44 protein-coding genes and 1 riboswitch are annotated in these 50,257 nt (G+C 65.1%); of the genes, 22 read left to right on the top strand and 22 right to left on the bottom strand.

Going from position 1 to position 50,257, the window contains the following annotated elements; translation table 11 throughout:
- Window positions 1–43 precede the first annotated feature (43 nt).
- Window positions 44–898, bottom strand: coding sequence for a hypothetical protein (locus ACQ754_RS15155; protein WP_440997883.1), 855 nt, complete (start codon window positions 896–898; stop codon window positions 44–46).
- A 198-nt stretch (window positions 899–1,096) separates the two neighbouring features.
- Window positions 1,097–2,359, bottom strand: coding sequence for a fibronectin type III domain-containing protein (locus tag ACQ754_RS15150; protein WP_440997882.1), 1,263 nt, complete (start codon window positions 2,357–2,359; stop codon window positions 1,097–1,099).
- Window positions 2,360–2,748: 389 nt separating this feature from the next.
- On the opposite strand from ACQ754_RS15150, the gene ACQ754_RS15145 reads away from it, so the two are divergent.
- Window positions 2,749–2,973: a diguanylate cyclase gene (locus ACQ754_RS15145; protein ID WP_440997881.1), complete on the top strand. Its 225-nt coding sequence runs from the start codon at window positions 2,749–2,751 to the stop codon at window positions 2,971–2,973.
- A gap of 41 nt (window positions 2,974–3,014) precedes the next feature.
- Here ACQ754_RS15145 and ACQ754_RS15140 read toward each other — a convergent pair whose 3' ends face one another.
- The 7 genes from ACQ754_RS15140 to ACQ754_RS15110 form a co-directional block, all read right to left on the bottom strand.
- A complete protein-coding gene (locus tag ACQ754_RS15140; RefSeq protein WP_440997880.1) occupies window positions 3,015–4,430 on the bottom strand; it encodes an NAD(P)/FAD-dependent oxidoreductase in 1,416 nt (471 codons plus the stop codon).
- A 44-nt stretch (window positions 4,431–4,474) separates the two neighbouring features.
- On the bottom strand, window positions 4,475–4,873 hold the full coding sequence (locus ACQ754_RS15135) for a nuclear transport factor 2 family protein (RefSeq protein ID WP_440997879.1): 399 nt from the start codon (window positions 4,871–4,873) through the stop codon (window positions 4,475–4,477).
- Between the two features lie 133 nt (window positions 4,874–5,006).
- Window positions 5,007–6,512, bottom strand: a complete 1,506-nt coding sequence (pdxR, locus tag ACQ754_RS15130) for a MocR-like pyridoxine biosynthesis transcription factor PdxR (protein WP_440997878.1) — start codon at window positions 6,510–6,512, stop codon at window positions 5,007–5,009.
- A gap of 156 nt (window positions 6,513–6,668) precedes the next feature.
- Window positions 6,669–7,976, bottom strand: a complete 1,308-nt coding sequence (locus ACQ754_RS15125) for a TRAP transporter large permease (RefSeq protein WP_440997877.1) — start codon at window positions 7,974–7,976, stop codon at window positions 6,669–6,671.
- A gap of 137 nt (window positions 7,977–8,113) precedes the next feature.
- Window positions 8,114–9,166: a TRAP transporter substrate-binding protein gene (locus ACQ754_RS15120; protein ID WP_440997876.1), complete on the bottom strand. Its 1,053-nt coding sequence runs from the start codon at window positions 9,164–9,166 to the stop codon at window positions 8,114–8,116.
- 121 nt (window positions 9,167–9,287) lie between these two features.
- The gene (locus tag ACQ754_RS15115) at window positions 9,288–9,821 is read right to left on the bottom strand and encodes a TRAP transporter small permease subunit (RefSeq protein ID WP_440997875.1); all 534 of its coding nucleotides are present in this window, start codon (window positions 9,819–9,821) and stop codon (window positions 9,288–9,290) included.
- A gap of 496 nt (window positions 9,822–10,317) precedes the next feature.
- Window positions 10,318–11,310: a phosphate acyltransferase gene (locus tag ACQ754_RS15110; RefSeq protein ID WP_440997874.1), complete on the bottom strand. Its 993-nt coding sequence runs from the start codon at window positions 11,308–11,310 to the stop codon at window positions 10,318–10,320.
- Between the two features lie 77 nt (window positions 11,311–11,387).
- On the opposite strand from ACQ754_RS15110, the gene ACQ754_RS15105 reads away from it, so the two are divergent.
- From ACQ754_RS15105 to ACQ754_RS15075, 7 genes are all read left to right on the top strand, one after another.
- The gene (locus ACQ754_RS15105; protein ID WP_440997873.1) at window positions 11,388–12,530 is read left to right on the top strand and encodes a citrate/2-methylcitrate synthase; all 1,143 of its coding nucleotides are present in this window, start codon (window positions 11,388–11,390) and stop codon (window positions 12,528–12,530) included.
- A gap of 503 nt (window positions 12,531–13,033) precedes the next feature.
- Window positions 13,034–15,859: a molybdopterin oxidoreductase family protein gene (locus ACQ754_RS15100; RefSeq protein WP_440997885.1), complete on the top strand. Its 2,826-nt coding sequence runs from the start codon at window positions 13,034–13,036 to the stop codon at window positions 15,857–15,859.
- Between the two features lies 1 nt (window position 15,860).
- Complete coding sequence (locus ACQ754_RS15095) at window positions 15,861–16,556, top strand: 4Fe-4S dicluster domain-containing protein (RefSeq protein WP_440997872.1); 696 nt, start codon at window positions 15,861–15,863, stop codon at window positions 16,554–16,556.
- A gap of 60 nt (window positions 16,557–16,616) precedes the next feature.
- Window positions 16,617–17,561, top strand: coding sequence for a dimethyl sulfoxide reductase anchor subunit family protein (locus ACQ754_RS15090; RefSeq protein WP_440997871.1), 945 nt, complete (start codon window positions 16,617–16,619; stop codon window positions 17,559–17,561).
- Window positions 17,562–17,598: 37 nt separating this feature from the next.
- Window positions 17,599–19,398, top strand: a complete 1,800-nt coding sequence (locus ACQ754_RS15085; RefSeq protein WP_440997870.1) for a SulP family inorganic anion transporter — start codon at window positions 17,599–17,601, stop codon at window positions 19,396–19,398.
- A 166-nt stretch (window positions 19,399–19,564) separates the two neighbouring features.
- The gene (locus tag ACQ754_RS15080) at window positions 19,565–20,404 is read left to right on the top strand and encodes a hypothetical protein (protein WP_440997869.1); all 840 of its coding nucleotides are present in this window, start codon (window positions 19,565–19,567) and stop codon (window positions 20,402–20,404) included.
- 4 nt (window positions 20,405–20,408) lie between these two features.
- Window positions 20,409–23,291, top strand: a complete 2,883-nt coding sequence (locus ACQ754_RS15075; protein WP_440997868.1) for a molybdopterin-dependent oxidoreductase — start codon at window positions 20,409–20,411, stop codon at window positions 23,289–23,291.
- A 168-nt stretch (window positions 23,292–23,459) separates the two neighbouring features.
- Here the strand turns inward: ACQ754_RS15075 and xsc are convergent, their stop codons facing one another.
- Together xsc and ACQ754_RS15065 are read right to left on the bottom strand one after the other, a co-directional pair.
- On the bottom strand, window positions 23,460–25,202 hold the full coding sequence (xsc, locus tag ACQ754_RS15070) for a sulfoacetaldehyde acetyltransferase (protein ID WP_440997867.1): 1,743 nt from the start codon (window positions 25,200–25,202) through the stop codon (window positions 23,460–23,462).
- 206 nt (window positions 25,203–25,408) lie between these two features.
- Window positions 25,409–27,040 (bottom strand): GMC family oxidoreductase, encoded by a 1,632-nt coding sequence (locus tag ACQ754_RS15065; protein ID WP_440997866.1) that lies wholly within the window; start codon window positions 27,038–27,040, stop codon window positions 25,409–25,411.
- A gap of 296 nt (window positions 27,041–27,336) precedes the next feature.
- On the opposite strand from ACQ754_RS15065, the gene ACQ754_RS15060 reads away from it, so the two are divergent.
- The 4 genes from ACQ754_RS15060 (at window position 27,337) to ACQ754_RS15045 (ending at window position 31,380) form a co-directional block, all read left to right on the top strand.
- Entirely contained in the window at window positions 27,337–27,885 is a 549-nt protein-coding gene (locus ACQ754_RS15060) for a TRAP transporter small permease subunit (RefSeq protein ID WP_440997865.1), read from the top strand.
- The gene (locus ACQ754_RS15055; protein ID WP_440997864.1) at window positions 27,885–29,201 is read left to right on the top strand and encodes a TRAP transporter large permease; all 1,317 of its coding nucleotides are present in this window, start codon (window positions 27,885–27,887) and stop codon (window positions 29,199–29,201) included. Before ACQ754_RS15060 ends, ACQ754_RS15055 begins: the two co-directional genes overlap by 1 nt.
- Window positions 29,202–29,311: 110 nt before the next feature.
- Complete coding sequence (locus ACQ754_RS15050; protein WP_440997863.1) at window positions 29,312–30,424, top strand: TRAP transporter substrate-binding protein; 1,113 nt, start codon at window positions 29,312–29,314, stop codon at window positions 30,422–30,424.
- A gap of 167 nt (window positions 30,425–30,591) precedes the next feature.
- A complete protein-coding gene (locus ACQ754_RS15045; RefSeq protein ID WP_440997862.1) occupies window positions 30,592–31,380 on the top strand; it encodes an IclR family transcriptional regulator in 789 nt (262 codons plus the stop codon).
- A 97-nt stretch (window positions 31,381–31,477) separates the two neighbouring features.
- On the opposite strand, the gene ACQ754_RS15040 is transcribed toward ACQ754_RS15045, so the two are convergent.
- The 8 genes from ACQ754_RS15040 to ACQ754_RS15005 form a co-directional block, all read right to left on the bottom strand.
- Window positions 31,478–32,266: a thiazole synthase gene (locus tag ACQ754_RS15040; protein ID WP_440997861.1), complete on the bottom strand. Its 789-nt coding sequence runs from the start codon at window positions 32,264–32,266 to the stop codon at window positions 31,478–31,480.
- 43 nt (window positions 32,267–32,309) lie between these two features.
- Window positions 32,310–32,543 (bottom strand): sulfur carrier protein ThiS, encoded by a 234-nt coding sequence (gene thiS, locus ACQ754_RS15035; RefSeq protein WP_440997860.1) that lies wholly within the window; start codon window positions 32,541–32,543, stop codon window positions 32,310–32,312.
- Window positions 32,544–32,644: 101 nt separating this feature from the next.
- Window positions 32,645–32,745: riboswitch (TPP riboswitch) on the bottom strand.
- A 160-nt stretch (window positions 32,746–32,905) separates the two neighbouring features.
- Window positions 32,906–33,565: a CorA family divalent cation transporter gene (locus ACQ754_RS15030; RefSeq protein WP_440997859.1), complete on the bottom strand. Its 660-nt coding sequence runs from the start codon at window positions 33,563–33,565 to the stop codon at window positions 32,906–32,908.
- A complete protein-coding gene (locus tag ACQ754_RS15025) occupies window positions 33,543–33,764 on the bottom strand; it encodes a hypothetical protein (protein WP_440997858.1) in 222 nt (73 codons plus the stop codon). Before ACQ754_RS15025 ends, ACQ754_RS15030 begins: the two co-directional genes overlap by 23 nt.
- A gap of 58 nt (window positions 33,765–33,822) precedes the next feature.
- Complete coding sequence (locus ACQ754_RS15020; protein WP_440997857.1) at window positions 33,823–34,041, bottom strand: SHOCT domain-containing protein; 219 nt, start codon at window positions 34,039–34,041, stop codon at window positions 33,823–33,825.
- 192 nt (window positions 34,042–34,233) lie between these two features.
- Window positions 34,234–35,313: an ADP-ribosylglycohydrolase family protein gene (locus ACQ754_RS15015; RefSeq protein WP_440997856.1), complete on the bottom strand. Its 1,080-nt coding sequence runs from the start codon at window positions 35,311–35,313 to the stop codon at window positions 34,234–34,236.
- Between the two features lie 954 nt (window positions 35,314–36,267).
- Window positions 36,268–37,197 carry a nucleotidyl transferase AbiEii/AbiGii toxin family protein gene (locus ACQ754_RS15010; RefSeq protein WP_440997855.1) on the bottom strand — a complete coding sequence of 310 codons (930 nt, stop codon included), beginning with the start codon at window positions 37,195–37,197 and terminating at the stop codon, window positions 36,268–36,270.
- Window positions 37,184–38,017, bottom strand: coding sequence for a type IV toxin-antitoxin system AbiEi family antitoxin domain-containing protein (locus tag ACQ754_RS15005; RefSeq protein ID WP_440997854.1), 834 nt, complete (start codon window positions 38,015–38,017; stop codon window positions 37,184–37,186). The genes ACQ754_RS15010 and ACQ754_RS15005 overlap by 14 nt, the downstream gene beginning before the upstream one ends.
- Window positions 38,018–38,249: 232 nt before the next feature.
- Between ACQ754_RS15005 and ACQ754_RS15000 the strand changes: the two genes are divergently transcribed.
- The gene (locus ACQ754_RS15000; RefSeq protein WP_440997853.1) at window positions 38,250–38,438 is read left to right on the top strand and encodes a diguanylate cyclase domain-containing protein; all 189 of its coding nucleotides are present in this window, start codon (window positions 38,250–38,252) and stop codon (window positions 38,436–38,438) included.
- On the opposite strand, the gene ACQ754_RS14995 is transcribed toward ACQ754_RS15000, so the two are convergent.
- On the bottom strand, window positions 38,435–38,971 hold the full coding sequence (locus ACQ754_RS14995; protein WP_440997852.1) for a hypothetical protein: 537 nt from the start codon (window positions 38,969–38,971) through the stop codon (window positions 38,435–38,437). The two genes, ACQ754_RS15000 and ACQ754_RS14995, sit on opposite strands and share 4 nt — an antisense overlap.
- A gap of 268 nt (window positions 38,972–39,239) precedes the next feature.
- Here ACQ754_RS14995 and ACQ754_RS14990 point away from each other — a divergent pair, with 268 nt between their 5' ends.
- A complete protein-coding gene (locus tag ACQ754_RS14990) occupies window positions 39,240–39,488 on the top strand; it encodes a FitA-like ribbon-helix-helix domain-containing protein (protein WP_440997851.1) in 249 nt (82 codons plus the stop codon).
- A complete protein-coding gene (locus ACQ754_RS14985) occupies window positions 39,485–39,904 on the top strand; it encodes a type II toxin-antitoxin system VapC family toxin (RefSeq protein WP_440997850.1) in 420 nt (139 codons plus the stop codon). Before ACQ754_RS14990 ends, ACQ754_RS14985 begins: the two co-directional genes overlap by 4 nt.
- Before the next feature lie 471 nt (window positions 39,905–40,375).
- Here the strand turns inward: ACQ754_RS14985 and ACQ754_RS14980 are convergent, their stop codons facing one another.
- A complete protein-coding gene (locus ACQ754_RS14980; protein WP_440997849.1) occupies window positions 40,376–41,248 on the bottom strand; it encodes a mechanosensitive ion channel family protein in 873 nt (290 codons plus the stop codon).
- Between the two features lie 69 nt (window positions 41,249–41,317).
- A complete protein-coding gene (locus ACQ754_RS14975) occupies window positions 41,318–42,304 on the bottom strand; it encodes a calcium/sodium antiporter (protein ID WP_440997848.1) in 987 nt (328 codons plus the stop codon).
- A gap of 214 nt (window positions 42,305–42,518) precedes the next feature.
- On the opposite strand from ACQ754_RS14975, the gene ACQ754_RS14970 reads away from it, so the two are divergent.
- The 7 genes from ACQ754_RS14970 (at window position 42,519) to ACQ754_RS14940 (ending at window position 50,210) form a co-directional block, all read left to right on the top strand.
- Window positions 42,519–43,586 carry an ABC transporter substrate-binding protein gene (locus tag ACQ754_RS14970; protein ID WP_440997847.1) on the top strand — a complete coding sequence of 356 codons (1,068 nt, stop codon included), beginning with the start codon at window positions 42,519–42,521 and terminating at the stop codon, window positions 43,584–43,586.
- 3 nt (window positions 43,587–43,589) lie between these two features.
- Window positions 43,590–44,369, top strand: coding sequence for an ABC transporter ATP-binding protein (locus ACQ754_RS14965; protein ID WP_440997846.1), 780 nt, complete (start codon window positions 43,590–43,592; stop codon window positions 44,367–44,369).
- Between the two features lie 17 nt (window positions 44,370–44,386).
- Window positions 44,387–45,127, top strand: a complete 741-nt coding sequence (locus ACQ754_RS14960; protein WP_440997845.1) for an ABC transporter permease — start codon at window positions 44,387–44,389, stop codon at window positions 45,125–45,127.
- A gap of 38 nt (window positions 45,128–45,165) precedes the next feature.
- Window positions 45,166–45,534, top strand: a complete 369-nt coding sequence (locus tag ACQ754_RS14955; protein WP_440997844.1) for an iron-sulfur cluster assembly scaffold protein — start codon at window positions 45,166–45,168, stop codon at window positions 45,532–45,534.
- A complete protein-coding gene (locus ACQ754_RS14950; RefSeq protein ID WP_440997843.1) occupies window positions 45,531–45,869 on the top strand; it encodes a SaoD/DsrE family protein in 339 nt (112 codons plus the stop codon). Before ACQ754_RS14955 ends, ACQ754_RS14950 begins: the two co-directional genes overlap by 4 nt.
- 271 nt (window positions 45,870–46,140) lie before the next feature.
- Window positions 46,141–46,407: a FitA-like ribbon-helix-helix domain-containing protein gene (locus ACQ754_RS14945; RefSeq protein ID WP_440997884.1), complete on the top strand. Its 267-nt coding sequence runs from the start codon at window positions 46,141–46,143 to the stop codon at window positions 46,405–46,407.
- Complete coding sequence (locus ACQ754_RS14940) at window positions 46,404–50,210, top strand: EAL domain-containing protein (protein ID WP_440997842.1); 3,807 nt, start codon at window positions 46,404–46,406, stop codon at window positions 50,208–50,210. The genes ACQ754_RS14945 and ACQ754_RS14940 overlap by 4 nt, the downstream gene beginning before the upstream one ends.
- Window positions 50,211–50,257 lie beyond the last annotated feature (47 nt).

Here is a 50,257-nt window from a genome sequence, read left to right as displayed (position 1 = left end):
CCTCGCGTAGTTGTGCCAAAAATGCCAACCGCCCACCGACGGATCAATAACTTATCGCTGTGGCTGTGGAACTTGAGTGGTAGAACTCCACGGTGGATTCGGTGCCCCGGGGCGAGCGCTTGACCAGTTCGAAGGCCGGAGCCTGGCCGCGCGGCTCGGGGTGGTAGATCAGGCGGTAGCCGGCATCAGCCTCGTCGCCCTGGTGCGGGCCGAACGCGAAGCCGCCTCCGGTCCCGCTGACGCTGCGGGCGCTGAGCTCAACGCGCATGGCGAAGGCGTTGGGCATCTCGATCGCCGCCATCGCGCGCGTTTGCGAGGGCACCTCACGCTGCTGGCGCTGTTCCTGCTGTTGGCTATCCCGCTGCTGCCCCTCCGGCCGGACGGCCTCTTCCAGAATGCGTCCCAGCATGTCGCGTACGCTGTCGCCGCGTTCCCGGGGCTGTTCTTCCCGTGGCTGTTCCTGGCCCGCCTGCTCAGCCTCGCTGCGCGGCACCACCGTGCGCAGCCCGAGCGTGCGATCCACCGTTACCGCCCCCTCGGTGACCCGCCAGGGCCGGGGTATACCATTCGCGGTGCGTGTGAAATCCTCGGCGTAGATGTCGCGCGTCCAAGGCCAGTCGTATCTCGCCAGCAACGCGCGCATGTCCCGAATCAGCCAGGGATCGGCCGAGCGTTCCTGTTCCGCACGCTCCAACAGCGTGCGGATCTCGCCAATCAAACCCTGAAGCTGCTGGTCGCCGCCTGGCTCGAGGTCCTGCGCGGACACCGACACCGGCCCCGCCAGCAAAATCGCGGCGATTACGGTCGGCAGAATCCTGCTTCGCATTGCGTGCGCCTTTCGAAGATTGGCGGTGTTGATGAAGCGCCCCCGCCCCCAGCAAACCTTGATACCAGCCATCTTGGTGCGAGCGTTTATCCCATTGTTCCCTGAGTATAGGCAGCATAAACGGGCTTTTCCCGTCCGGTCCGCGCAATCCGGGCCATCGCGACCGCGGATTCCTGCGGCAGGGCCAAAATCGGTGACGCTCCGGCCCGGGATCGTCGACGCCTCTCCGTATCCCGGTGAAAGGCAATGCGCCATCCTCTCACCGGGGCGCTAGCACCGAGCAAAAGCCTCCCTGGGTTCGGACAAGCCATGGCCGGGATGCTCCGGAAATGCATTCCTCCGTAGGTATTGCAGCCCCAAGGCGACCAGACCCACGCACAGAAGGAACAAGGTCCGAGGCTCCGGGACCGAGGCGATGCTCACCGTCCCCGGACCCGAGGCCGTCCAGCCCTCCAGGCCGCCCGAGAAATCCCCGTTGGGAATGGGCATGCCAGCGAAGGAGACGTTGTCGATAAGCACCCGCGAGCCCGGCTCGCCATCCAGGGTGAAGCCGAGAGCCACATCGTTCCGCCCCAGCAAAGCCTCCCGCTCGATCTCGATCACCGAGCGGTAATAGTCCTCCTGGGAGGTGTCACCTAGCGCCAGCGGGCGTCCTACCCTCTCGCCATCCAGGGAGACCGACAGCTCCCCCGTCAAGGTGTCAAACAGGTAATCAAACATCAGGTTGAAGGGATCCGCCGGCGTGTCCACCACCTGAGTAACGGAAGCGGGGGATCCGGTTTCCAGGGCCAGGACCCGCCCTTCCGCTTCGCCCTCCTGTGCGGTCCATTCCAGCCAGTTGCTGGAGCGGCTCTCGAGCGTGTCGGGGGACTCGCCGGACTTGCTCGCAAACACGCGCACCGCATAGTCACGCCCGACCTCGATTGTCTCGCCGGGTGCCGTCACCTCCGTGGCCTCCCCCAGGAACACGGGCACGCCGGTGCTGCCGGTAAGGACCTTCTCCTCATCGACGTCCCAGAGCTCATACTGGTAGAAATCCGGCGATGCCCCTGCAGGGGGATCCCAGCTGATGGTGGGCTCGGTGGCCGGCCCGGAGATCGACAGACTGTCGACGAAACCCATCAACGGTGCATCCCTCCGGTCCGGCGTGGCCACGACCCGCGTATCGTCCTCGTTGGTCACCGTGACCTCCCAGGGCGCATGCTGGTTCGAGCCGGCCACAAAGGACCGATCGACCCCGAACACGCCCGGACGGCCGGTGGAGCGCTGATCCGGAAGGGGGGAAATCTCCTCCCCCATCACTGTGTTCGCCGCCGTCGCGGTGGTGCCGGCGTTGGCATTCGGGCTGACCGAGTGCACGCCGAACGAGAATTCGTCGCCGCTCCCTTGGCCCAGGAAGTTCACAGGCCCGGCATTGTCCCGAAACGCGAACGGCACCGCGGAGGTGATCGGCGCGGCGAACGCCGGGGCCAACGCGATGGAGATGGTGACCCCTCCCAGTAGGGCAGCACATAGGATCATCCGATAGCGCATTTCGCATCCTCCTTCCCCCGAGTGGGGTGTCGTTCCATCCCGAGAGCGGGCGATGCATGATGCGCACCACTTGCGTCACCGTGGGGCACAAGCGGATAGGTGCCGGCTATTGGCTCGGCTAGGCCAGGCGGGTGTAAAGGGGACTGACATCGAGGCCGTGATGGTGGGGAGATCCCGGCGTCGACTGCCGTTGACTCCAAGGCATTACGACCATGTCGTCGCCGGTCCCACCGCGTCCCGCCGTCGCCTCGCACGGGTCCGGCTGGCCGCCGGCTGGCCCGGCGGTAGCGGCGCCGCGCTTGCGCCCGCCATGCCCGTCCGGCATGTGTGAAGGTCGAGAAGGTGGAATACTGAGCCCGTGTGAGCGCCTCGCCGGTGATCCGGATGGGGTGACGGTACAGATCGCTCGGCGTCTCCAGGAAGGCGCGCGGGAGATGCCCCTGCCGGAGCCCTTGAGAGAGCCCCCCACCCTGAGCATCGGCATCGCCGTTCGGGCAGGGCCCGAGGTGCAGATATCGGAGCTCCTCAAGGCAGCCGATACGGCCATGTACGAGGCCAAGCAAGCCGGTAGGGACCGGATTGTGGGCGAGTGGAGCGGGCAGGGCGTGTTGTAGCGTTGGGGCGGCAGTTACGGGCGCATATCACGCCAAGGCTCTCAGAACCGCTCATCACGGAGGTAGTACCAGTGGTACAGGAGGCGTTGCCCGAGGCGGCGGAAAGGGGCAAGCGGATGCCCGGGTAGCCGGTTGTCGAAGATCGGTATGTCCGTGTCCCCGGGCTTGCCCGCTATGCGCTCCGCCATGCGGCGCCCCGCCTGCGCGGAATACATCACGCCATTGCCGCCGTAGCCAAGGGCATAGAATACGGGACTGTCCGGGTCCGGTTGGCAAACCCGCGGCATCATGTCGTGGCTGACGTCCACCCAGCCCCACCAGGAGTAGTCCACCTCGATGCCTGCCAGAGGTGGGAACTTCCGTGCGATCGCGTCGGTGAGCAACTTCTCGTGGCGGGGATGCGTTGCGTCGGCCCCGGTGATGGCGCTGCGACTGCCGATCTGCAGCCGGTCATCCGGCAGTTTGCGGTAGTAAAAGCGCAGGGTACGGGTGTCGGTGATCACCTCGTTGGTGAGGAAGTTGCAGGCCGCCTTTTCTTCCGCGCTCAGGGGCCGCGTTACCAGGGAGTTCGACAGCACGGGAAACAGCCGGTTGCGAACGCTCCCGTGCAGGCCGGGCATGGTGTAGCCGCCGGTGGCGATGCCGACCGCCCGCGCGCGGACGGTGCCGCCGGGGGTGTGGAGGTGCTGCACCCCGTTGCGCTCGTCCCAATCGAGTACCGGGCTTGCCGGGTGAACCCGCACCCCGTATTGGCGGGCGAGCTCCAGGTATCCGTAGGCCAGCTTGAGCGGATGGACACCGATGCCGTCGGGTTCGTGCATCGCGCCTACGGCCTCCGCCTCCTTCATGTAGTGGCGGTGCAGGCTGTCACGGTCGAGGAGCTCGGTCTCGTAGCCGAAGGTCTCGGCGAGTACCTTGGCCTCCGCCTCGAGCTTGCGCATCGCCTTGTCACGATGGGCGACGTAGAGGTGGCCGCCGGGCTGGGGTTCGCAGTCCACCGGCACGGCCTCCAGAAGCCCCTCGAAGGTTTCGAAGGCGTCTCGGATCTCCTTGTGTAGCTGCCGCGCCGTATCCACGCCCCAGCGCTGGATCCACTGGCTGCGACTGAGCCGACCCGAGGCGTTCTGGGCCTGCCCGCCATTGCGGCTGCTGCAGCCCCAGGCAACCCGGTTCGCCTCCAGCACGGTGGCGCGGATGTCGTGCTCGCGGGCGAGGAAGATCGCGGCGCACAGGCCCGTGTAGCCTGAACCCACGATCACTACGTCGGCGTCGGTGTCGTCGGTGATCGGGCCGTCGTCCGCCGGGGGCATACCTGCGGTGGCCGCCCAGTAGGTCGGGGCGTAATCCTGGCCGGTACCCGGTGTCGGCGAAACCAGCGGGTCATGGCTGGGATCGTAGGTAGCCGGGTGCTGGTTCGGGTGTGCTTCCGGTTGCCGATGGCTGGCGACACGGCCCATGTCTCGACTCCTCCGATATTGTCTACTCGCCCGTGGCGGCGCAGCTAGTCCGCGTCCGGTGCCAGCAGCGGGCGATCCTTGCGAAAGGCCTTTTTCTCGCAGATCAGTCCGTCCCGGAACCGGAACAGATCGCAACCCTCGGCCTCTATGCGGTAGCCGTCCGGCCGTGTCGCCACGAAGGTCCACTCGGAGACGCCCCGGTCCGCCGCGGCGAAATGGCGGGCGTTCCGCCACTGCACGTCGGGCAATCCCTGCCAGACCTGCGCAAACGCATCGCGTACGGCCTCGCGACCCTGGATCCGGGTGCCGTGGGCCTCAGCGCCGCCGGCGGTTTCGAACACGCAGTCCTCGGTCATGTACGCGACTACGGCATCCGCATCGTGGCGGTTGAAGGCCTCGAACACGGCCTGCAGCACTTCGGTATGGCTGCGCTCATCCTGCATGGGTGTCTCTCCCGTTGTTCTTCCGTCCCGGCCGGCGTTTTGTCATACCCGGGCCAACTTAGGGGGGAATCCCCGGGGAAACTAGGTCCAGTGGTATGCTGCGGCTTGGACCAGCGTGGGACAGCTGTCCGCATCAGCCGCCGAGCTGTTCGTGAACGAGGGCGGCGAGGCGCTCGATGCCCGGCTCGATACGCTCCACCGGTATGGACGAGAAGCCCAGTCGGAAGTAGTGAAGGGGCGGGCGCTCGGAGAGGAAGTTCACGTCGCCGGGCTCGAACAAGATGCCGTATTCGGCGGCCCGCTCCGCGAGCTTGCGGGCGTCCAGCTCTTCGGGGCCGCGGACCCAGTAGGAGGTGCCACCGAAGGTCGGCGTACGGAAGCTGTCCGGCAGGTGCTTGCTCAGCGCCTCCCCCATGGCCTGCCAGCGCTCGTGGTAGATATGGCCCAGGCGCTGAGCGAGGGCATCGTGATGGCCCAGGGCGAGGAATTGCGCCGCTGCGTGCTGATTATTGGTCGGCGGGTGGCGGAGCATGAGCCGGCGCAGCGCCCGCGCCTCACGGATGAGCTCCGGGGGACCCACGAGATAGCCGAGACGAAGCCCCGGGTCAAGGGTCTTGGAGAGGCTGCCCACATAGAGGACACGTCCCTGGCGGTCATAGCTCTTTAGGGCCGGCGTGGGGCTGCCGAGGAAGTTGATCTCGCTCTCGTAATCGTCTTCGATGACCACGAAGTTGCCTGCCGATGCGCGCTCAAGCAGGTCCTTGCGGCGCCCTGCCGGCAGGGTCACCGTGGTCGGCGACTGGTGACTCGGGGTCACGAAGATGTAGTCACAGCGCTCCAGGTGGCCGCCGATCACCAACCCCTGGTCGTCGAGGGGCAACGGCTCCACATGATCGGTCATGATTCGCAGGATGTTGCGAGCATCCGGGTAGCCCGGATCCTCGATGCCCACGCGCGTTTCGCGGGATACCAGAAGGGTGGCGAGCAGGTACAGGGCGTTCTGGGCTCCCAGTGTCACGAGAATCTCGTCCGGAGCCGGCCAGACGCCGCGTTTGGGTAAAATGCGCGTGCGGATCTGTTCCACCAACAACGTGTCATCGGTATCCAGCCGATCACGCACCAGCTCGTGGACGCCCTGGACACTCAGCGCCTGCCGGTAGCATTCCCGCCAGTCATTGAGCGGGAACATGGATGGGTCCATCTGCCCGTAGATGAAGGGGTAGGGGTAACGTTCCCAGTCTATGGGCTTGACGATGTTGCGCTGGCGCGACGGCTGCAAGGAAAGTCGCGCCTCCCAGTCGATGCAGCCCCCCACGCTGGCGTCCGTGGTCGGTTGCCCGGGGGCGAGTCGGCGCTCGTGCATCTCGGGGTTGAGGTAGAATCCGCTGCGCTCGCGGGCACGCAGGTAGCCTTCGTCGACCAGGTGCTGGTAGGCCAGCATGACCGTGTTGCGCGCGACCCCGAGCTGGCGGGCAAGCTCACGGCTGGAGGGTAGGGGGCTGTTGACGGGCACCTTGCCGTCGAGGATGGCGCCTACCAGCGTTTCCCGGATCTGTTGCTGCAGGCTAACGCCACTGTTGGCGTCGAGCTCGAACAGGCGCGCCCACATCACTCGGTCGGAATGCGTCAGTGTGGACATGGGACCCCCGTAGCGTTCCCGTGACGTGCCGGCCGATAGCCGTGTCCTACCAACCGCCGGGCGCTGCGGTTACCGCGGGGCGATAAGCTTGCATACCTTCTCATCGTCTGGATGCGCGTTACTGCGGCGGCAGAGTCGCGGCCAGCGTGGTACCACTCAGTCGGCCAGTCTCGGTAACCAAAGCGCGATCTCCGGAAATATGAAAATCAAGGTAAGCCCTACGAGCTGGAGTGCGACGAAGGGCCAGATCGAGCCATACACGTTACCCATGGTCACGTCACTGGGTAATATGCTCTTGATCCAGAACAGGACAAACCCGAAGGGTGGCGTGAGATAGGCGATCTGGATGTTGACGATGAACAGCACGCCGAACCAGATTCGGTCGACGTCCAGCGCGTTGACGATAGGAATGAATATCGGCGTGCAGAGCATGATGATGGCCCAGTCATCCATCACCATGCCGAGCAGGATGATGATGAGCATCATCATCAATAGGATGCCGGTCGTGCCTCCCGGCATGGCGAGAACGAGGTCGGTGATCAGCCGTTGACTTCCCAGAGCGTTGAAAACGTTGAGAAATGCATTGGCGCCAATGAGGATCCACAGGCCCATTCCCGCCAGCTTTATGGTGGTAGTGAGGGAGTCCTTGAGGACGGCCCAGGTTAGGCGGCCATAGACGAGATTGATCAGGAACGCCCCCGTGGCGCCGAAGGCGGCGGCCTCTGCGGGGGTGGCCACGCCGCCCCAAATGACGCCGAGTACGATGGTGATCAGCACCACGAATGGCCAGATCCGGACGACCGCGCTCAGCTTTTCGCGGGTTGTAAAACGCGTGTCCGCTGGCAGGGGAGGGCCAATATGCGGCTGAAACCAGCATCGGACGCCGATATAGAGCGCATAGAAGAAGGCGAGCATCAGGCCGGGGATGATACCGGCGAGAAACAGATCACCGATGGAGGCATTGGCGAGCAGGCCGTAGAAGATAAACGGCACACTCGGGGGAATAAGGGCACCGAGGGCGCCGCCTGCCGCGATGGAGCCGATGGCGATCCTGCGGTCATAGTTGTAGCGCATCATCGATGGATAGGCGATCTGGCCCATCGTGATGGTCGCCGGCGGGGTGATGCCGGTTACCGCGGCGAATATCGTGCAGACCTTGACGGTCCCGATGGCCAGTCCGCCGGCAATATGGCCGATGAGCTTGTAGACGGCGTCGTAGGCGGCGTCTGCAATGCCGGAGTAGCGGATCAGGTTGCCCATGAAGAGGAACAGCGGGATCGTGACCAGGATCGGGTTCCAGGGCGTCGAGTAAAAGGCGCTGGGAATGGCCATGAGTGACCGTGGCGAGAAGATGATCGCGAACAACACGGCCGTGCCGCCGAGCCCGAAGGCCACCGGCAGTCCCAGGAACAGCGATACAAACAGGCAGCCAAAATACAGAAGCGTTATCAGTTCTATGCTCATGTGCGACCCCGTGCCGTGCGCCGTCCGGCGGTGACCGTCAGTGGCGGCGACGTCAGGAAAATGCAGTGCCCGACCGGTTGGCCGGGCGGGCACTGCCAGCCGTGGTCTTTGCCACGTTCCCTGCCGGCTGCAGGCCGTTAGTCGAGCATGCCCTTATCGCGCAGGTAGCGCTTGTAGATCTCCACCCCTTCGGCGGCGAGATCGGACTGCTCCGAGATCTGGGGCCAGACCTCTTCGAGGGCGATGCGGCGCATCTCCGCCACCTGTTCCTCGGAGAGCTCGACGACTTCGCCGCCTTCATCGCGGACGGCCTGGAGTGCCTCCTCCACGCCTTCGGCATGCATGCGGCTGGTCTCGAAGTAGGTCTCCTTGAACACGCCCATGATCTGATCCCGCTGCCACTCGGTGAGTGCGTTCCAGGAATCGAGATTGATGTAGGTCGACTGGTGCTGCGCGGGATTCCAGCCCGGCATCACCGCATAGTCGATCACCTCGTGGAAGGACATATCATCGATGCCGCCGGTGTCCCAGTAGGTGCCATCGATGGTACCCAGGCGGATGGCGGTGTAGATGTCACCGGGCTCCATGGAAACCGGTACCCCGCCGATGGCCTCGTGGAACATCGCCTGGGGGCCGCCTGCGCGCATCTTCCGGCCCTCGAAGTCCTCCAGCCCATTGACCTCAAAGTTGGTGAACATGGCGTTGGGACCCTGGTTGGTCCAGCCAGCGAACTGGAGGCCGATTTCGTTCGCTGCCTCCTGTACGACATGGCCGGCACCGTAGTCCTCGCCCCACATGACCTCCCAGGCTTCCTCGGGGCTCTCGGCACCCATGGGCAACCCGAAGGCCAGCATGCCTTCGGGCATGTCGCCACCGTAGACGGTTGCCCAGCAGGCCGTGCCGTCGGTGACACCGGCGACGGCCGCACCGAAGGCCTCGGAGGAACTCGTCAGGGCGCCGGCCGGTTCCACGGTGATCTGTACGGTGCCTTCCGTCGCCTCCTCGACGGCCTCCGCCCAGGGTAGGATGCCGCTTGCCCAGCCGGCGTCGCCGGAGTCGAAGCAAGGTTGGATGACCCATTCGGTGACCTCATCGGGCGGGCCGTCCTGGGCTGAAGCGATGGACGCGCTCAGGCCCAGGGCGGTTACGCTGGCAACGGTGGCACCGGTGATTCTGGCTCGTTTACGCATGGCTCTTCTCCTCCTCGTTGATTACTCGCGTTGGCTTGCGAGCTACTGCTGTCGGTTCATCCGATCATTGGTTTGTTTCGTTGGTGGTGACCCGTCGCGGGGCACAGGGCTTCGGCCCGGATCACCGCTGCGTGTCCGCATGTCGCTTGCCGGTGATGACCAGGACATCATTTCCGAGCTGCTTGATTACCAAAAGAAGCACAATGGCCGCGGTGACAGGAATGAAGATTTTGATCGGGTAAATGGGGATCGCTATGGCGGTCGGTGTGTGCTGGTCGAGCTTCACCGACAACATGGCGGCGTCCCAGCCCTTCCAGATCAGCGCGCCCAGGAACAGGAGCGTAAGCCCAGAGGTGGCTAGGTCGAGGACCGCCTGTGTGCGGCGGGAAAGCGCTGCGTAGAAGACATCCAGCCGCACGAAGGTGTCGTGCTTGAGCGCGTAGATCCCGCCGACGCAGGCGAGCAGGACCATTGCTGCCTGGATCGTGGTGCTGATCCACATGGACGCGGCGTTCATCACATAGCGAAGGAACACGTCCGTCACGCCCAGCACCATGCAGTACAGCAAGAGAAGCCAGCCGATGACGCCCATGACTTCGGCAATGAAGTCAATCGATCTCTCGAACCATCTCCAAGCCACCATCAGGGCCGGCACCTCCCCGTCATTCCCGTTTGCATATCGGTCTCCACGCAGGCCTTTGCCGCGAACCGGTGGTGCAGCCGGGGTGCTGCTGCGTCTTTACGACGTCTGTTTGCTACGGACGCTAAGCCTGCCTGCCTGACCTATATAGACCCAGTTGCTTGAAGACGATAGGGCCAGTTGTGCCAGATGGGCGGAAATATCGGGCTGACGGAGTCGTTGCACTAGGTAGGGTTGCGGCGGAGCCACTTCCCATTCGGACACGGAAAGGGGCGTGGTTGAGCCCACGGCGAGGGCCCAATGCCGGTGCCCTTCGCCGTTGGACCGCCCGGCGCTCCACCGCCGGGCAGGCAGGCGCCGAGGGATTGCTGGTCCCAGCAGTGAAGCGCAACTGGCACTAGCCAGTCGTGCCCATGCTTCCTAGCGTGGTCACAACGTTTCCTCGGCCTATGGGGCGGTCATGCTGGCAACCGCGAGTTCACGGCGAGCGCCCGGCGCTGGGTTGGGGCCATTAGCCGGAATCGTCCCCGGTGGCCGCCAGAGCGGCCGCAATGCGGGCAGTGGCCACAATCTCCTCTACGTCGGCGCCTCGGGAGAGGTCCGCGATCGGGCGCGCGAATCCCTGCAGGATGGGTCCCGTCGCGTGGGCACCACCGAGGTGTTGGACCAGCTTGTAGGCGATGTTGCCGGCATCCAGGTCCGGGAATATCAGTACGTTGGCGTGCCCGGCGACCGGGCTATCGGCAGGCACCTTGCGCCTGGCGATCGCCTCGACAAGCGCCGCGTCGGCCTGCAGCTCCCCGTCGATGGCGAGCTCCGGTGCCTGCTCGCGCGCGATCGACAGGGCCCCGTGGACGCGCTCGATTTCCGCGTGTTGGTTACTCCCATGGGTCGAGAACGAGAGAAGGGCGACGCGTGGGGGTTCTCGCAGCAGCCGGGCAGCGCTGCGGGCGGAGGCAAGCGCGATGGCGGCGAGCGCGTCGGCGTCCGGGGCTATATTGACGGCACAGTCGGCGAACAAAAGCTCCCGGGCGGGCACCGTAGTGGTGGCCCGCGTGCGCATCAGGAAGAAACTGGAGGGGATATCGATGCCCGGCGCCAGGCCCACGGTGAGCATGCCCGCCTCAATCACCCGGCGAGTGGGGTTCTCGGCTCCGGCCACCATCCCATCGGCGTCACCGGCGGCGACCATCATGCCGGCGAACGGCAGGGGGCGCCGCAGCAACCGCCGCGCCTTCGCCGGATCAAGGCGTTCGCGATGCTGGGAACAGAGCTCCGCGTAATGGGCGAGGCGCTGGCTGTCGTTGGGGTCGATGGTGGTGAGCCCTTCGGTGGAGATGCCGGAGCGTCGAGAGCTATCGGCGATCTCATGGGCGGAGCCGAGCAGCAGGGGGCGGACGCTGCCCTCGTCGGCCAGTTGACGGGCGGCGGCGAGGACGCGCTCGTCACCCGTCTCGGGAAACACCAGCGTGGGCATTGTGGTGGAGGGTTCGCTCGCTGTCATAAGGCCTTCTCCAAACGAGTGTAACGGGGCTTGCCGCGACGGGGTGCTCCCGCCGGCAGCCTGTAGGGAGGTTCGAAATGGGTGAGACATCGACGCCGCGAATCCATCGTGGGCTCAAGGAAGTGTATTTCGACCGGTCGCGTATCTGTGACATTGACGGCCGTGCGGGCCGGCTGTGGTATCGCGGCTATTCGATCGACGAGCTTGCGCAACGCTCGACATTCGAGGAGGTGGCGTACCTCCTCGCGCACGGCGAGCTGCCGACAGGCGCTGAGCTGGAGACATTGAAGGCCACGCTGCGTGAGGCCAGGGTCCTGCCCGATGCCGTCCTCGAGGTCATCCGCGGGCTCGCTGGCGACCATCCGATGGCAGTGCTGCGCACCGCTGTCTCGGCGCTTTCGGCCTTCGACCCGGAGGCAGCCGATGGTTCGCCGGAGGCGGTCGCGCGCAAAGGCGTTCGCCTTACGGCTCAGGTCCCGGCCATCGTTGCCGCCCACGAGCGTATCCGCAATGGCCTCGAGCCGGTCGCTGCCGATCCGGAGCTCGGTCACGCGGCGAATCTGCTCTACCAGCTCAAGGGCGAACGCCCGAGCCCGGATGCGGCCCGCTTGCTCGATACGGATCTCATCCTGCACGCCGAGCATGGCTCCAATGCCAGCTCCTTCACCGCCCGCGTGGTTACCAGTACCCGTGCGGATACCCACGCGGCAATGACCGCCGCTGTGGCGGCGCTGTCGGGCCCCGCCCATGGGGGTGCTGCCGAGGATGTCATGCGCATGGCCGAGGAGATCGGCGATCCGGCGAATGCCGCCGAGTACGTACGGCGCAAGCGCGCGGCGCGGGAGCCGGTGATGGGCTTCGGCCATCGTGTCTACCGGGCAGAGGACCCCCGGGCCTGCCATATGCGAGAGGGGGTCAAGCGGGTGTCCGAGGAAATGGGACAACCGCACTGGTATCAGATCTTGGAGGCGGTGGTTGAGGCCATGCGTCCCTATGCTCGGCACGGTGTCAACGTCAATGTCGACTTCTATTCGGGCGTCGTCTATCACTTGCATGGGCTACCGCGCGATCTCTTCGTGCCCTTGTTCGCCATCGGGCGGGTGCCGGGCTGGACCGCGCAGATCCTGGAGCAGATGGAGCAGAACATCCTGATCCGTCCGCTGACACTCTATGATGGCCCGGAGCCTCGTCCCTACGTCCCCATTGAGGAACGGGGCTAAACGGCAGCGCCCAGCTTGGGCCCTGCCTTGCGTGTGGGCTAGGGCCAGAGGACCAGCTTCGATTGGGCCAGCGCCAAGCTGGGCATGCCGTGTCCCTCGGTCGCTGACGGTCCTGTGAGTCGATCACGCTCGCTGGTAGGCGTCGCCATTGCGACCGAGGGGTGGTCGCCATCGGCCTGAGGGTTGTCATAGTCCTTGATCAACGATGGTGCGCGAAATTCCCATCCGCCCTTCGTGGGTGCGTTGAACCCAAACGTATTATATTGTGAGACGTACGGTTTCATTATAAGAATATCTGCGTGGTTGCCGCCGGCGTTCCAGCGGTCGCTTGCGGCAACATTGGAGGAGGAACGGTGCAGCGAACACAGAGCACGGGGGCGCTCACTGAGGAGACCACCGGCGGAACCAGCGGTCGCTCGGCCATCTCCGCGCCGGAGGTTGCGGCGGCGCTGCCGAGCTTCGAGGACCACGCCCACCAGCAGCGCCGGTTTACCACCTGCTATATGTGCGCCTGCCGCTGCGGGATCGAGGTGACGCTGGAGAACGGCCAGCCGCGCTACATCCGCGGCAACCCCAATCACCCGGTGAACCGCGGTGTGCTTTGTGCCAAGGGCAACGCCGGCATCATGAAGCAGTTCTCGCCGGCCAAGCTACGCAACCCGCTGATGCGCAAGCCCGGCAGCGAGCGCGGCAGTGGGGAGTTCGTGGAGGTCTCCTGGGAGGAGGCGCTGGACACGCTCACCGAGCGCCTGCGCGAGATCCGCGCCAGCGATCCGAATCGGCTCGCGTATTTCACCGGGCGCGATCAGATGCAGGCGCTGACCGGACTCTGGGCGCAGCAGTTCGGCACCCTCAACTGGGCCGCCCACGGCGGCTTCTGCTCGGTGAACATGGCGGCGGCGGGGCTCTACACCATCGGCCAGTCGTTCTGGGAGTTCGCCGACCCGGACTGGGACCGCACCCGCTATTTCCTCCTCTGGGGCGTGGCCGAGGATCATGCCTCCAACCCGATCAAGCTCGGCATCGAGAAGCTCAAGCGCCGCGGCGCCAAGTTCGTCGCCATCAACCCGGTGCGCACCGGCTACCAGGCGGTGGCGGACGAGTGGGTGCCGATCCGCCCGGGTACCGACGCCATGCTGGCGCTGGCCATGTGTCACGTGCTGCTGGCGCGGGACTTGGTGGATTGGGAGTTCGTCGGTCGCTACACCAACGCGCCCTATCTTGTGATCCAGAATCCTGGCCAGTCGGATGACGGTCTGATTGCCCGCGACGACGACGGCAATCCGCTGGCCTGGGACCCCGAGCGGCAGGCCCCGGTGAACGGTGCCGAGGCGGGCGCGACCCGGGCGCTGTTCGGCGAGTACACGCTGCCCGATGGCCGCCGCACCAAGACGGCGATGACGTTGATCGCCGAGCGCTACCTCGACGAGCGCTACGCGCCGGAGCAGGCGGCCGAGGCCTGCGGCGTGCCGGCGGAGACCATCGAGCGCCTGGCCCTGGAGATGGGGCATGTGGCCTTCAACGAGACCGTGGAGATCCCCTGCGCCTGGACCGACTGGGCCGGCCGCGAGCACGAGCGCTTCGTCGGCCGGCCGGTGTCCATGCACGCCATGCGCGGGGTCTCCGCGCATTCCAACGGTTTCCAGAGCTGCCGCGCGATCCACTTGCTGCAGGTGTTGCTTGGCACCATCGACGTGCCCGGCGGCCACCGGGCCAAGCCGCCGTTCCCGCGGCCGACGCCGCCGGCGATCAAACCAGCGAAGGGGAGCGCGCCGAATACACCACTCTCCGGCCCGCCGCTCGGTTTCCCCACGGCCCCCGAGGATCTGGTGGTGGACGCGGAGGGCCGGCCGCTGCGCATCGACAAGGCCTACTCCTGGGAGGCGCCGCTGGCGAACCACGGCCTGATGCACATGGTCATCAACAATGCCGTGAACGCTGACCCCTACCCCATCGACACGCTGATCCTGTTCATGGCCAACATGGCCTGGAATTCCAGCATGAACGCGGGCAGCACCCGCGAGCTGCTGCAGGCGAAGGATGACAACGGCGAGTACAAGCTGCCGTTCCTGGTGGTCGTGGACGCCTTCCACTCGGAGACGGTGAACTTCGCCGATCTGGTCCTGCCGGACACCACCTATCTGGAGCGCTACGACTGCATCTCCCTGCTGGACCGGCCGATCTCCGAGCCGGACGGGCCCTGCGATGCCATCCGCGCCCCGGTGATCGAGCCCGATCGCAATGTCCGCCCCTGGCAGGAGGTGATGGTTGAGCTCGCCACCCGGCTCGAGCTCCCCGCCTTCGTCGACGACGGCGGGCAACCGAAGTACGACGGCTACAAGGACTTCATCGCCCGCTGGGAAAAAGCGCCTGGCGTCGGCTTCCTCGCCGGCTGGCGCGGCCAGGACGGCGAGACGCACCTGCGCGGCGAACCCAACCCGGACCAATGGGAGCGCTACGTCGAGAACGAGGGCTTCTTCCAGTATCACCTGCCGGAGCACATGCGCTTCTACCGCTTCGCCAACCGGGACTACCTGGAGTGGGCGCGGGACGTCGGCTTCAATCCGAGTGCCGAGCCCATCGTCATGGAGCTCTACTCGGAGCCATTGCAGCGCTTCCGCCTCGCCGGCCAGGGCCTCTACGACGGGCCGCGCCCGAGCGATCCGGCGGACCGCGAGCGCTTGGTGCGCTACTTCGACCCCCTGCCGGGGCACTACCAGCCCCTGGAGCAGGCCCAAGTGGACGAGGACAGCTTCCCCCTGCATGCCGTCACCCAGCGGCCGATGCACATGTACCACTCCTGGGACTCGCAGAACGCCTGGCTGCGCCAGATCACCGCCCAGAACTTCCTCTACATGAACCGCCAGCGCGCCGCCGCGATGGGCATCGGCGACGGCGACTGGGTCTGGGTGGAGTCGCGGAGCGGGCGCGTGCGCGCCCAGGTTCAGCTCATGGAGGGTTGCCAGGCGGACACGGTGTGGACCTGGAACGCCGTCGGCAAGCAGGGCGGTAACTGGGGGCTATCGCCGAGCGCGCCGGAGGCGCGCAAGGGCTTCCTACTCAATCACCTTATCTCCGAGCTGCTGCCGGAGCGCGAGCAGGCCCCGCGCCACAGCAACTCCGATCCAATCACCGGCCAGGCCGCCTGGTACGACCTGCGCGTGCGGGTCACTCCGGCGACTCCCGAAGAGGCGCGGGAGACCTGGCCCCAGTTCGAGGCTGCGCCGCCGTTGCCCGGGCAACCGTCCGCCCCGGAGCAGTTGCGCTATCACACCCACGAGCCGGTGCGTATCCACCGCACCCTCAGCGACATCCTGATGAGGAAGTAGCATGCGACTGGGTCTGGTCATCGATATGGACACCTGCGTGGGCTGCCATGCCTGTGCGGTGGCCTGCAAACAGTGGAACAGCTCGGGGACGCTGGGCCCGCTGACGGATTATATGCCCTACGGCGAGGATCCGGCGGGCGTGGCCTTCAACCGTATCCGCAGCTACGAGGTCGGCGAGTACCCGCACAACAAGACCGTAAACTTCCCGATGTCGTGCATGCACTGCGATACCGCGGAGTGCGTGACGGTCTGCCCCACCGGCGCGTCCTACAAACGGGAAGAGGACGGCATCGTCCTGGTGGACCAGGACAAGTGCATGGGCTGCAACCTCTGCGCCTGGGCCTGCCCCTACGGTGCCCGGGAGCTGGACGAGGACTCCGGCACCATGAAGAAGTGCACCCTCTGCGTGGATCGCATCTACGACGAGGCCCTGCCGCCGGAGGAGCGCCAGCCCGCCTGCGTGCTCACCTGCCCGACCCACGCCCGCTTCTTCGGCGACTTCGACGACCCGGACTCCAAGGTCAGCCGCCTCGTGCGCGATCGCGGCGGCCAGCAGTCCCTGCCGGAGCTCGGCTACAACACGGTCAACCACTACTTGCCGCCGCGCAACAAGGCCCGTGCCGAGCAGGCGGAGGCACCGGCCATGGGCCTGCAGGAGCGGCTCAAGCAGTGGGTGAGCAAGACGGTCACCCGCTGATCGAGGTCCCCTTGCCGGCCGCGAGGCTAGCAGCGGCCGGCGCGCACTGCGGAGGAGAGCATGCATCCCGCGCTATCGGTGATCGTCTTCACGGTGTTGTCCGGCGCCGGCTTCGGGCTGGTGATGCTGGCCGCACTCACCGCCTTACTGCCCTCGCTGCTGCCCATTACCGGTGGCGAGCGTCTCGCGGCCGGTGTGCTCGGTACCGTGCTCGCCACCGCGGGACTGATGGCCTCGACCCTGCATCTGGCCAACCCGAAGAACGCCTGGCGGGCGTTCTTCCGCTTCCGTACCTCCTGGCTGTCCCGCGAGGCCGTGTTCTCGGTGCTGTTCTATCCCTGCGTCGCGGTCTGGCTCGGCGGCGCCTGGTGGTTTGGCGAAGCGACGGCGCTCATCTGGCTTGCGGCGGCGCTGGCACTGGTGCTCGCCTTTGCCACGGTGTTCGCCACCGGAATGATCTACGCCTCCCTGCGCGCCATCCCCAACTGGCACAGCCCGCTGGTGCCCACCAACTACCTGCTGCTCGCCTTCGCCTCCGGCAGCCTGCTGCTTCTGGCGCTGCAGGCGGTGATGCGCGGCGAGGCGCCCTCGCAGAGCATGATCACCCTGACGCTGGTGCTGCTCGCTGCGGCAGCCCTCGGCAAGACCGTGTACTTTTACTGGATCGGCTCGCCCCAGGGGCCGTCGATCAACACCGCCACAGGTATGACCCAGGGTCAGGTACGGCTGCTGCACACCGGCCAGAGCTCGGAGAACACGTTTCTCGATAAGGAGTTCCGCTTTCAGGTGGCAGCCCAACGGTTGCGCTGGCTGCGCCTAGCCGCGGCGGCCCTCGGGTTTGCACTGCCCTTGGTCCTTGTGGCAACCCTGCTCGGCGGTGGGGAGGTGGTGCCGGTGCTGTTGGCGGTGCCGGTGGCGCTGGTGGGCCTTGCCATCGAGCGTTGGCTGTTTTTCGCGGAGGCCCGGCACGTGGTGAATCTGTTCTACGGCGAGCAGCGGGTGTAGCGATGCGTAACGCTATCGACCGTGCCGGGGCAGGGCCGTGAACTCCGTGCAAATGGAGGTGACCCGGCGCCTGCTGCCGTTTCTGCAGTGGCTTCCGGTGGTGGGGCCGCGCAGCCTGCGAGCGGACCTGGTGGCCGGGGCGACGGGCGCCATAATCGTCCTGCCCCAAGGGGTGGCCTACGCGTTGATCGCCGGACTGCCTCCCCAGTACGGCCTCTACACCGCAATCATCACGCCCATCGTGGCCGGTCTGTTCGGCTCCTCACTGCATCTGGTCTCGGGACCCACCGCGGCCATCTCCATCGTCGTGTACAGCGTGGTCAGTGGCGTGGTGGCGCCGGGGAGCCCGCAGTTCATCCCCTACGTGCTCGCGCTCACGTTCATGGTGGGCACGATCCAGCTCGCCCTGGGCGTCACCCGCATGGGCACGCTGGTGAATTTCATATCGCACACGGTAGTGGTCGGTTTCACGACCGGCGCAGCGATCCTCATCGGCACCAGTCAGTTGCGACACCTCACCGGTATCGACGCGCCCGCCGGCGAGTCGTTCCTGCACACGGTGCAGGCGCTCGCAATGGGGGCCGGCGGCGCCAACGCCTATTCCATCGCTATCGGTGCCGTAACGCTGGCCACCGCCGTGGGCATTCGGGCCTGGCGGCCGCGCTGGCCGGGCATGCTCATCGCCATGGTGGTGGGCAGCCTGGTCTGTCTCGCCATCGGCGGGGGCGATCGGGGGGTGCCCTTGGTGGGGGCCATGCCGGGCGGTTTGCCGTCGCCGAGCATGCCCGAGCTCTCGCTCGGGGTATTGCGGGATCTCGCTCCGGGGGCCCTCGCGGTGGCCATCATCGCGCTTATCGAGGCGGTATCCATCGGCCGGGCGGTGGCCATCCGCTCCCATCAGCAGCTCGACGGGAACCAGGAGTTCATTGGCCAGGGTCTGTCCAACATCGTTGGCAGCTTCTTCTCGTGCTATGCGGGCTCCGGGTCCTTTACCCGCACCGGCGCCAACTACGACGCCGGCGCGCGCACGCCACTCGCGGCGGTGTTCGCCTCGGTGATGCTGGCGCTGGTGCTGGTGATCGCGCCGGGGCTGACCGCCTATCTGCCGCTTCCGGCAATGGCCGGCATCGTGCTGCTGATCGCGTGGAATCTCATCGACTTCCGGCACCTCCGCAAGATCGTGCGCGCGAGCCGCGGGGAGACGGTGGTGCTGGGGGTCACTTTTGCATCGACGTTGCTGCTCGAGCTGGAGTTCGCCATCTACGTCGGCGTGCTGCTGTCGCTGGTGCTGTATCTGCAGCGCACCGCCAAGCCACGGCTTGTGGACCTCGCGCCGATGGCGGGGCGCGCCGACCGCCCGCTGCGCAACGCCGCCAAGCGGGGCCTTTCGCAGTGCCCGCAGCTGCGCATCCTGCGCATCGACGGCTCGCTGTTCTTTGGCGCCGTGGACCATGTGCAGACCACGCTGAAGAACGACCCGGAGGGGCACCGGCCACATGTGCTCATCATCGGTAACGCCATCAATTTCATCGACGTGGCCGGCGCGGAGATGCTGGCCGAGGAGGCCGAGCGTCTACGGGAGGAGGGTGGCGGTCTTTACCTTTGCGGTGTGAAGTCGCCGGCCCTCGAGACCGTGCGCCGTGGTGGCTATCTGGAGGCCCTCGGCGAGGGGAACCTGTTCACCACGCCCAAGGACGCCATACATGCCGTATTCCAGCGGCTTGATGGGGAGGTGTGCCGCACCTGTCGGCGGCGAATATTCCTGGAATGCGCCGATGCGCCGGGGCCGGAGCCCTTGGTTGCCGAGTCGCAGCCGAGCGGAAAGAGAGGGACATGAAGATCTTCGAGCAGCTCGAGGTGGGCTCGCCTGGCACCATGGATTGAGATGGCTGGTACCAATGTCAGGGTCGTGCTGGTGCTGTGAGTGCGCGGGAGCTACGAACTATTTTTGAGCCATCACTCGATGCCCGCTCCGGGTTTCACCTCCAATCCGTGAGGAGTCAATGCCAGAAGGCCAGGGCCAGGATCTCCATGCCGCGCAGGGGGGCAGGGCGGTAAACGCGGCAGCTGCGCCACGGCGGGATTTGCCCCCGCGGGCCCTGCGTGCCGTGACCCTGCTGCTCGTCGTCGGACTGGCGGCAGCGGTGCTGAGCGGGCTGCTGTTGCCCGGGGCCACGCCCGGGACACCGCTGCGGCAGTCGCTGGCGGCGCTGGGCACGGTGCTGCTGTTCGTCCCTGTCGCGTTCAGCCTGGTCAAGCGCTCCGGGCGCGCATGGCGCGCCCCGGCCTGGTTTTCCGCGCATGTGCTCGCAAGCGCCGGCGGGGCCGTCTTGGTCACCGCCCACGCCACGGCAGGCAACCTGCTGTCACCGCCGGGTCTGGTCTGGCTCGCGTTGCTCGCGCTTCTCGCCCAGGGACTCGCCGCGCGCATCCTGCTCTCGCGCCGCATCGCCGCGCTCTTTGCCAGTCGCATTACCAGCTTCGGCGAGGTGGATGGGGACCTGCGGGAGCGCCTGCGCACCGTGATTGAGGCAAAGCGCGCATTGCTGACGGCGCTCGATCCGGATGCCGATGAGGCCTTGTTTTCGCCCAACCTGACCCATTTGCTGCGTCATCCATGGCTGACCTGGCGCTATGCCCGGCTGGCCGCCCGGGAGGCACGCCTGGTGGGACGCCGCGAAGCCGGGCTGGTGCTCGCCTTCTGGCGCCGAGCGCACATCGCGCTCGCGGTATTATTCGTCCTCGGCGTGTTGGGGCATGTCGTGCTGGTGCTGTTCTTTGCGGGCTATGTCGCCGGCGGTGAGCCGGTGGGGTGGTGGCATGTGACCGCCTGGGGAGGTTAAGGGTATGGCACGGCTGAACCTCATGATCGATCTGGAGCGCTGCATCGGCTGCAAGAGCTGCGAGGCGGCCTGCAAGCAGGTCAACGGCCTCGGGCCCCATGAGTACCGCAACCGCGTGCAATGGCTCGGTGATCCGGACGCGCCGAATCTCGACTTCCTGACCGTTACCTGCCAGCAGTGCGAACGCCCGGCCTGTCTCCGCGCCTGCCCCGTTGCCCCGAAGGCACTGTCAAAAGATCCCGACACCGGGGTGGTGACGGTGGATGAATCCCGCTGCACCGGCTGCGGCGAGTGCGTTGCCGCCTGCCCCTATGGGGCCATGGGCTATGATCCGGTGGAGCATCACGCGGTTAAGTGTGATCTCTGTGCCCCGCGTCGGGCCGAGGGTGGGGGGCCGGCGTGTGTGAGCGTCTGTCCCACCGAGGCATTGAGCTTCGGCCGCCACGATGACCTGCTCGCCAGTGCCCGGGATGCCGGCCGGAAGGTTCGCGATCACGACCACTTCCTGCAGGGGCCGGGCACGGTGATCCTCGACCGTATTGAGCGCAACGGCGAGGCGGGCGCGGACACCATTGCCGGCCGTAAGGTCCCGCAGGTCCAGGATGACCCGGAGCGGCGCGCACCGCTCGACGACGTCACGCCGGCTGCGCCGTACCGGGTGAGCCGCGACGAGCGCAGTGCGGATCGCGTCGAGCCCGGTGGCTGTCACATCTGCTTCAATGGCTGCCCGGTGAAGTTCCACCTGCGCGGCGAGCGGGTGGTGGGCATCCTCGGCAACGACGAAGACCCCCTCTTCGGTGGCCGCATCTGCCCGAAATCACAGATGTCGTTGCAGATGTATGCGAGCGATCAGCGCCTGACAAGGCCGCTGAAGCGCATCGGTGCCCGGGGCGAGGGCCGTTTCGAGCCCATCCCCTGGGAGCAGGCGCTCGACGAGATCGCCGCGCAGCTGCGGCGCTTGCGCGAGTGCTATGGCCCGGAGGCCCTCGCCATCTATCTCGGTACCCGTACCGGCGTTCTCACCATTATGGGCTATGCACGGCTGTTCCAGCAGCTTTGGGGCACGCCCAACATGTTGACGACGCAGCTGTTATGTGACGAGAGCAAGGTCCAGGCCCTGGAGATGGTGCAGGGCTCGACCAATCTGGCGAATATCTACACGCCGGAGGATATCGGCAGCGCCGGATTGCACGTCTACATCGGCGACAACCAGGCGGAGACGCGGCCGGTGAATTTCGGCCTGGTCAATGGTTGGCGGCTCGAGCGCGGAGCGGGCATGGTCGTAGTCGATCCGCGACTCACCGCCACCGCCAGCAAGGCGGATCGCTGGCTCGCCATTCGGGCGGGAACCGATATGGCGCTTGGCCTCGGCATGATCTACCACCTCTTCGCTACCGGCGGTTACGACCGGGAGTTCTGCCGGAATTGGGTGCTTGGATGGGAGCGCTGGCGGGAGTTCATTACCCGCGAAGCCTACACGCCGGAATGGGCGGCGCAAGTCACCGGGGTCGAGGCCGCTGACATTCGCTGGCTGGCGGAGTCCATCGCCGCGGCGGATGGCTGCATGCTCTATCTCAGCCGCGGCGTGAACCAGCACAGCAACGGCACCCAGACCAACCGTGTGTTCATGTTCCTTGCGGCGATGACCGGCAATTGGGGGCGCCGCGGTGGCGGGTTCTATAACGTTGCCTCGGAGCCGGACTGGGGCACCATGCCGGTGCCCGACGAGCGCCGTGCGACACCGCGCCGGCCGCCGGCGGGGCGCACGGTGGGCGGCTGGACCGAGGCGGCGCTTGAGGGTGAACCGTATCCATTGCGCGGCCTGATCACGAGCAATAATCCGGTAGGCCAGTGGCCGAATGAGGCGCGTACCCGGGCCGCGCTACAGGCCATGGATCTGGTGGTGCATGTGGAGCTCTTCCGCAACGCCACCTCGGAGTGGGCGGATTACGTCCTGCCGGCGGCAAGCGGTATCGAAAAGGGGGGCATCAGCCGGCTCGCGGAGGATCGCCGGATCGTGTGGAACGACGCCATGATCCCGCCCCCCGGGGAAGCCCGTTCCGATCACTGGTTCTGGGTCGAGCTCGGTCGGCGCCTGGGTTACGGGGACGTGTTGCAAGAGCGCTTCAAGGATCCGGCGATTTTCTGGGACGACCTCTTCCGTCTTGCGACGCCCGACCTCCACGGCGTAACCATTGACCGCCTGCGGGCCCAGCCGCATCGCTGGCTGCGCACCCCTATACGCGAAGAAGGAGCGCCGGAGGCCGGCACGCTCTACCTGGAGGGCACGACCGCAGCGGGTCAGCCTACCGGAAAGCGCTTTCCGACATCGAGTGGCCGCCTGGAATTCTGGACCGAGGAGCAGGAGGAAGCATTCTTGGAACGGGGCCTATCCGCCCTTCCTGCCTTCTATGCCGATACCCGGCAAGGCGATGGTATCTCCGCTCGCGAACCAGGCCCCGACGCCATTGCGTTACGGCGTCAGTCGTCGACAAGCGAGGCAGATGGCGAGGGAGGGCCCCTGGATACCGAGCTGGTCACAGGTCGCCCGCCGGCACCGCAGTTCCACTCCTGGACGCATTACTTCTGGCAGGCCCAGGAGATGTGGCCCGATCTGTACTGCCAAATCCACCCGGACAAGGCGGCAGTGATCGGGGTCGTGGATGGTGGGCGCGTGCGAATCGAGACGGCGGCGGGACGTTTGGAGGCGCGTGCATGGGTAACCCGCGGCATCCGGGCTGACAGCGTGTTCGTGCCTATCGGCTGGGGAGAGGGTCAGCCGTGGCACCGCTGGGGTTCGGTGAATCGCCTCACCGCCGGACGGGAGGATCCCTACTCGGGGCAACCCAACCTCAAGATCCACTACTGTCGCCTCACTCGCGCCTAGCGGCCGGGGGAGAGGTCGCCTGCCTTGTGGGATCGGTTGTTCTTGGGCCGCGTATCAGCGGCGCCTCGACATCCCCGGCAGTTCCTCACTGACCAGGACCCCGGCCCGACGGCGAACCGAGGGGCCGGGGGAGGCAAAGCTGGCGCCCTTCCGGCAGGAAGGGTACGCCTATTCGCTATAGCCCTTGTACTTGTCGAGGTAGCGAACCGGTTTCTTCAGGGCGTCGCGGCGGAACGGGTCGCCCAGCTCGCGGGTGACCATGACTTCGACCACCGTGGTCTTACCCTGCTTTTGCGCGTCGCAGGCCTTTTCGAAGGCTTCGCCGAGTTCCTCCGGGCGTTCGACGCGCACGGCCTCAGCCCCCATGGATCTGGCGATCTCCGACCAGTTGGTGTGCTTGATGTTGGAACCGACGAAGCGGGTGCCATAGAAGTCCACCTGGTTCTTCTTCTCGGCGCCCCACTGGCGGTTGTTGAAGACCACCGGCGTGACCGCGATGCCCTCGCGCACGCAGGTCAGCGTCTCCATCATGCTCATGCCCCACGCGCCGTCGCCCACGTAGGCCACGGCCGGGCGGTCCGGCTCGGCGACCTTGGCGCCCATGACCGTCGGTAGCGCATAGCCGCAGTTGCCGAAGCTCATGGCGGCAAGGAAGCTGTTCGGCCGCTCGAAGCGCAGGTACGAGTTGGACACCGAGCAGATATTGCCGATGTCGGTGGAGACCATGACGTCCTTCGGCATCGCCTTCTCCAGCGCGCGCAGGGCCTCGCGGGGATGCATGCCGCCACCCTCTTCCTGGGCGATCTTGAGGCTCCAGTCGTCCCGCTCGTGGGTCCACTCGTCTAGCTCCGTCTCCCAAGCGTCCTTCTCGCCGCGGATGGTCTGGGCGCGCTGGTCGCGGTTGCGGTCGGCGACGAGCTCGCGGCCCTCGAGGCGGTTGAGCAACGCCTCCGCGGCGGCGCGGGCATCGCCGAAGATATCCACATCGGTCGGCTTGACGAGCCCCAGCATGTGCTCGTCACAGTCCACCTGGATCAGCTTCGCCTGCTTCGGCCAGTAGTCGATACCGTGCTGCGGCAGGGTGCCGAACGGCCCGAGCCGGGTACCCAGGGCCAGCACCACGTCCGCCTGGCTGAGCAGCTTCATCCCCGCCTTGGAGCCCTGATAGCCCAGCGGACCGGCCCACAGCTCGTGGGACGCGGGGAAGGAGTCGTTGTGGAGGTAGGAGTTCACCACCGGGGCGCCAAGGCGCTCGGCGAGCTTCACGGTGGCGTCCACCCCGTTGGCCATGACGACGCCGCCGCCGGAGATGATCACCGGGAACTCGGCACGCGCGAGCAGCTCCGCCGCCTCGGCCAGGCTCTGCTCACCGCCCGGCCCCCGTTCGATCACTTTCGGGCCGGGGATGGCGTAGTCGGCCTCGCCGTAGAAGTGATCCCGCGGGATGTTCAACTGGGTCGGACCGCGCTCGTTAATGGCCCGGTTGAAACAGCGGCCGGTGAACTCGGCGATGCGGTCCGGGCGCATGACATGGCCCTGGTACTTGGTGATCTTCGAGAAGATCGGTAGCTGCTCGGTCTCCTGGAAGCCGCCAAGGCCGATGGAGTTGGAGCCGGTCTCCGGGGTGATGGCCACTACCGGCGAATGCGCCCAGTAGGCCGCTGCGATGGCGGTGACAAAGTTGGTGACCCCGGGGCCATTTTGGGCGATGCACACACCATGTTTCCCGCTCACCCGGGAATAGCCATCCGCCATGTGTGCCGCACCCTGCTCGTGGACGGTGGGGATGAAACGGATCCCCGCCGGCTCAAAGATATCCAGTGCATCCATGAACGCAGAGCCGACGATGCCGAACACATCGTCCACTCCGTGAGCAACCAGCGTCTCGACGAACGCCTCACTTGAGGTCATGCGCGTCATTTTCCCTCCCCCTCTTTTGCAGTGCGGATACTGGATCGCGGGCGGCGCAATCTATCTTGCCTGAACTACACACAGGCATGGCACGTATTCGAGAAAAGGTACCATGTCATAGGTGACAAAAATCATCAATAGTGAGATGAAATATCTCGGAATATGGAAAAATCCAGCATGCCGGAATGGGCGAGCCCCTTGCTCGCTCAGGCCGCCGCGTTGTGACTGCCGTGACCACGCAGCGCATCCGCCAGGATCATGTCGGCTGCCTTCTCACCGATCATGATTGCTGCCGCATTGGTATTCCCCGAGATCAGCTTTGGCATAACCGAACAGTCCGCGACGCGCAGACCCTCGATGCCGTGCACCCGCAGGCGTGGGTCGACGACGGCTACGCCGTCGTTTCCCATTCGGCACGTGCCCGCGGGATGGAAGATGGTGGTCGCGTCGCGACGCACGAACTCGAGCAGGGCGTCATCGCTTTGCGCGTCGGGGCCGGGGGAGTACTCCGCGGCGATGTAGGGGCGTAGGGATGCCGCCGCCACGAGCCGGCGCGCCAGCTTGACCCCGTTTACCATCACCCGGCAGTCCTCGTCGGTGGCGAGGTAGTTCGGCCGAATGCTCGGGTACTGGGCGGGGTCGTTGGTGCGGAGGTGGACGGAGCCGGAGCTGGTGGGGCGAAGTTGACACGTGGAGACGGTGAATCCCGGGAACCGGTGTACCGGTGAGCCGGGAACATCCGAGCTGAGCGTGCCGAAATGGAATTGAATGTCGGGCCGGTGGAGCTCAGGGTCACTGCGGGCGAAGCCGCCGGCCTGGTTGATGCCGACAGCCAAGGGGCCACGGCGGCGCAGCAGATAGCGCAATCCGATCCGCATGCGGCGCGCGAAGCTATGCAGATCGTCGTTGGTGGTGATGGCCCGGGTGCAGCGGAGGATCAGTCGGGCCTGAAGGTGATCCTGGAGGTTGCCGCCGACACCGGGCAGCGCATGGTTAACGGGGATGCCATGTTCGCCGAGGACCGCCGGGTCGCCGATACCGGAGAGCTCCAGGATCTGTGGTGAGTTGATGGCGCCGGACGCGATGATGACCTCGCCGCCGGCCCGGGCCTCGAGCGTACGGCCACCCTGACGGTAACGCACGCCCACGGCGCGGCCCCCCTGGAGCAGCACCCGCTCGCATAGCGCATCGGTCTCCACGTGGAGATTCGGGCGCTCCATGGCGGGTCGCAGGAACGCCACGGCCGCGCTGCAGCGGCGGCCATTGCGCACGGTGAGCTGGAAGTAGCCCACGCCCTCCTGGGTGGCGCCATTGAAATCGTCGTTGCGGGGGATGTCGATCTCCTGGCCGGCCGCAATGAAGGCGTCGCAGAGCTCGTTGCGCTCGGGGATATCGGAGACCGACAGTGGACCGTCGTCGCCGTGGTAGTCGTCGGCGCCGCGCTGCTGGCGCTCGGATCGGCGGAAGTAGGGCAGCACGTCCTGCCAGCTCCACCCCTCGTTGCCCAGTCTCACCCAATCGTTGAAGTCCTCGTGCTGGCCGCGGATATAGATGAGCCCGTTGATTGAGCTCGAGCCACCGAGCACCTTGCCTCGGGGCCAGTACATCGAGCGGCCGGCGATGCCGGGGTCCGCTTCAGTCCAGTAGCCCCAGTTGATCCCGGTGTGAAACATTGTCTTTCCGTAGCCGATTGGGACGTGGATCCATGGATACCGGTCCCGCGGGCCCGCCTCCAGCACCAGCACGCTATACCGGCCGTCCGCGCTCAGCCGGTTGGCCAACACGCAGCCTGCGGATCCGGCACCGACGATGATGTAATCGAACTTGCTCGCGCTCATGCTGTGCTCCGATGCCAGTCGCGCCACGGACTGGCAGACCGCCGTGGGCTATCGGCCCGCGATGCCCGTCCCCTTGTCCCTGCGTGGGATCGTCTTCCCCCTTGCATGTCGTCTAACAGCTTCCATACTGAGACAGTAAATATCAATATAAGAACCAGTGGCAGTAGGCATCGGGGATACGGCAGCGATGCGAGTGCCCGTTGACGAGGAGGAGAGTTACGCATGCGGTCCAGCCGACGGCTAGGGCGCGTGTCTTCCGTCCATGGCCTTGGTGGCGTCCCGAACGGAGCGGCGTCATGGGGCTGACAGAAGGGGGGGAGCGGCGCCTGCGTACCGTGGTCGCTTGGCTCGATCTGCCAGGCTACTGGGTGGGTAAAGCGGCAGCGTGGCTCATCGTTCCGCTTATCGGCGCGTTGGTCTACGAGGTGGTCGCCCGCTACGGGTTCAACCGGCCGACCATGTGGGCCTACGACATCACGTACATGCTCTACGGGGCGATGTTCATGCTCGGTGCGGCCTATACCCTCGGCCGTGATGCCCACGTGCGGGCGGATTTCTTGTTCAACGTCCTCTCGCCCCGGGCGCAGGGACTGATCGACGGCACATTCACGATCGTGCTGTTCTTTCCCGCGATCCTGTTCTTCACCATCGCCACCTATGACTACGCTGCGGTGTCGTGGATGCGTGGCGAGCGCATCATTACCAGCCCCTGGATGCCGGTGATCTACCCGCTGAAGACGGTCATGCCGGTCACCGGCGTCCTGTTGCTCATCCAGGGTGTCTCGGAGCTGCTCAAGAGCTTCTATTCCGTCGTTACGAACCGCCGCTTCCGGGAGTTCGGCTGATGAGCGAGCCCATCCTTGGTCTTGTCTCCCTCGCGGTGCTGTTCATCGGCATCCTCACCGGCTACCCGATGGCCTTCACCTTCATCTTCATCGGCCTGGTGTTCGGCTTCATCGGCATGGAGGACCGCGTCTTCAAGCTGATGCAGGCGCAGTTCTTCGCGCTGATGCGCAACACCACGTTGGCGGCGGTGCCGTTGTTCCTGTTCATGGGCTACGTGCTCGAGCAATCCGGCCTTATGGATCGGGTCTTTCGGGCACTGCGGCTGCTGCTCGGTGGCCTGCGCGGTTCGCTCTACCTGGTGGTGTTGCTGGTGGCGACGGTGTTCGCCGCCGCGACCGGCATCGTGGGCGCTTCCGTGACGGTGCTTGGCGTCATGGCCGCGCCGATCATGCAGAAAAACGGCTATAGCGACCGCCTCTCTGCGGGGGCCATCGGGGCGGGGGGGACGCTGGGCATTCTCATCCCCCCGAGCATCATGCTTATCGTGATGGGCCCGGTGGTGGGTGTCCCGGTGAGCGAGCTGTTCACGGCGGCTATCGTCCCCGGGCTGCTGCTCGCCGGAACCTACATTGCCTATACGCTGCTGCGGAGTTACTTCAATCCGGAGCTGGGCCCGCCGGTCCTCTCCGCCGAGCTTGCCGAGACCACCCTTAGCGAGAAGCTCAAGGAGCTGTTGCTCGGGGTGATCCCGGTCACGGTGATCATTGCCTGTACCCTCGGCGCGATCATCGCCGGCATCGCGACACCGACGGATGCCGCTGCCACGGGCGCACTGGCTGCCTTCATTCTCGCGCTTGCCTACCGTCGAATGACCTGGAAGAAGGTGCGCACCTGCGTCTACAGCACCCTCCAGAACTCGGCGATGATCATGTTCCTGCTTGGGGCGGCCAACTTCTTTGGCGCGATCTTCTCGCGCCTTGGCTCTGCCGATCTGCTCACCGAGTGGTTGCTCGCGATGAATCTCGCCCCCAGTGCGATGCTGCTCATCATGCTCGGCATCGTCTTCGTGCTCGGTTCGCCGCTGGAGTGGATCCCCATCGTGCTGGTGATCGTACCGATCTTCCTGCCGACGGTGGCGGAGCTGGGCTTCGATCCGCTTTGGTTCAGCGTGCTCGTGGCGGTAACGCTGCAGACGTCGTGGCTGACGCCGCCAATGGCGCTGTCGGCGTACTTCCTCAAGGGCGTGGTGCCGCAGTGGCGGATGGGCGACATCTATGTGGGCATGAGTCAGTTCGTGCTACTCCAGCTGGTCGTCGTGCTGCTGCTTGCTGCATTCCCGCAGATCATTCTCTGGCTGCCGTCGGTGCTTGATTGAGCATCGGGGGATTCGTGTGTTTCCGCAGTAAAGGAGGAGGCGCGATCCACAATCACAGACGGTATTCGAACGTATTCAGGGAGTCTCCTGAGCGAGTGGAGGAGAGAGACATGAAAAGGCAAATGTATCGCATGGCCCTGTCCGGGCTGGCCGCGGCCACGTTGGCAGTGGTGGGTGCCGGTAGCGCGCAGGCCCAGGAAGAGGTCTACGAATTCAGCATTCAGACCGCGGTGCCAAACTCCAGTATCTACTTCGGTCTGGTGGAGGACTTTGCGGATCGCCTGGAGCGGATGTCCGGCGGCCGCCTGCAGGCCCGTGTCCTGCCGGACGGTGCCGAGGTGCAGGCATTCGAGATCCTCGACGCGGTCAGTGACGGCGTGGTGGAGGCCGGCTATGCCTGGCCCCACTACTGGTCCGGCAAGCACGCCGCCTATGTGCTGTTTTCCAATGTTCCGGCGAGCACGGGTATGGATCAGCAGACCCTGATGTCCTGGTATTACGAGGGCGAAGGCCAGGAACTGTATACCGAGCTCACCGAGGAGGTGATGGGGTACGACACGGTACCGTTTTTGCTGCAGCCCATGGGGCCGGATCCGCTGGGTTGGTTCTCGCAGCCATTTGAGAGCATGGAGCAGTTCCGCCAGCTGAAGTACCGGGCCCCGCCGGGGATCGCCGGGCGGACCTACAACGAGATGGGTGTGCCGGCCGTAGCCATGCCGGGCGGCGAGATCGTGCCCTCCGCGGAGCGGGGGACCATCGATGCAGCGGAGTGGATCGGGCCGGCCGATGACCGCGCCCTCGGTCTCAACAACATCTGGGACTACTACTATCTGCAGGGCCTGCACCAGCAGACGGATGTTGGCGAGCTCCAGTTCAACAAGGATTTCTGGGAGAGCCTGCCCGACGACCTGAAGGCCATCGTGGAGACCGCGGTCCTCGCCTCCGTGGCCAAGACCCAGCACGTCAATCTCCGCGAGAACTCGCAGGCCGTTCAGCAGTACCAGGAGGAGGGCATCCAGGTCCGCGATACACCGGAGGAATACTACACGGCGTTCATCGAGGCCCAGAACACCATCATCCAGGATTATCTGGACGATAGTGAGTTCTTTGCTCGGGTGTATCAGTCTCAAGCGGATTTCGCGGAGATGGTGTATCCTTATCACTCGCGCAACCTCACGCTTTACAACAACTTGGTCCGTGAGGCGGCGGCAGCCCGCGAATAGGGCGGCAAGGTGCTGTCCGGCAGCGCATCGCGCGGAGGCGGGCCGGTAGTCCGGCCCGCCTCCGCGTTTCTTTGGGGGACCTTTCACTCGATGCGCGCGCGGGCGATGTCGCGGCGGATACTCAACGCCATGCCTCGCGCCAGACAAGAGTTGGGAACCGACACTCTATGGGCCGTACGAGATCGACGGGCTCCACCGGTGAGCGCCTGTTGAAGGTGCTGCACACTATCACCGGTGCCGGGCGTCCCCTTTCGCTACCGGAGCTCACCGACGCCGTCGGGTTACCCAAACCGACGGTGCATCGTTTGGTGACCCTGCTCGAGAGTACCGGCCACCTCATCCGTGAAGCCGATGCCCGTCGCTATGCCACGGGCCCGGCACTGCAGCGCCTTGCATTGGAAGTGCTGCAGAGCCAACCGGGGCACGCAGCCCGCCATGCGGTGTTGCGCGGGCTCGCCGAAAAGGTGGGGGAGGCCTGCAATATCGTCCTTCTCGATGGGGGACAACTGACCTATATCGATCGGGTCGACACCCAGTGGCCGCTGCGCATCCGCTTCGACGTCGGTTCGCATGTGCCGTTGCACTGCACCGCAACCGGCAAGCTCCTGCTCGCCCTGCAACCCAAGCGTGTCCGTGATCGGATCATCAAGAGCAAGGTGCTCGAGCCCATGACCCCCCAGACCATCACCGACGCGGATCGCCTGGAGGCAGCGCTGGCCGAGATCCGGCGTACGCGGGTCGGAACCGACGACCAGGAGTTCCTCTCGGAGATGGTGGCCGTGGCCGTGCCCGTGATGCCGACTTCGGGTCCCCCCGTCGTCGCCGTCTCGATCCACGCACCGGTCTTTCGTCGCAGCCTCGACACCCTGCGCGAATTCGTTCCCGATTTGCGTTCCGCAGCGCGGGAGCTGGAAACCGTGCTGTACACCGACGTAGCGGAGGAGCCGGACGCCTAGTTGGGCGGGTGCCTGATCCGTTAGGCCCCGCTACGCCCGGTCTCCGGGTTTACCGGGCACGTGCTGATAGGGCGTGTCCGGTCGGTTGCAGGGTCTGTCAGGCATCCGTGCCAGCTACCCCCTGCATGGGTGACGACGGGACACCGTAGTCCCGTGGGGCCATGCGGCCGGCCAACCAGGCCTGGCGTCCGCCAATCACGGCGTGGCGCATGGCATCGGCCATCCGCGCCGGGTCCCGGGCGTGCGCGATCGCGGTGTTCAGCAGTACGGCATCGCAACCGAGTTCCATGGCCACGGCGGCGTCGGAGGCGGTGCCGACCCCTGCGTCCACGAGCACGGGGACGTCCACTGTCTCGGCGATCCGACGAATATTCAGTGTGTTGCGTATCCCCAACCCCGATCCAATCGGGGCGCCCAAGGGCATTACCGCGGCGCAGCCTATAGACTCGAGCTCCTTGGCGATCAGCGGGTCGTCGGTGGTATAGGCCATCACCTGGAAGCCGTCGCCCACCAGGCGTTCTGCGGCCTCCAGGGTCGCTCGTACATCCGGATGGAGGCTCTCATCACCGAAGACCTCGAGCTTGCACAGGGATTCCCCGTCGAGGAGCTCGCGGGCGAGCTGGCAGGTATAGACCGCGTCCTCGACGGTGAAGCACGCTGCCGTGTTGGGCAGTACGCTGCAGCCGAGCTCGCGCAGCATGGGTAGCAACCCACTGCCCTCGGGAGCGTCCGACAACCGTCGAATGGCGACCGTGACGATCTCGGCCCCACTCGCCAGGATCGCGCAGCGCGCCTCCTCGAGGCTACGGTATCGACCCGTGCCAACCAGGAGGCGCGAGTCGTAATGCTGTCCGGCGAGGAACAGCCGGTCGTTATCATCTTGCATCGCAGAAATGCCCCTCAGTGTGCCATCTGCGGTGTTGTGCGGTTCAGCCGCCCCCGACGGCTTGCACTACGTCCACCGCGTCGCCATCGGCGAGTCTATAAGCGCCGTGCTCCGAGCGCGGGACGACCTGCCGGTTGACCGCAACAGCAATGTTGCGCCGTGGATAGGAAAGCGTTTCGAGTAAGGTGGCGACGGATATCCCACCGGAGACGCGATGTGGTTCGCCGTTGACCGTCACCGTGAGCGTATCCGCCTCATAGGGGGGCTGCGCGTTCACGTCGAATGCACCTCCGCGGTGGACGGTGTGGCCACGTTGCAGTGGCAGACCGTACGATGTCCAAGCGTTGAGGCTGGCGGGGCCGCCGCCGAAGGCGGGATGAAGGGTAGGCCACAGCTCCCTACGCCGGTATGAACCGGTTCAGGTTCCAAGGGACTCTCTCAGCCCGCCCTGCAATGGCCGGGCACCCCCGCTGCCTCGTCGTGTACGTTCCAGCTTATCCTGCTGAGAAGCTAGAGGGCTGCCGGTGAGCTGTCAACAGGGCGTGGAGCTGGAGGCGCCGCCGCGCGAACCCATCCGCGAGCCACACGATCTGGGGCGTTGATTGTTCTGCGGATCGTCGGTCGGGTGCAGCCTCTCTATCACGGTCGTGGTCCGAGCCAGCCCCGGCGGCGGAAGAACGTAGACCTCGAGCAGGTCCATGATCTGGAGGACTGATCCTCGCAGTCGCGCAGGAACAGCCCCGTGTCGCCGGCAATGCGCTCGTCGCCCTCGCGCAGAATGCGGAAGACCTCGCGTTGCGGCCAGATGGCGCGTCGCGTTTGCAGCAGCTCGCGCTTAAGGCGCTGGATCTCGAGTACGCCTGTCTGATCAGGATGCGTCAGCGCGGCCTGCTCCACGTCTTCGATACGTTCGGCGTACTGCTCCAGCAGTGGAAAGTAGCTGTCCACCACCGCGTCGAGCAGGGCATAGGCCAGGTAGTCGGCGCGCAGCAGGCACCCCCGCTTGCCGGCATTCTTGCGGATGCGTGCACGCCCCGGGTCAAAGCAGTCGATGGCGTGTTCCTGGACGGAGACGACCAGCCCGTCGCTAAGGAACAGGCTGATCTGCTCGAGCTCCAGGGTCTCGTTGCCCCAGTGGGGTAGGCGCGTGATGACGGAGGTGTTTGTCCCGTAGTTCTCCGCCTTCGGTCGTTGTCGTTGGTGGGTATTGAGCACGTCCTCCAAGGCGAGCGGGTGGAGATCGAACAGGCTGCCGAGGCGTTCGATAATGGCGGCATCACCAAGTCCGCGTACATCCACCCACAGCAGTTTGTGTCCCCCGATCACCCTCGAGCTGCTCGAGGGTGATCTCCCAGTGCTCGAGCAGATGGTCGTCGTCATAAGCCATGACGTTGATCACGGGTGCATGGGATCCGGGTGGGGCCACCAGCGTGCCGGGGGCGGTGCCGCTGCGTGGCCGGTCACGCAGCTCGTAGGGGCGAGTGGACAGCTCGGACATGGCATCAAACAGCCTAGTTACCGTTGGGACTATGCCGGTGTGCGGTGCTCGCGGTGTGTCACTCTTCCAGCACGCGGCGGCGTTCCTGGAACTCTTCCGTGTCGATCTCGCCTCGGGCATAGCGCTCCTTGAGGATATCGAGCGGCGTGCGCCCTGGCTGTCCTTGCTGCGGTGGCTGTGGCCCATGCCAGGGTCCGCCGAGCCAACGCACCAGCAAGGCGGCCGCGGCGACCACGATCACCAGCACCAGGATCATCATGAGCGGCCCAAGGATCATGCCGAACCAACCTCCACCCCAATCCATCATGTGGGGGCCGTAACGAGGCCCGTACGCATCCGCGCCTTGTTGTGCCCACACCCAACTCGGGGCCAACGTGACGGCAGCGACGGATCCCGCGGCCGGGACTTTGAGATGCCTTTTCATATCGGTTTCCTCCCGCTCCCTGTCAGCCGCAGCATTGCAGAACCATCACTCCAGGGGAAAGAGCTCGGCGATCTCCTGATAGGCGCTGTCGTCGAGCCCGGTGAGCCGGCGCAGCTCGACGGCGGTGATCAGCAGCGTCGTCCACAGCTCCAGGTTTTCAGCACCCCACCAGTGATCCGGGATGCCGCGGCGGCCGCGCTCGGCGCCGCGCAGGTTGCCGCAGATGGCGCCGGTGGAGTCGCTGTCGCCGCCGTGGCTGACCGCGAGGGTTACCGCCGCCTCGAAGTCATCCCGGGAGAGCGCGCAGTACAGCGCGATCGCCAGCGCCTCCTCCGCGACCCAGCCCTCGCCGAGGGTGACCAGGGCCTTGCGGCGGTCCGGATTGCGGCGGGCGAGTCGCACCGCCCGGTCCAGCAGGCTCAGCGTCTCCTCATGGCCCGGCTCGGCCACCAGCAGTCCTCGGGCCACGCGCCAGGCCTCGAGCATGTCGTCGCCGTGGACCAGCCGGGTGATCATCGCCGCCAGCACCCCCGCCGGGAGCTGGCCGCTGATGTGGCCGTGGGTGATGGCGGCCACCTCACAGCCCAGTTCGAAGGCGAAGGGCGCGGCATCGGGGCCGTGGGTGGCCGCCAGCAACCCGACTGGGGCGACCCGCATCACCCCACCACAGCCCTTGCTGTCGTTGTCGGCGCGGTCGCTCGCTTGTGCCATTTGCCTGAGCGCGGACAGGCAGGTGTTGCCGGGGGCACGGCGGCTGTGGAGCGCGTCTTGGCTGTACAGCCAGCCGGGTGGCTCATCGGCCGCCCAGGCCGGAATGCGTCCGCCGTTCTGGGTGGCGAGCCAGCGGCCATAGGCGCGGGCCACGTAATCGGCGGGCCGAGCGTCCTGAGCGCCGCGGTAGCGGGCGAGGGTCCAGCGCAGGAGGCCGTCGGCGGTGAACAGCGTCATCTGGGTGTCGTCGGTGATGGCGCCGCTCCGCCCGTAGGCGGGCTCGAAGTCACGGACCCCCTCCCTGCCGTAACGGGCGTTGATCTGGTCGGCACTGAGGAACTCCACTGGCGCCCCCAGCGCATCACCGATGGCGCCGCCGATGAGGCACCCGGAAAACGTCTCACCCACGATCATGGCCTGGCCCCGCTTTCGTCTCCATTCGATTACGTCTACAGGATGCCAGGTCGTGCGACAGCGGCTGTCGCGGAGGTAGGGAGTACCGAACTGATAGGGAGGGGACAGCAGCGGGTAGGGCAGCTTGTCAGTTGCCCGCTCATGGTTGCCTCTTTTGGGGGTTGGGCGAATCGGAATGGAAGGCATCGCTGCCGAGTAGCTAGGTTCCACCCAGGCAGGCCCCAGGGGGCTCAGTTTGGGCTCAAGCGATCTGGCGGCCTCGGGGGTGTTGGCAGTTCTGGTGTTCAGGATGATGAGCATGCTGAATGCAGCGACCGATACGAAGCCGGTAAAAGCAATAACTTAGGGCTGGCGTTGACACCTGCTACGAACGCTGTAGAATCCCTCACCGATCGAGACAGGCGCGTAGCTCAGCTGGTTGAGCACCACCTTGACATTCTAGTATCCCACCTCTCTTGAATATCGATTCCTCCGAGAAAACAAGAATATATGGGGCATATAGCGTACGAAAGCGCTATTTAGTGGCACGTTACGCGGAAATATCTGGCTCACTGATTGTGATCAGGGTGTCCCGGTTTGGGACACTACTATGAGTACCACTCGCGATGGCCGAATGTCTGTCGCTCTGGGTCCGAGCACGCCGTGCAGGAAGGGTTTGCGGGGGGTGGTGCTGATCTACCCAGATGACATTTATCCACACGTTGTCCACAGGGCTTGGCGAGCGAACCCTAAGGACGCTGACGAACAGCGGCGTGATCATGTAGTCATCGCCATCGGCGGTGACGGTAACTATCGCCGCGGCAGGCGACGCGCTGGCCATTAACACGCGGAAGGCCGCCGGTGAACACGGCGGAAGGGTTCAGGCTACGGTGGGGCGTAGCCCACAAGAAGTCGGCGGCACGGGCCACACGCCGGAGATCACCGCTGCAAGAAACGGGCGTCTGCTGCGCGTCCTTACGTGTCCGTAGCGCCGAGGACCTGCTCGAGCTTTCGAACGATGTCCGCCTGCGTGTCCTTTCCGGCTTTGTCGAGATTGAACTCCCGCCACCGGACCGCCGGAAGCCGGTCGAGGCCTTCGATGCCGAGTAACGACCAGTCCGGGGCGCGCCGGTAGAAAGAGAGCAGGAAGCGCCGGTGGTGATCAGGCATATTCCCGACGATATCGCGCACAAGCTCTCGATGTGTTTCCGTCAGCACCTCAGAGGCCACGTCTTCATCGGCCATTCCCTGGAAGTTATGGGTAAAGTCATGGGTGATGTCCCGGCATGCGTTCGATAACAGCGCATGCGGCGGATGATCGTGGCTGATGAGGTAGACAATAAGGGCCGCGCGCAGCTCCTGCGTAATCCCTTCGTTGCGCAGCAGGTGATATACGTCGAAAAGATCGCGCGGATGCTGCCGGTCGAGCGCGGCGGTGATTTTTCCGGCATAGAGATCGGGGAAGGACAAGACGCTGATTTCGGCGAACCCGAACTGGTCTTCGACCGTTTCGGAAACGACCATATTCTGTGACGGATAGACGCAGCCGCGCAGAACCGGCGTCACCTCTATCTTGATCTGAACCCGGCCCGGCGTGCGGAGCACGAGCTTGTTAATCGCGGACTGGGAGCGCGGTGCGCTTTCGGTCACGGTTATGCGCGGATTGGCATTTTGGACCCGCGCCGCGATGCGCCGCAGCGCGGCGTCAATAGCCGCGAGCGAGCTCTGCCTGTCGGCGATCGGGAGATATGTCAGATCGATATCGACCGAAAGACGGGGCAGATTGCGGATGAACAGATTGATCGCCGTCCCGCCCTTGAGTGCAAAGCACTCTTCTTCGGCGACAAGCGGCAGGGTTCTGATCAGCAGCTCGACCTGACGGCGGTACGTTTCACTGAACGGCATCGAGCAGCTCCGCAGGGACCGTGATTTGATACTTTGGATCGAGCTTGCCCCCCTTGACCAGCATGCGCTTGCCCTTGCCAAGGTCGATCCGGTCCATCGCGATGTGCGCGAGCCAGCGATGGGAATGACGTTCGGCGAAGAAAAAGAACAGACGTTTGACCTTGATGCTATGGGCCTGTTCAAGCAGGCGCTGCATCCGGCGCGGGCTGAGATCGACTAGCCCTTCGACCAGGACGTCGACGTCGTGAAAGCTCTCCTCCTGCGGAAGTTCGTCCAGGCACTCAAGCAGTGCGCGTTCCGGTGTGGAGATCAGCAGCGGCCATTCCCAATGCCCCCAAGGCTGCACGCGGATTCCCTGTTGCCGGAGCTGTTTGTCCTCCGCGGGAAAGTCATCATCCGATCGCCGGGGCGCGCTCACCGGCGGGAGGAACCGGCTGCGGTTATGCGAGACGAAAGCTTCGTTCAGGGGAAGCTTGAACAGCCAGCCCGGAAGCTTCTCATCAGTGTAGAGATGGACTTTCTGGCGGGAATGCGGGAGATAGTGGGCATACCCCTGGAGTTCCAGGGCCGTCCGCCCGCCAACCGATACCCGACGGTGCAGCAACGATTGCAGTGAAATCACGACCTGCTCCCAGCCCAGCGTGCCGCGCGGGCGGCGAAAGACGCCGCGGGTAGGTTGCTGCAGCCATCCGGCAGCCACGTACTGGCTGCGAAGCGACCGGGAATAGCCGTGCCGCTCCAGCCAGGCCGCATCAACCAGCAGACCCTCAGGGAGCTTGCGTTCCAGCCAGTTTAATTTATTCACCTTTTGCACAGCCATACTATACAAGTAGCACGAAGCTGAAACCGGGGCAACGGTTTGTGTTATCGCGTAGATGTATAGCGAGACTGCGTGTAAGACGAAGTTCGCAAACCGCGCCAGGTATTGCGTATTCCGGTCGATCGTGACCGATCACGCTAAATGAACACGGCCTAGCGCACACCGCGCCGCGCATCGGTCACGAACAGCGGAATCAGCGGTCACGTTCACCGGAATAGGCATACGCAGGGCGGTGGAGGCAGCGACCCTTGGCCCCGAGGGCGATACGACGATCTCAGCCGGCACGGCGGCCTGGCGCGGAGGTGATACGGCCGCCGTGGTGATTGAACGGGCCGATTCGGCGCTTTATGCAGCCAAGCAAGCGGGGCGCAACTGTTGTATCGATGCAGATGCTGTACCGCCCGAGTCGGCAGCGCGTTAGCGGCCAACACGCTCGGGAAATAGTCCAGGCATCAACCGGGATGCAAGGTGTGCCGGGAAGGCGAGCCGCAGCGGCGCTCGCGTGCTCGGTGAGCTCACAATTCCATGCTCAATGAGAGAAGCGGTGATGCGGCGCGCATGACGGTCGCTGACACCAAGCAGTCCTGCGACGTCGCCGCGCGGCAACTCGCCCCGGTAGAGAAGGGCCTCCAAGATTTGGTCGGCTCTAGGGGGCAGCGCGTCGCGGCGTATTTCCTCTTCGGCCCACAACAGTAGGCGCGCGCGCAGACGGTCGGGTTGCACAAGCGCTTCCATGAACTCGACCTGATCCAGGCAGACCCGCAGGAAAAACTCCGCGAAATCCGCCAAGGCCTCTTCACTGAGGTTGCCCCGGCCGTCAAGGTCGTTGCGCCGCTGCCTGTCGCAGGCCATGAGCTTTTCCTTGTACTCCCGCTCATGACGGGCCAGGCCTCGCGAGGCGGACCAAATCGCTCCAGTATCTAATTGATCCAGCAAAATGGCGTGGGACATCATCCGTGCCACGCGGCCGTTGCCGTCAACAAACCGGTGCTGGGAGCAGACGTGCTTCCGGATCGCCGTAAGAATTTATGGCCACGTGCTGTCCGTCTCGGGCTGCAACGTCACCAATTTTCCGAAGGCGGGCAGGAGCGGCTACACGTGCTCGCGATCGCCCCCTAGATCATCGCCTGCTGGGGAGAAGGAGGGCCCTCCAGGGCGTATTGTTGGCGAAGCCGTCATTGACTAATATGCAGTCATTGCAGGCCAGTGGAGCAACGACCCCATGGCGACGATGACGATTCGCAACATTGATGATCGCCTGAAGGCTCGGCTGCGTGTGCGCGCCGCCGAGCACGGACGATCCATGGAAGACGAGGCGCGTGACATATTGCGCTCGGCGCTCTCGCGCGAGGACGGGGGATGTGGCTCGCTGGTTGAGGCGATCCGCTCCCGGATCGCACCGGTGGGTGGCGTGGAGTTGGAGGCGCCGCCGCGCGAACCCATCCGCGAGCCACAGGATCTGGGGCGTTGATCGTTCTTGATACCAACGTGCTTTCCGAAGTCCTGCGCCCGGTCCCCGAGCATCAGGTCGTCGACTGGCTGGAGCGACAACCCCGGCGTTCGCTGTTTACCACGACCGTGACGCGGGGTGAGCTCTTCTATGGTGTGCGCCTGCTACCGGAGGGGCAACGCCGCCACCGCCTCATGGAGGCGTTGGAGGCGATTCTCGACGAGGACTTCGCGGGCCAGGTGTTGAGCTTCGACGCCGATGCGGCCGATAGCTACGCGGACATTGCCGCTGCCCGCCGCATGCGTGGTCGTCCCATCAGCCAGTTCGACGCCATGATCGCGGCGACCGCGCGCTCGAGGGGCGCGGCCCTCGCTACGCGAAACATTCGCGACTTCGCGGATTGTGGTCTGGAGCTGATCGATCCGTGGAGTGCTTGAGTAAGGCTGCTCCGGTCGCCGGTCAGCCGCTAGCGTCCCCCAAGAAGTACAGTCACGCCGGCGCCGGGATCGCATTCGAGCAGAGAATCAACCCCGTGTATGGATGTTGTCTTATCCAGACAACATATCGATGATCGCCCAAAAGGCCGCCGAGACTCGAATGCGCGCGTTTTGTCAGTTGGGACTGCGCATTGCGGATTTCGTGGGCTTCAGCTCTTGGGTGGCAATGCCCTTATCTGTGAACGTGATCCCTCGTTGACCGCGATTTTCGGGGGCGATTCCGATCCCCACAGCGGTGAGTCTGGCGTCGGCCTTGAAAGCTGGCGGCGAGCCCGGGCGATCGCCCTGAGCGGCCGCGCTTTCGCTAGTTGTTCAGCTCGATTGGATCTCGACAATGCCAGGCCTGTTCAAGCAAGCTGAACCGCCCCGGAAGTGTGGGCCCAGTCCCTGACCACGGGTTGGCGATCGAGCTCAGCGCTTCCCCTGCGGCGTGCGCGCGGATGCCGCGTCTACGCCACTGCGCCTGCGCCAATACTCGCCGAGCACCACGGCACTGACGGCGCGTTCCATCTGAAAGGCCTCAGGTGTGGGGCAAAAGAGCGTGACCACCATGCGCTGCTTGCCGATTTCGGTGGTGGTGAGCTTGACCCGCGGTTGCGGCTCGGCGATCTCCACGCCGCTGCGCCTGCGGATCACCTGCGTGTAGCGCTGGGCCAGTTCCGCGTGGGGCTCGAACAGACGCTCGACTGCGGTCTCGATGTCCTCAAACGCCCCGAGCATGTCCACGTCCGGCTCCAGGACGGTTTCTACATGCAGAAACACCCACTTACGGAAGAAGTTCTGGTTCTGCACCGGGGTGGTCAGGAAAATGCTGTTGGGTACCGTGATGGTCTTGCCCGAGTATTCGTAATGGCCGACGGGCCCGCCGATCTCCTGCAGCGTGGTGGCCAGGATGCTGGTATCCATCACCTCGCCGCGCAGGGCCCCGATCTCCACCCAGTCGCCGATCTCGAAGGGCCGGTTCAGGGTGCGCAGGACGGTGCCCGAGAGGCAGAGGATGAGCTCCTTGGTGGCGATGACCAGCGCTACCGCGAACGCCGTGATGGACAGCGCAAACGTGTGTAGCGCCGGCAGCCAGATCAGTACCAGGCCGATCGCCGCGACGATCACCGCGAGGTTGCGCACCCGTGCCAGCCAGGCCCGGCGGTCGCCGGAGAGGATCTCCTCCTTGCCGCGGATGACACGCGCGAGGACGTAGCGCAGCGCGAGCAGGGCAATCACCAGGGCGACGGAGGCGACCACGCGATTGCCGAGCAGCACCGGCCATAAGCTCTCGAAAGGCATGTCCGCTCTTGACCCTCCCAAGGCTGTCAGCTATCCCTCCCCATCCTAGCCCAGGGCGCTGCCCTGGCCTTAGATCACCCACAAGTAGAGCACATACGCCAACACCAGGAGCCCGCCCTCGACCCGGGTCAGCCGGTGTCCGCTCCAGAGAAACAACGCGACGACGATCGAGACGCCCAACATGACGGGCCCATCGAATACCGCGATCGTCTCCGGCACCGTGGTGGGTGCGACCCATGCCGTCACGCCGCCGATGCCCAGTATGTTGTAGATGTTCGAGCCGAGGACGTTGCCGATGGCGACGTCGTACTGGCGCCGAAAGGCGGCCATGGCCGAGGTGGCGAGCTCGGGCATGGAGGTGCCGGCGGCGACGATGGTCAGCCCGATGACCGTCTCACTGATCCCGAGGGTGTGGGCGAGGGCGATGGATCCGCCGACGAACAAGCGGGCGCCGATGACCAGGGCGATCAGCCCGCCTGCCGTCATGAGCAACGCGGTGATCCACGAAGTGCCCGCGGTCGGGGGCTGTGACGGCGCCACGGCGCGGTCCACGCCTTCCAGTGCCGCGGCCTTCTCCAGCGGCGCTGTGTGCTCGGTGGCCGGCGTGCCGCCTTTGCGCTCCTGTCTCCAGGCGAATACCAGATACGCCAGCAGCAGCCCGAGCAGCACCGTCCCAACCGCCCGGTCGAGCGCCTGGAAGTACCCAAAGCCTACGAACAGCGCGGCCGTCGCGATCACCAGGATGCCGTCCCGTTGCAACGCGCGGGATGGCACGGCGAGGGGGTGAATGAGTGCCGCCATTCCCAGAATGACGAGCAGGTTGAACAGGTTGGAGCCAACGATGTTGCCGACCGCGACGCCCGGTGAGCCCGAGAGGGCGCCCTGGACGCTGGTCACCAGCTCCGGCATCGAGGTGCCGAAACCGACCACGGTAAGCCCGATGAGAAGCGGTGATACCCCGGCACGCGACGCCAGCCGCACCGCGCCGCGGACCAGGAATTCCGCACCGAGGATGAGCAGGAGCAAACCCCCGACGAGCATGAGTGTCATATTCATCGATGACGTGTCCTTTTCGCGCACTTCGGCGGATGCGATCCCGCCGTAGGTAGCGCCTCAGCGAGGATAGCCTACCTGTACTGCCGTGGCGTTCTATGTGCCCTGCACATGCGCGAGCGCTATAACGGTAGCGTTTACTATTCTTTTGGATATTGGTTCACCGCCCTTATCGTAAACGATTACCGATACCGTCGGATCAGTATGGGAGGGCGGCATGTCTAATTGCTGCAATGACCTGAGCCCCTTGGGTAAGGGGGAGGTGGATGTCCTCCACGTCAGCCGAGGCGTCAGTCGGCGGGAGCTGCTGCGTGGTGCCGCCGGCGTTGCCGGCCTCGCGGCCCTGGGGAGCATCGCCGGCCCGGTCTGGGGCCAGCAGAAACGCATCCGGCTGGCATTCTGCAGCCAGCTCCTGTGTGTCGTCCCGTACGAGGCGACCCGGGCCGCGGGCTTCTTCGCCGAGGAGGGCTTCGATGTCGAGCTCGTCTATACCCGTGGCGGCAGTGCGGCATTGCAGGCCTTGAACGGCGGCGCCGTCGACTACGCCGCCACCTCCTTCGACGCGGCGCTCAATGCTTACGCCAGCGGCGCGGAGATCGTGCGGGTGGCCTCCACCGGCCGGCTGCCGCTGTTCGCCCTGGCAACCAGCCCCGAGCTCTCCGGCGAGATCGACGCGGTCGAGAAGCTCGCCGGCCGCACCGTAGGTGTCTCCGCCCTGGGCAACGCCGATCACGCCTTCCTCGTGTACCTGCTCGACCGCGCGGGCGTCGATCCGGATTCCGTGCAGTTCGCCACGGTGGGTACCAATCTCTACGACGCCATCCGTCTTGGCCAGCTCGATGCCGGCATGGTGCAGGAGCCGGCGCTGTCGCTGCTCCAGGAGCGCGGTGCACGGGTACTCGTCAACGGCATGGACATCGAGGACGTCCGCACCTACCTCGGCGGCCCCTACGAGTTCATGGGGGTAGCGGTTCGCCGTGAGGAGCTCGAGGAGCGTCGTGCCGAGATCCAGGCGCTCGCCCGGGCGCTTGCCAAGGGGCTGCGCTATGTCCAGGAGTCGGCCCCGGAGACCTTGGTGGAGGCGCTTCCGCGGGAGATCATCACCGGCGGGGACCGGGAGCGGCTCGCCGGGACCCTGGAGCGATACCGTGCCTCGCTCTATCCCCGCGAGGTGAGCATGGACCTGGAGGCCATGCAGCGGGTCATCGACGTGCATGCGGCCGCCGGCGGGCGGGGCGGCGACGTGGAGCTCGAGCGGATCGTCGCGCCGGAGGTGGTCGGCTGAGTCATGCTGACACTCGCGAACCTGCAGATGAGCTACGGCGGCGAGCCGGTGGTCGAGGGCGTCGACCTACACGTCGCCGGCGGGGAGTTCGTCAGCCTGATCGGACCCTCGGGCAGCGGCAAGAGCACGTTGCTGCGCGCGGTGATGGGGCTGCAGCGAGCCTCGGCGGGTCGGGTGGAGCTCGGCGTGGATCGCCGCGAGATCGGCTTTCTGTTTCAGGACGACGCGCTGCTGCCCTGGCGCACGGCCAGGGACAACGTGGCCCTTGGCCTTCGCAATCAGGGCACCGCGAAGGCCAAGGCCCGGGCGAAGGCGGATCAATGGCTGGCCTCCGTTGGGCTCGATGGGTTGGAGGATCGCTACCCGCGCGAGCTCTCCGGCGGCCAGCGCAAGCGCGTGGCCATTGCCCAGGTGCTCGCGCTCCGGCCGCAGTTGCTGCTGATGGACGAGCCGTTCGCCTCCCTGGACGCGATTGTTCGCCACTATCTCACCGAGGACCTGTTGGGTTGGGTGGAGGGCGAGGACCTCACGGTGCTGCTGGTCACCCATGACCTGGAGGAGGCCGTCGCGCTCTCCGATCGGGTGGTGCTCCTCGGCAACGGTCCGCGAGCGCACGTCAAGGGGCGCTACGAGGTGGATCTGCCGCGACCCCGCGACCTGCTGCGGGTCAAGGAGCAGCCGGGTTTCTCCGCCATCGCCGCCCAGCTCTGGAATGCCCTGTCCGACGAGGTCCGGGCACCGGAGGTTCGCGAGCGACCGGAACTGCGGGTGGTGAATCAGTGAGTGGGAAAGGATACGGGTTGTACTTGCGCCGCGCGGCGGCACTGCTGCTGATCGCCGGGCTGTGGGAGATGGTCAGCCGCTTGGGCTGGATCGATCCCTTCTACGCCCCGCCACCGACGGCCATCGCCGCAGCCATCGGCGGGCTGTTCGCCGAAGGCGATATCTACAGTCACCTGGAGGCCACCTTCGGCGCGGCCCTGATGGGGCTCGCCCTGGGTCTGCTCGGTGGGGCATTGCTGGGGTTTGTCGCGGCGCTGGTGCGTCCGGTGGCCGAGCTACTGGAGCCGGTGATGGCGATGCTGAACGCCATCCCCCGGGTAATCCTCGCGCCGCTGTTCATCATCTGGCTCGGCGTGGGCCTCGCCTCCAAGGTGGCGCTGTCGTTCATCCTCGTCGTCGTGCTGACCTTTTTCTCGGTCTACAACGGCATCCGTGACGTGGACACCCGGCTCGTCGAACGGGTGCGGACCCTCGGCGGCGGACCGTGGGTGCTGTTGCGCGAGGTCTATGTCCCCTCGGTGGTGGCATGGGTCATGGGCAACCTCAAGGTCGCTGTCGGCTTTGCCTTCACCGGTGCGGTGGTCGGTGAGTTCGTGGCCTCGAGCCGCGGGCTGGGGTATCTGCTGGCCTTCGCCCAGAGTACCTACAACGCGACGCTCACCTTCGGCCTGATCTTCCTGGTGCTGGTGTTCGTGATGGTGCTGTTCACCCTGGCCGGGATGCTCGAGCGTCACCTGCTGCGCTGGAAATATCGTTGATCGGATGCTGCCCTTCGAACCGGGCGACGCCGACCAAGGTGTCGGCCCACGACTGCCTGGAGCGGGGGCTGCGGACCCGCCGACGGCCCGCGCTGGCGCTGACTGGCGACTCGGTGTGCGCCGCCTCCGGGCTGCAGGCGCGTTTCAGCGCGGGTATCGAGGGCGGGCGTATCCGGGATTTGCGCTTCGAGTGCAGCGCCTGCGTCACCCTGATCGCGTACTGCCAGGCCTTGGTGGATACCGCTATCGGGCAGCCTGTCGGTGAGGGGGTCGTCTCCGATGCCGGCGAGCTCATGACGCGGGTCCAGGGGGTGCCGCCGGCCCTGCAGGACCGTGCCGCCATCGCGGTGGCCGCCTACCGGGCGGCCATGCACAGAGCGCAAACGAGCGAGGAGGGTTTGCAGTGAAGGTTGCCTATATCTTTGCCACCCAGCGTCACAACGTCTCCTATGTGCTCGCCAAGATGATCCTTCCCCAGCTGGAGGAGGGCACTCATGGGGTCGAGGTCGTGGGTATGTTCTTCTTCGAGGACAACAACTATGTCCTCGTCGACGGCGATCCGATTGGCGAGCGGTTGCGCAAGGTCGCCGAGGACCAAGGGATACTGCTGATGGGCTGCGACCAGTGCTGCTACGAGCGCGAGATCGCCGACCGCCTGATGCCCGGCGTCCCCATCGGCTGCTTCCCGGACCTGTACTCCGCCCTGTCGGGCAATCCGCCGGACCAGGTGATCACCCTCTGAGCAGGGGCTGCCGCCGAACCTGCTGTACGCGTAGCGTGGTTGCACGCGCCCCGTTGGATCATACGTCCCATGAGGCCACCTGCTCACCGGTGATCGAGGGGATTACCGGCATCCTGACGTCCGCCGAACGGGGCCCGGAGACACCGGTGATTCCACTCGCCCGACATCGTCCCGATTTCGTCAAGGCGGCGGATCTCGAGGGTGGGAGGCTTTCGCTGGTAACGGATGGGACGATGACCCTCGAGGCCGATTGTTTCCTTACGACCTCAGGATGCGTAACTTGGAGACACCACGGGGGCTATACGGGGGTACGATAACCTTCAGAAATCTCCCCGAGGCAGGGCATAATGCCCTGAAGGCAAGGGCGAAGCGGCACAACCGCAGTGCCGACGCGGAGGGCCGTGCGATTTTCGAGGGGTATGCGCTAACTCGACTCGGCCATCGAGACCGCCTGCCAAGGCCACCGATAAGGCCCGCATGTCTGCCCTACGACGCCGCCCGCGGCGATATGGCGATCCAGCCGCGATATATCGAATGACCTCACGGCCACTGCGCAGTTTTATCACCCGACTGGTTTGGCTCAGCATTCTGCCGCTGGTCGGATTGGCCGCCTGGTTTGCGTACGACACTGTCGACGATCAGCGAAGCCAGATGCGCCAAGAGGCAAAGAACCTTGCACAGAATGCCACCGGCCGTGTCGACAATTACCTGGACGCCCGTATCCGCGCTCTAAAGGTGCTGGCAGCCTCGCCATTGGCCGATGACCCGAACCGGTGGCGCGAGCTTTACGCCGAAGCACAAGGATTCCGCGAGAGCTTCGACAGCCATGTCGTCTTCGCGGACGTGGACGGCCGCAGGATGATGCGGTTCAACACCCGTGTGCCCTTCGGCGAGACCTTGCCACCCTTGCCGCGTCCCGAGGGCCATGCCGCTGCGCCGGAAGCGGTTGCCACGGGACGGCCTGCGGTGGGGGATCGTTTCATGGGCCCGATCGCCGATCGATACCTCGTCGCTATTGTTGTGCCCGGATTGCGCGAAGGCGAGGTTACCCACCTGATGCTCAGCCCCGTCGAAACGACGCAATTGCAACGGAACCTCGATCGCATGGCCATTCCCGATGGTTGGGGGTTGACGCTGGTTGATAGCCAGGGCAGCGCCATCGCCCGGCGTATTCCGGAGCATCTCGACACCGAGCATCAGAACGAGGCGGTTAAACGTTTCCCTGTCGATTCGGAGCAATCGCCGTGGACCGTCACGTTGCACGTCCCGAGCCAGGCTTTTTCGGCACCCACGTTCACTACGGGCGTGGCGTTCGCTGTTCTCATTGCTTTGGCGACGTTGGCGAGCGTGGTTGCCGGCAGCCATGGGGGCCGACGCATCGGGCGCGAGGTCGCCGCACTGACGCTGACCCCCGAGAGCCGGCCCACCACGAATATCGCGGAGATCACGGATGCCCTGGGGGTGCTCGACGACAACCTGGCAGCGCTGCAGGAAAGCGAAACGCGTTACCGCGAACTATTTGAAGTCAACCCGCACCCTATGTGGGTCTACGACGTGGAGACGCTCGCGTTCCTTGCGGTCAACGACGCCGCCATCGCGAAATACGGCTATAGCCGGGACGAGTTCCTGCGGATGACGATCAAGGATATTCGCCCGTCTGAGGACGTGGCGAAACTCCTTGAGAACATCGAGAGCCTTCCGCAACCACTGGACCATGCCGGTATTTGGCGGCACTACACGCGGGATGGTCGTGTACTGGATGTGGAAATCACCTCCCATGTCCTGACCTTCGAAGGCCGAAGCGCGGAGCTGGTGCTCGCCCACGACGTGACCGAACGCAAACGCGCGGAGGAAGAACTGCTCAGCCGGGAAGCCGAGTTCCGGACGCTCATCGAGACAATGCCTCAAATCGTGTGGGTCACCCGCCCCGATGGCTGGCACATCCAGTTCAATCAGCACTGGCTCGACTACACCGGCCTGACACTGGAAGAGAGCCTGGGCCACGGCTGGAACCCGCCGTTTCACCCGGAAGATCGTGAGCGCGCGGCGCAGCGCTGGCTGCAGGCGACCCGTACCGGTGAGCCCTACGAGATCGAATACCGGCTACGCCGCTGGGATGGCGTCTATCGCTGGATGCTCGGACGGGCCCTGCCGTTGCGTGATGAGGCGGGCAACATCGTCAAGTGGTTCGGTACCTGTACCGACATCGATGACCTCAAGCGCACCGAGGAACGGCTTACTGAAGCGCAACACATCGGAAACATCGGTGACTGGGAGTACGTTATCGCTTCCGGCACCATTCACTGGTCACCGCAGGTTTTCGAGATTCTCGGGCGCGACGGCGCGCTCGGAGCTCCCCGTGACTTCGAGGAACATGTCGCCCAGTACGATGCCGCGAGCAGCGCACTACTGAAGGAAACGGTCGACACCCTGATCGCGACCGGGAAGACGCAGGAATGTGAGCTTCGAACCCAACGACCGGGAGGCGAGACCGTGCACATCCATGCGGTCGTCGTGCCCAAGAAGGATGATGCAGGCAATGTGGTCGGGGTCTCCGGCACCGTCCAGGATGTAACCGCACGCAAGCGCGCCGAACAGGCCCTGCGCTCCCGGGCGCATCAGCAAGTCTTGGTCGCGAGGATCGGTCGCCTCGCGCTCTCCATGGGCGATCTCGATCACGTTTTCACCGAGGCGGCAACGGCCATAAGCGATGGCCTTGGTGTGCAATACAGCAAAGTCATCCTCCTGGACCGGAGCAGCACTGCGTTTATTCTCGAAGCGGGGGTTGGCTGGCAAGCGGGCTGCGTGGGCCGGAAGGTTCATAGTCGATCGGCGGGCTCCCAGCTTGACTACGCCGTTGAATCCGAAGAGCCCGTGATCGTGGACGATTTCCGCAGTGAGCCCCGATTTACCCCATCGGAGCTGTTGACCACGCATCAAATCGTCAGCGGCATCGATGTGCTCATCGGCAGCGTTGAACGGCCGTTCGGTGTTTTAGGTGCCTATGCCCGCGAATCACGTCAGTTCTCCACCGATGATGCCGGGTTCCTACAGGGCCTTGCCAATACGCTGAGTGCCGCGATCGAGCGAAAAAACACCGATGAGAAGCTCAACTATATCGCCCAGCATGATGCCTTGACCGGTCTACCAAACCGTTCCCTGTTCACCGATCGGTTAGTCGTCGCTCTTGCTCAAGCGGAGCGTTCGGGCAATCCGCTTGCCGTATTGTTCATCGATCTCGATCGCTTCAAGAACGTCAACGATGTCTTCGGGCATGGAATCGGCGATGAGGTGCTGCGGGACGTGGCCACGAGGTTTACGCATTGCGTACGTGCCACGGATATGGTCAGCCGTCAGGGCGGCGACGAGTTTCTCGTTGTCCTTCCGGAGCTTGGCGAAGCGCAGGATGCGGCACGTGTCGCCGAGAAATTGCTGGAGGCGGTGAGCTCTCCACTGACAATCGATGCCACAGAGATCGTTGTGGGCGCCAGCATCGGCATCGCCTGTTTTCCGGACAACGGCCGCGATGCGACGGCGCTACTCAGCAACGCTGATGCGGCCATGTACGTCGCGAAGGAGCAGGGTCGCAATCATTATCAGTTTTATTCGGACGAGATGAATGCAAGGGCGCACGAGCGCATGGAGCTCGAAGGCAATCTACGCCATGCCGTCCAACGCGATGAACTCTTCCTCGTGTATCAGCCGCAATTCGACCTCGCAACGGGGACGATCGTTGGTGTCGAGGCGTTGCTTCGTTGGCGTCACCCGACGCGGGGGCTGATTCCGCCCGGGCAGTTCATCCCGATCGCTGAGGAATCTGGCCTCATTGTGCCAATCGGTACCTGGGTACTGGAGGCCGCCTGCACACAACACGCTGAATGGCTCGGGACAGGATGGTTCACTGGGACTGTGGCGGTGAATGTGTCAGTGCGGCAATTTCAGCAGCCTGATTTTGTCGATCGGGTCGTCGAGGCCTTGTCGCGAAGCGGTCTGCGGGCCGGTGGCCTGGAGCTCGAGGTCACGGAGAGCTTGTTCATGTACAACCTGGAGGAGGTGCAGCAGAAGCTGCGCGAGCTCAACGAGTTAGGCGTAAAAATCGCGCTGGATGATTTCGGCACCGGCTATTCGAGCCTGAGCTACCTGAAGCAGTTACCCCTCCACCGCTTGAAAATCGATCAGTCCTTCATCCGTGGGCTCCCCGAAGATCGGGAAAGCGGGGCTATTGCCATCGCGATCATCCACATGGGCAATAGTCTCGGTTTGAATGTGCTTGCCGAAGGTATTGAAACGCAGGCCCAATTGGACTATCTCGTCGGCGCTGAAAAACTCGCAACCCACTGATGTGGGGTAGGTTACGGCATTTCGCGGCCTTCTGAAATTGCCGGTTT

The sequence above is a fragment of the Arhodomonas sp. SL1 genome, assembly GCF_052060015.1.
Taxonomy (GTDB): Bacteria; Pseudomonadota; Gammaproteobacteria; order Nitrococcales; family Nitrococcaceae; genus Arhodomonas.
The sequence above is the reverse complement of the archived record's forward strand: the minus strand, read 5'-3'. Positions and strand labels throughout refer to the sequence as shown.

What these genes read in the sequence shown, in the direction of transcription:
- ACQ754_RS15020 (WP_440997857.1), bottom strand. Translation starts at nt 34,041, where the DNA reads ATGATCCTTGGGCCGCTCATGATGATCCTGGTGCTGGTGATCGTGGTC.
- ACQ754_RS15050 (WP_440997863.1), top strand. Translation starts at nt 29,312, where the DNA reads ATGAAAAGGCAAATGTATCGCATGGCCCTGTCCGGGCTGGCCGCGGCC.
- ACQ754_RS15065 (WP_440997866.1), bottom strand. Translation starts at nt 27,040, where the DNA reads ATGAGCGCGAGCAAGTTCGATTACATCATCGTCGGTGCCGGATCCGCA.
- ACQ754_RS15045 (WP_440997862.1), top strand. Translation starts at nt 30,592, where the DNA reads ATGGGCCGTACGAGATCGACGGGCTCCACCGGTGAGCGCCTGTTGAAG.
- ACQ754_RS15125 (WP_440997877.1), bottom strand. Translation starts at nt 7,976, where the DNA reads ATGAGCATAGAACTGATAACGCTTCTGTATTTTGGCTGCCTGTTTGTA.
- ACQ754_RS15080 (WP_440997869.1), top strand. Translation starts at nt 19,565, where the DNA reads ATGCCAGAAGGCCAGGGCCAGGATCTCCATGCCGCGCAGGGGGGCAGG.
- ACQ754_RS15075 (WP_440997868.1), top strand. Translation starts at nt 20,409, where the DNA reads ATGGCACGGCTGAACCTCATGATCGATCTGGAGCGCTGCATCGGCTGC.
- ACQ754_RS15015 (WP_440997856.1), bottom strand. Translation starts at nt 35,313, where the DNA reads ATGATCGTGGGTGAGACGTTTTCCGGGTGCCTCATCGGCGGCGCCATC.
- ACQ754_RS14940 (WP_440997842.1), top strand. Translation starts at nt 46,404, where the DNA reads ATGACCTCACGGCCACTGCGCAGTTTTATCACCCGACTGGTTTGGCTC.
- ACQ754_RS15095 (WP_440997872.1), top strand. Translation starts at nt 15,861, where the DNA reads ATGCGACTGGGTCTGGTCATCGATATGGACACCTGCGTGGGCTGCCAT.
- ACQ754_RS14995 (WP_440997852.1), bottom strand. Translation starts at nt 38,971, where the DNA reads ATGATGTCCCACGCCATTTTGCTGGATCAATTAGATACTGGAGCGATT.
- ACQ754_RS15055 (WP_440997864.1), top strand. Translation starts at nt 27,885, where the DNA reads ATGAGCGAGCCCATCCTTGGTCTTGTCTCCCTCGCGGTGCTGTTCATC.
- ACQ754_RS15060 (WP_440997865.1), top strand. Translation starts at nt 27,337, where the DNA reads ATGGGGCTGACAGAAGGGGGGGAGCGGCGCCTGCGTACCGTGGTCGCT.
- ACQ754_RS15010 (WP_440997855.1), bottom strand. Translation starts at nt 37,197, where the DNA reads ATGCCGTTCAGTGAAACGTACCGCCGTCAGGTCGAGCTGCTGATCAGA.
- ACQ754_RS15150 (WP_440997882.1), bottom strand. Translation starts at nt 2,359, where the DNA reads ATGCGCTATCGGATGATCCTATGTGCTGCCCTACTGGGAGGGGTCACC.
- ACQ754_RS15040 (WP_440997861.1), bottom strand. Translation starts at nt 32,266, where the DNA reads ATGCAAGATGATAACGACCGGCTGTTCCTCGCCGGACAGCATTACGAC.
- ACQ754_RS15105 (WP_440997873.1), top strand. Translation starts at nt 11,388, where the DNA reads ATGGGTGAGACATCGACGCCGCGAATCCATCGTGGGCTCAAGGAAGTG.
- ACQ754_RS14975 (WP_440997848.1), bottom strand. Translation starts at nt 42,304, where the DNA reads ATGAATATGACACTCATGCTCGTCGGGGGTTTGCTCCTGCTCATCCTC.
- ACQ754_RS15100 (WP_440997885.1), top strand. Translation starts at nt 13,034, where the DNA reads ATGTGCGCCTGCCGCTGCGGGATCGAGGTGACGCTGGAGAACGGCCAG.
- ACQ754_RS14990 (WP_440997851.1), top strand. Translation starts at nt 39,240, where the DNA reads ATGGCGACGATGACGATTCGCAACATTGATGATCGCCTGAAGGCTCGG.
- ACQ754_RS15140 (WP_440997880.1), bottom strand. Translation starts at nt 4,430, where the DNA reads ATGGGCCGTGTCGCCAGCCATCGGCAACCGGAAGCACACCCGAACCAG.
- ACQ754_RS15135 (WP_440997879.1), bottom strand. Translation starts at nt 4,873, where the DNA reads ATGCAGGATGAGCGCAGCCATACCGAAGTGCTGCAGGCCGTGTTCGAG.
- ACQ754_RS15110 (WP_440997874.1), bottom strand. Translation starts at nt 11,310, where the DNA reads ATGACAGCGAGCGAACCCTCCACCACAATGCCCACGCTGGTGTTTCCC.
- ACQ754_RS15155 (WP_440997883.1), bottom strand. Translation starts at nt 898, where the DNA reads ATGGCTGGTATCAAGGTTTGCTGGGGGCGGGGGCGCTTCATCAACACC.
- ACQ754_RS14945 (WP_440997884.1), top strand. Translation starts at nt 46,141, where the DNA reads ATGCGTAACTTGGAGACACCACGGGGGCTATACGGGGGTACGATAACC.
- ACQ754_RS14970 (WP_440997847.1), top strand. Translation starts at nt 42,519, where the DNA reads ATGTCTAATTGCTGCAATGACCTGAGCCCCTTGGGTAAGGGGGAGGTG.
- ACQ754_RS14965 (WP_440997846.1), top strand. Translation starts at nt 43,590, where the DNA reads ATGCTGACACTCGCGAACCTGCAGATGAGCTACGGCGGCGAGCCGGTG.
- ACQ754_RS14980 (WP_440997849.1), bottom strand. Translation starts at nt 41,248, where the DNA reads ATGCCTTTCGAGAGCTTATGGCCGGTGCTGCTCGGCAATCGCGTGGTC.
- ACQ754_RS15090 (WP_440997871.1), top strand. Translation starts at nt 16,617, where the DNA reads ATGCATCCCGCGCTATCGGTGATCGTCTTCACGGTGTTGTCCGGCGCC.
- ACQ754_RS15005 (WP_440997854.1), bottom strand. Translation starts at nt 38,017, where the DNA reads ATGGCTGTGCAAAAGGTGAATAAATTAAACTGGCTGGAACGCAAGCTC.
- pdxR (WP_440997878.1), bottom strand. Translation starts at nt 6,512, where the DNA reads ATGTCCACACTGACGCATTCCGACCGAGTGATGTGGGCGCGCCTGTTC.
- ACQ754_RS15025 (WP_440997858.1), bottom strand. Translation starts at nt 33,764, where the DNA reads ATGTCCGAGCTGTCCACTCGCCCCTACGAGCTGCGTGACCGGCCACGC.
- xsc (WP_440997867.1), bottom strand. Translation starts at nt 25,202, where the DNA reads ATGACCTCAAGTGAGGCGTTCGTCGAGACGCTGGTTGCTCACGGAGTG.
- ACQ754_RS15120 (WP_440997876.1), bottom strand. Translation starts at nt 9,166, where the DNA reads ATGCGTAAACGAGCCAGAATCACCGGTGCCACCGTTGCCAGCGTAACC.